42 protein-coding genes and 2 tRNA genes (2 of these 44 running past the window's edge) are annotated in these 57,671 nt (G+C 66.6%); 15 read left to right on the top strand and 29 right to left on the bottom strand.

Annotated features, from left to right (window positions below; all coding sequences use genetic code 11):
- The 8 genes from AC1RNQ_RS06205 to AC1RNQ_RS06170 all read right to left on the bottom strand — a co-directional run.
- Window positions 1-565, bottom strand: the 5' portion of a protein-coding gene (locus AC1RNQ_RS06205; RefSeq protein WP_493169755.1) for a glutathione S-transferase family protein. It extends 107 nt beyond the left edge of the window; only the first 565 of its 672 coding nucleotides appear in the window; it begins with the start codon at window positions 563-565; its stop codon lies beyond the left edge, outside the window.
- 70 nt (window positions 566-635) lie between these two features.
- Window positions 636-1,073: a hypothetical protein gene (locus AC1RNQ_RS06200; RefSeq protein ID WP_493169754.1), complete on the bottom strand. Its 438-nt coding sequence runs from the start codon at window positions 1,071-1,073 to the stop codon at window positions 636-638.
- Window positions 1,074-1,343: 270 nt separating this feature from the next.
- On the bottom strand, window positions 1,344-5,903 hold the full coding sequence (gltB, locus tag AC1RNQ_RS06195; RefSeq protein ID WP_493169753.1) for a glutamate synthase large subunit: 4,560 nt from the start codon (window positions 5,901-5,903) through the stop codon (window positions 1,344-1,346).
- 30 nt (window positions 5,904-5,933) lie between these two features.
- Window positions 5,934-7,076 carry a DUF2059 domain-containing protein gene (locus tag AC1RNQ_RS06190; protein WP_493169751.1) on the bottom strand — a complete coding sequence of 381 codons (1,143 nt, stop codon included), beginning with the start codon at window positions 7,074-7,076 and terminating at the stop codon, window positions 5,934-5,936.
- A gap of 22 nt (window positions 7,077-7,098) precedes the next feature.
- Complete coding sequence (locus AC1RNQ_RS06185) at window positions 7,099-8,541, bottom strand: NAD(P)-dependent oxidoreductase (protein WP_493169749.1); 1,443 nt, start codon at window positions 8,539-8,541, stop codon at window positions 7,099-7,101.
- A 158-nt stretch (window positions 8,542-8,699) separates the two neighbouring features.
- Entirely contained in the window at window positions 8,700-9,500 is an 801-nt protein-coding gene (locus AC1RNQ_RS06180) for an undecaprenyl-diphosphate phosphatase (protein WP_493169748.1), read from the bottom strand.
- A 147-nt stretch (window positions 9,501-9,647) separates the two neighbouring features.
- Window positions 9,648-10,535, bottom strand: coding sequence for a hypothetical protein (locus AC1RNQ_RS06175; RefSeq protein WP_493169747.1), 888 nt, complete (start codon window positions 10,533-10,535; stop codon window positions 9,648-9,650).
- 78 nt (window positions 10,536-10,613) lie between these two features.
- Window positions 10,614-11,552 carry a complex I NDUFA9 subunit family protein gene (locus AC1RNQ_RS06170; protein WP_493169746.1) on the bottom strand — a complete coding sequence of 313 codons (939 nt, stop codon included), beginning with the start codon at window positions 11,550-11,552 and terminating at the stop codon, window positions 10,614-10,616.
- 197 nt (window positions 11,553-11,749) lie between these two features.
- Here AC1RNQ_RS06170 and AC1RNQ_RS06165 point away from each other — a divergent pair.
- From AC1RNQ_RS06165 to AC1RNQ_RS06135, 7 genes are all read left to right on the top strand, one after another.
- Window positions 11,750-11,836 (top strand) — tRNA-Leu (locus tag AC1RNQ_RS06165).
- A gap of 187 nt (window positions 11,837-12,023) precedes the next feature.
- Window positions 12,024-12,191 carry an Arm DNA-binding domain-containing protein gene (locus AC1RNQ_RS06160; RefSeq protein WP_493169744.1) on the top strand — a complete coding sequence of 56 codons (168 nt, stop codon included), beginning with the start codon at window positions 12,024-12,026 and terminating at the stop codon, window positions 12,189-12,191.
- Between the two features lie 54 nt (window positions 12,192-12,245).
- Complete coding sequence (locus AC1RNQ_RS06155) at window positions 12,246-13,253, top strand: tyrosine-type recombinase/integrase (protein ID WP_493169743.1); 1,008 nt, start codon at window positions 12,246-12,248, stop codon at window positions 13,251-13,253.
- Window positions 13,254-13,510: 257 nt separating this feature from the next.
- Window positions 13,511-14,470, top strand: coding sequence for a substrate-binding domain-containing protein (locus AC1RNQ_RS06150; protein WP_493169741.1), 960 nt, complete (start codon window positions 13,511-13,513; stop codon window positions 14,468-14,470).
- A gap of 135 nt (window positions 14,471-14,605) precedes the next feature.
- Entirely contained in the window at window positions 14,606-17,560 is a 2,955-nt protein-coding gene (gene pgmB / locus AC1RNQ_RS06145) for a beta-phosphoglucomutase (RefSeq protein ID WP_493169740.1), read from the top strand.
- Window positions 17,554-19,917 (top strand): TonB-dependent siderophore receptor, encoded by a 2,364-nt coding sequence (locus tag AC1RNQ_RS06140; RefSeq protein WP_493169739.1) that lies wholly within the window; start codon window positions 17,554-17,556, stop codon window positions 19,915-19,917. Before pgmB ends, AC1RNQ_RS06140 begins: the two co-directional genes overlap by 7 nt.
- Window positions 19,918-19,988: 71 nt before the next feature.
- Complete coding sequence (locus AC1RNQ_RS06135) at window positions 19,989-21,218, top strand: MFS transporter (protein WP_493169738.1); 1,230 nt, start codon at window positions 19,989-19,991, stop codon at window positions 21,216-21,218.
- Between the two features lie 587 nt (window positions 21,219-21,805).
- Here AC1RNQ_RS06135 and AC1RNQ_RS06130 read toward each other — a convergent pair.
- Both AC1RNQ_RS06130 and AC1RNQ_RS06125 read right to left on the bottom strand, forming a co-directional pair.
- A complete protein-coding gene (locus AC1RNQ_RS06130) occupies window positions 21,806-23,626 on the bottom strand; it encodes a sensor histidine kinase (RefSeq protein WP_493169737.1) in 1,821 nt (606 codons plus the stop codon).
- 13 nt (window positions 23,627-23,639) lie between these two features.
- Window positions 23,640-24,275, bottom strand: coding sequence for a response regulator transcription factor (locus tag AC1RNQ_RS06125; protein ID WP_493169736.1), 636 nt, complete (start codon window positions 24,273-24,275; stop codon window positions 23,640-23,642).
- A 199-nt stretch (window positions 24,276-24,474) separates the two neighbouring features.
- Here AC1RNQ_RS06125 and AC1RNQ_RS06120 point away from each other — a divergent pair, with 199 nt between their 5' ends.
- The 3 genes from AC1RNQ_RS06120 to AC1RNQ_RS06110 all read left to right on the top strand — a co-directional run bounded on the left by AC1RNQ_RS06120 (window position 24,475) and on the right by AC1RNQ_RS06110 (window position 30,945).
- Window positions 24,475-24,972, top strand: a complete 498-nt coding sequence (locus AC1RNQ_RS06120; protein WP_493169734.1) for a hypothetical protein — start codon at window positions 24,475-24,477, stop codon at window positions 24,970-24,972.
- Between the two features lie 23 nt (window positions 24,973-24,995).
- Window positions 24,996-27,401, top strand: coding sequence for a hypothetical protein (locus AC1RNQ_RS06115; protein WP_493169733.1), 2,406 nt, complete (start codon window positions 24,996-24,998; stop codon window positions 27,399-27,401).
- A 73-nt stretch (window positions 27,402-27,474) separates the two neighbouring features.
- Window positions 27,475-30,945 carry a hypothetical protein gene (locus tag AC1RNQ_RS06110; RefSeq protein WP_493169732.1) on the top strand — a complete coding sequence of 1,157 codons (3,471 nt, stop codon included), beginning with the start codon at window positions 27,475-27,477 and terminating at the stop codon, window positions 30,943-30,945.
- Between the two features lie 114 nt (window positions 30,946-31,059).
- On the opposite strand, the gene AC1RNQ_RS06105 is transcribed toward AC1RNQ_RS06110, so the two are convergent.
- Window positions 31,060-31,135 (bottom strand) — tRNA-Thr (locus tag AC1RNQ_RS06105).
- Between the two features lie 325 nt (window positions 31,136-31,460).
- A complete protein-coding gene (locus tag AC1RNQ_RS06100; protein ID WP_493169730.1) occupies window positions 31,461-34,781 on the bottom strand; it encodes a glycosyl hydrolase in 3,321 nt (1,106 codons plus the stop codon).
- An 82-nt stretch (window positions 34,782-34,863) separates the two neighbouring features.
- Between AC1RNQ_RS06100 and AC1RNQ_RS06095 the strand changes: the two genes are divergently transcribed.
- Together AC1RNQ_RS06095 and AC1RNQ_RS06090 are read left to right on the top strand one after the other, a co-directional pair.
- On the top strand, window positions 34,864-35,067 hold the full coding sequence (locus AC1RNQ_RS06095; RefSeq protein ID WP_493169729.1) for a hypothetical protein: 204 nt from the start codon (window positions 34,864-34,866) through the stop codon (window positions 35,065-35,067).
- Window positions 35,060-37,840, top strand: coding sequence for a TonB-dependent receptor (locus AC1RNQ_RS06090; protein ID WP_493169728.1), 2,781 nt, complete (start codon window positions 35,060-35,062; stop codon window positions 37,838-37,840). The genes AC1RNQ_RS06095 and AC1RNQ_RS06090 overlap by 8 nt, the downstream gene beginning before the upstream one ends.
- 258 nt (window positions 37,841-38,098) lie before the next feature.
- Here AC1RNQ_RS06090 and AC1RNQ_RS06085 read toward each other — a convergent pair whose 3' ends face one another.
- Genes AC1RNQ_RS06085 through AC1RNQ_RS06075 form a run of 3 tightly spaced genes read right to left on the bottom strand, consistent with a single transcriptional unit; the run spans window position 38,099 to window position 40,886 of the window.
- Window positions 38,099-39,463, bottom strand: coding sequence for an SPOR domain-containing protein (locus AC1RNQ_RS06085; protein WP_493169727.1), 1,365 nt, complete (start codon window positions 39,461-39,463; stop codon window positions 38,099-38,101).
- A gap of 20 nt (window positions 39,464-39,483) precedes the next feature.
- Window positions 39,484-40,146 (bottom strand): hypothetical protein, encoded by a 663-nt coding sequence (locus AC1RNQ_RS06080; protein ID WP_493169726.1) that lies wholly within the window; start codon window positions 40,144-40,146, stop codon window positions 39,484-39,486.
- Between the two features lie 14 nt (window positions 40,147-40,160).
- Complete coding sequence (locus tag AC1RNQ_RS06075; RefSeq protein ID WP_493169725.1) at window positions 40,161-40,886, bottom strand: AAA family ATPase; 726 nt, start codon at window positions 40,884-40,886, stop codon at window positions 40,161-40,163.
- A gap of 270 nt (window positions 40,887-41,156) precedes the next feature.
- Here AC1RNQ_RS06075 and AC1RNQ_RS06070 point away from each other — a divergent pair, with 270 nt between their 5' ends.
- Complete coding sequence (locus AC1RNQ_RS06070; RefSeq protein WP_493169724.1) at window positions 41,157-42,434, top strand: SPOR domain-containing protein; 1,278 nt, start codon at window positions 41,157-41,159, stop codon at window positions 42,432-42,434.
- Window positions 42,435-42,476: 42 nt separating this feature from the next.
- On the opposite strand, the gene AC1RNQ_RS06065 is transcribed toward AC1RNQ_RS06070, so the two are convergent.
- The 4 genes from AC1RNQ_RS06065 to AC1RNQ_RS06050 all read right to left on the bottom strand — a co-directional run bounded on the left by AC1RNQ_RS06065 (window position 42,477) and on the right by AC1RNQ_RS06050 (window position 45,369).
- Window positions 42,477-42,869: an L-rhamnose mutarotase gene (locus AC1RNQ_RS06065; RefSeq protein WP_493169723.1), complete on the bottom strand. Its 393-nt coding sequence runs from the start codon at window positions 42,867-42,869 to the stop codon at window positions 42,477-42,479.
- Window positions 42,866-43,597, bottom strand: a complete 732-nt coding sequence (locus AC1RNQ_RS06060; protein ID WP_493169722.1) for an SDR family oxidoreductase — start codon at window positions 43,595-43,597, stop codon at window positions 42,866-42,868. Before AC1RNQ_RS06060 ends, AC1RNQ_RS06065 begins: the two co-directional genes overlap by 4 nt.
- 19 nt (window positions 43,598-43,616) lie before the next feature.
- Window positions 43,617-44,636: an aldo/keto reductase gene (locus AC1RNQ_RS06055; RefSeq protein WP_493169721.1), complete on the bottom strand. Its 1,020-nt coding sequence runs from the start codon at window positions 44,634-44,636 to the stop codon at window positions 43,617-43,619.
- Window positions 44,637-44,703: 67 nt separating this feature from the next.
- Entirely contained in the window at window positions 44,704-45,369 is a 666-nt protein-coding gene (locus AC1RNQ_RS06050; RefSeq protein WP_493169720.1) for a GntR family transcriptional regulator, read from the bottom strand.
- Between the two features lie 111 nt (window positions 45,370-45,480).
- Here AC1RNQ_RS06050 and AC1RNQ_RS06045 point away from each other — a divergent pair, with 111 nt between their 5' ends.
- The gene (locus tag AC1RNQ_RS06045; RefSeq protein ID WP_493169719.1) at window positions 45,481-46,629 is read left to right on the top strand and encodes a mandelate racemase/muconate lactonizing enzyme family protein; all 1,149 of its coding nucleotides are present in this window, start codon (window positions 45,481-45,483) and stop codon (window positions 46,627-46,629) included.
- 46 nt (window positions 46,630-46,675) lie between these two features.
- The gene (locus tag AC1RNQ_RS06040) at window positions 46,676-47,977 is read left to right on the top strand and encodes an MFS transporter (protein WP_493169718.1); all 1,302 of its coding nucleotides are present in this window, start codon (window positions 46,676-46,678) and stop codon (window positions 47,975-47,977) included.
- 7 nt (window positions 47,978-47,984) lie between these two features.
- Here AC1RNQ_RS06040 and AC1RNQ_RS06035 read toward each other — a convergent pair whose 3' ends face one another.
- From AC1RNQ_RS06035 to AC1RNQ_RS05990, 10 genes are all read right to left on the bottom strand, one after another.
- Window positions 47,985-48,755 carry an enoyl-CoA hydratase/isomerase family protein gene (locus tag AC1RNQ_RS06035; protein WP_493169717.1) on the bottom strand — a complete coding sequence of 257 codons (771 nt, stop codon included), beginning with the start codon at window positions 48,753-48,755 and terminating at the stop codon, window positions 47,985-47,987.
- A complete protein-coding gene (locus AC1RNQ_RS06030; RefSeq protein WP_493169716.1) occupies window positions 48,752-49,870 on the bottom strand; it encodes an extracellular solute-binding protein in 1,119 nt (372 codons plus the stop codon). The genes AC1RNQ_RS06035 and AC1RNQ_RS06030 overlap by 4 nt, the downstream gene beginning before the upstream one ends.
- Window positions 49,870-51,057 (bottom strand): CaiB/BaiF CoA transferase family protein, encoded by a 1,188-nt coding sequence (locus tag AC1RNQ_RS06025; protein WP_493169715.1) that lies wholly within the window; start codon window positions 51,055-51,057, stop codon window positions 49,870-49,872. The genes AC1RNQ_RS06030 and AC1RNQ_RS06025 overlap by 1 nt, the downstream gene beginning before the upstream one ends.
- 17 nt (window positions 51,058-51,074) lie before the next feature.
- A complete protein-coding gene (locus tag AC1RNQ_RS06020) occupies window positions 51,075-51,821 on the bottom strand; it encodes an SDR family NAD(P)-dependent oxidoreductase (RefSeq protein ID WP_493169714.1) in 747 nt (248 codons plus the stop codon).
- Window positions 51,818-52,999 carry an aldose 1-epimerase family protein gene (locus tag AC1RNQ_RS06015; protein ID WP_493169712.1) on the bottom strand — a complete coding sequence of 394 codons (1,182 nt, stop codon included), beginning with the start codon at window positions 52,997-52,999 and terminating at the stop codon, window positions 51,818-51,820. Before AC1RNQ_RS06015 ends, AC1RNQ_RS06020 begins: the two co-directional genes overlap by 4 nt.
- A 64-nt stretch (window positions 53,000-53,063) precedes the next feature.
- Window positions 53,064-54,188 (bottom strand): fumarylacetoacetate hydrolase family protein, encoded by a 1,125-nt coding sequence (locus AC1RNQ_RS06010; protein ID WP_493169711.1) that lies wholly within the window; start codon window positions 54,186-54,188, stop codon window positions 53,064-53,066.
- Window positions 54,185-54,997 carry a kinase gene (locus AC1RNQ_RS06005; RefSeq protein WP_493169710.1) on the bottom strand — a complete coding sequence of 271 codons (813 nt, stop codon included), beginning with the start codon at window positions 54,995-54,997 and terminating at the stop codon, window positions 54,185-54,187. The genes AC1RNQ_RS06010 and AC1RNQ_RS06005 overlap by 4 nt, the downstream gene beginning before the upstream one ends.
- Window positions 54,987-55,946 carry a 2-hydroxyacid dehydrogenase gene (locus tag AC1RNQ_RS06000; RefSeq protein WP_493169708.1) on the bottom strand — a complete coding sequence of 320 codons (960 nt, stop codon included), beginning with the start codon at window positions 55,944-55,946 and terminating at the stop codon, window positions 54,987-54,989. Before AC1RNQ_RS06000 ends, AC1RNQ_RS06005 begins: the two co-directional genes overlap by 11 nt.
- 3 nt (window positions 55,947-55,949) lie before the next feature.
- Window positions 55,950-57,587 (bottom strand): rhamnogalacturonidase, encoded by a 1,638-nt coding sequence (locus AC1RNQ_RS05995; protein ID WP_493169706.1) that lies wholly within the window; start codon window positions 57,585-57,587, stop codon window positions 55,950-55,952.
- A protein-coding gene (locus AC1RNQ_RS05990) for a right-handed parallel beta-helix repeat-containing protein (RefSeq protein WP_493169705.1) crosses the window boundary here: on the bottom strand, window positions 57,584-57,671 show its end. Its footprint extends 1,997 nt past the window's final position; only the last 88 of its 2,085 coding nucleotides appear in the window; its start codon lies beyond the right edge, outside the window; its stop codon occupies window positions 57,584-57,586. Before AC1RNQ_RS05990 ends, AC1RNQ_RS05995 begins: the two co-directional genes overlap by 4 nt.

Raw genomic sequence — 57,671 nt, 5'->3', positions numbered from 1 at the left:
TCGTCTGCTCGTGCCCGGTCCAGTCGATCCCGCCGAGATAGTCGGCGACCGAGATATGCGCCGCGGCGGCGAGGTCGGCGAGGCTCATCGTCGCGCCGGCGAGCCAGGTGCGGTGGTCGATCAGGTAATCGACATAGTCGAGATGCTGGTTCGCCGCCTTCATCGCCTCGCGTAGCGCGCCGCCGTCGGGGGGCTGGCGGTGGACGATGCGCTTCTGCATGCGCTCGAAGAGCAGCGGGCCGGTGACCTCATAATAGAAATCATGGTCGAACCAGGCGGTCAGCCGGCGGATTTCGGCGCGATTGGCGGCGGTGCCGTTGATCATCGCCTTGCCCTCGACCGTCTCCTCGAAATATTCGGCGATCGCCATGCTGTCCATCAGCACCTGCCCGCGCGCATTGTCGACCATCACCGGGGTGCGCCCGGCGGGGTTCAGGTCGATGAACTCGTCGCGGCGCTCCCACGGCGATTCGCGCACCAGTTCGTAACCGACGCCCTTTTCGCCGAGCAGCAGGCGGATCTTGCGCGAGAAGGGGCAGAGCGGAAATTGGTAAAGTTGCCACATAGCGTGGGCATAGCGGCAGCGGGGCGCCGCACGCAACGCCTATGGCGTAACGCGGCGGAATGCGTGTGGATCAGCGACGCGCCGCGTCGCGTTCGCGCTCCCATTGCGCAGCCATATCGCGTGCCATATCCTTGAGAATGGGGGCATAAGCCGCGGCGGCGGTGGCGAGGTGGCCTGCCATCCGTGAGGTTGCGCGGACGTCGCCGCCGAGGCGGCGGCCAGTGTCGGGATCGGTGCCCGTGACCTCGCCCAAAGTTGCGTCGGGCGGGATATAAGCTGCCGATGAGTCGGGATCGACGCGCGCGATCGCCTCGGCGAGCGGGCCGATGTTGGTGCGCATCAGCGCGTCGACGAGCGCGGTGACGGTCGAGGCCATGCGGTCGCTTTCGACCGGATCGGTGAGCGCCTCGGCGGCATCGCGCACGTCGGCGGCCTGCGCCGGCAACGGCGCAGCGATGGCGAGCAGGGGGAGGGCGGCCCAATAAAGTTTCGGCGTCCAGCGGCGCATGGCATCTTCCTTTCGGGGAATGACGCGGGGGTTGGTCAAGGTCGGGCGTTTAGAGCGCGCACGCTTTCGCTGGGCTGAATGGGCGCGAGGGATGCGATGAGGCGATGCGATGGCGGGTCAGGTCGATCCTCCCCTTGGCGAAGCCATGGGGAGGTGGCGGCGGCTTTAGCCGCTGACGGAGGGGTAATATCGCCGGCGTCGACCCCTCCACCACCGCCTGCGGCGGCGGTCCCCCTCCCCAACGCTTCGCGATGGGGAGGATCTTTTCGACTACTCCGCCGCCACTTCCGCGATTTCGGCGTCGCTCAACGGGTATTCCAGCCGCGACAGCATTTCCTTCGGGCAGATCTGCCAGAACTGGCCCTGCCAGCGGTCCCAGTCGGCGAGGATTTCGGCCGACCATTTGCTGCCTGTCGCGCGCGCATGATCCTCGACCAGCGCCTTCAGCACGCCTTCCCAATGCGCGCTTTCGATGCGCTGCCAGACGATCGATTCGCTATTGGCGCGGCGTTCGAAGCTGGCGTCGCCGTCGAGCACAAAGGCCATGCCGCCGGTCATGCCCGCGCCGAAGTTCGAGCCCACGGCGCCGAGGATCACCGCGATGCCGCCGGTCATATATTCGAGGCCGTTGGCGCCGCAGCCCTCGACGACGACGTGTGCGCCCGAGTTGCGCACCGCGAAGCGCTCGCCCGCCTGGCCCGCGGCGAGCAAAGTGCCCGCGGTCGCGCCGTAGAGGACGGTGTTGCCGACGATCGTATTGTGCTGGCTGACCAGCGGGCTCGACACCGTCGGGCGCACGACGATGCGGCCGCCCGACAGGCCCTTGCCGACATAGTCGTTGGCGTCGCCGAAGACTTCGAGGGTGATGCCCTGGCAGAGGAAGGCGCCGAGCGACTGGCCCGCGGTGCCGCGGAGGCGGACCTGGACATGGTCGTCGGCGAGGCCCTTCATCCCGAAGCGCGCGGTGACCTCGGCCGACAGACGCGTGCCGACGGCGCGGTGGGTGTTGCGGACATTATAGGTGAGCTGCATGCGCTCGCCGCGCTCGAACAAGGGCTTGGCGTCGCTCAAAATCTGCGCGTCGAGGCTGTCGGGCACGGGGTTGCGGAAGCTCGGCCCCTGCGAGCGGCGCTGCTCGTCGGGGGCGTCGACCTTGGCGAGGATCGGATTGAGATCGAGGTCGTCGAGATGTTCGGCGCCGCGGCTGACCTGGCGCAGCAATTCGGTCCGGCCGATGACCTCGTCGAGGCTGCGGCAGCCGAGCTTGGCGAGGATTTCGCGCACTTCCTCGGCGATGAAGGTCATCAGGTTGATGACCTTCTCGGGGCTGCCGGTGAACTTCGCGCGCATCTTCTCGTCCTGCGTGCAGACGCCGACGGGGCAGGTGTTGCTGTGGCACTGGCGGACCATGATGCAGCCCATCGCGACGAGGCTGAGCGTCCCGATGCCATATTCCTCGGCGCCGAGGATCGCGGCGATGACGATATCGCGCCCGGTCTTGAGCCCGCCGTCGGTGCGCAGGCGAATGCGGTGGCGCAGGCCGTTGAGGGTGAGGACCTGGTTGACCTCGCTGAGCCCCATTTCCCACGGCGTGCCGGCATATTTGACGCTCGTCTGGGGACTTGCGCCGGTGCCGCCGGTGTTGCCCGAGACGAGGATGACGTCGGCGTGCGCCTTGGCGACGCCCGCCGCGACGGTGCCGATGCCCGCCGAGCTGACGAGCTTGACGCAGACGCGGGCCTTGGGGTTGATCTGCTTGAGGTCGTAGATCAGCTGCGCCAGATCCTCGATCGAATAGATGTCGTGGTGCGGCGGCGGCGAGATGAGCATCACGCCGGGGGTCGAGTGGCGCAGACGTGCGATGAATTCGGTGACCTTGAAGCCGGGGAGCTGGCCGCCTTCGCCGGGCTTGGCGCCCTGCGCGACCTTGATCTCGATCTCGTCGCACGCGCCCAGATATTCGGCGGTGACGCCGAAGCGGCCCGAGGCGATCTGCTTGATGTTGCTGTTGGCGTTGTCGCCATTGGCATAGGGCTGGTAGCGTTCGCTCGCTTCGCCGCCTTCGCCCGACACCGCCTTGGCGCCGATGCGGTTCATCGCGATCGCCAGCGTCTCGTGGGCTTCCGGGGAGAGCGCGCCGAGCGACATGCCCGGGGTGACGAAGCGCTTGCGGATCTCGGTGATCGCCTCGACGCTGTCGAGCGCGACGCCGGTGGCGGGATAGTTGAACTCCATCAGGTCGCGCAGATACACCGGCGGCAGGTCGGCGACGCCGCGCGCGAACTGGAGGTAGGTCGAGTAGCTGTCGGTCGCGACCGCCGTCTGCAGCAAATGCATCAGCTGCGCCGAATAGGCGTGCGTTTCGCCACCCGCGCGCTGGCGGTAGAAGCCGCCGATGGGGAGGGTGGTGACACGGCTGTCGAACGCCGCCTCGTGCTTCTCGGTCGCGTTGATGAAGAGCGACTGATAGCCCTCGCCCGAAATCTTCGCCGGCATGCCGGGGAAGAGGTCGTTGACGAGCGCGCGGCTGAGGCCGACGGCCTCGAAATTATAGCCGCCGCGATAGGAGGAGATCACCGCGATCCCCATCTTCGCGAGGATCTTGAGCAGCCCGTCGTCGATCGCCTTGCGGAAGCGCTTGAGGCAATCGCCCAGCGAAAGCTCGCCGCCGAACAGCCCGCGTGTCCAGCGGTCGGCAATCGCGGCTTCGGACAGATAGGCATGGACCGTGGTCGCGCCGACGCCGATCAGCACCGCAAAGGCGTGGGTGTCGAGCACCTCGGCCGAGCGGACGTTGATCGAGGCGTAGCTGCGCAGGCCCTTGCGCACGAGGTGGGTGTGCACCGCGGCGGCGGCGAGCACCATCGCCATGCCGACGCGGCCTTCGCCGATGCTCTGGTCGGTGAGGAACAGCTCGCTGCGTCCCGCACGCACCGCATCCTCGGCTTCCTTGCGCACGCGCGCGATGGCCTCGCGCAGCGTCGCGGCGTCGCCGCCGGTGGGGAAGGTGCAGTCGATGTCGGCGACGGCATCGCCGAAATAGGCGCGCAGCCGATCCCAGTCGTCGCCGACCAGCACCGGGCTGTCGATCACGAGGACATGGTCGCTCTGCCCCTTTTCGTCGAGGATGTTCGCGAGATTGGCGAAGCGCGTCTTGAGACTCATCACATGCCGTTCGCGCAGGCTGTCGATCGGCGGGTTGGTGACCTGGCTGAAGTTCTGGCGGAAGAATTGCGCGACGTGGCGCGGCTTGTCCGAGATGACCGCGAGCGGGGTGTCGTCGCCCATCGAGCCGATGGCTTCCTTGGCATCCTCGACCATCGGCGAGAGGATGAGCTCCATATCCTCCATCGTCAGCCCGGCGGCGACCTGGCGGCGGAGCAGTTCGCTGCGGTCCCATTGCGGCAGGTTCGACTTCCCGCCCTTGGGCAGGTCGGCCATGGTGCGGAACCCCTTGACGCGCGCGGCATAGTCGGCGGCGCCCGCGATCTTGTCCTTGATCGCGCGGTCGTCGTAGAGCTGGCCTTCTTCGAGGTCGACCGCGATCATCTGGCCGGGTCCAAGGCGGCCCTTCTTGCGGATGCTCGCCTCGGGCAGCAGCACCATGCCGCTTTCGGAGCCGACGACGAGCAGATTGTCGGCGGTGAGCGTGTAGCGCAGCGGGCGGAGCGCGTTGCGGTCCATGCCCGCGACCGCCCAGCGGCCGTCGGTCATCGCGAGCGCGGCGGGGCCGTCCCACGGCTCCATCACGCTGGCGAGATAATTGTACATCGCGCGGTGGCTGTCGGGCATCTCGGCCTCGTCGCCCCACGCCTCGGGAACGAGGATGAGCTTGGTCGTCGGCGCGTCGCGGCCGGCGCGGCACAGCGTCTCGAACACCGCGTCGAGCGCGGCGGTGTCCGATGCGCCCGCGGGGATCACGGGCTTGATGTCTTCCGAATGCTCGCCGAAGGCGAGGCTCGCCATCTTGATCTCGTGGCTCTTCATCCAGTTCTTGTTGCCGCGGATCGTGTTGATCTCGCCGTTGTGCGCGAGGGTGCGGAACGGCTGGGCCAACCACCATTGCGGGAAGGTGTTGGTTGAATAGCGCTGGTGGAAGATCGCGACGCGGCTCTCGAACAATTTGCTCGTGAGGTCGGGATAGAAATCGGCGAGGCTCTCGGCGAGGAACAGCCCCTTGTAGATGATCGAGCGCGCCGACAGGCTGCAGATATAGAAATCGGCGATCTGCGCGGCGATCACCTTCTTCTCGATGCGGCGGCGGACGAGGTAGAGGCGCTTTTCGAATTCGGCGAGCGACTGTTCGTCGGGCCCAAGGTTTTTTTCGCCGCTTTGCGGCAAGGGGGGCCCGGCGATCATGATCTGCTCGATCTCGGGGCGCGTGCGCTGCGCCTTGTCGCCGATCACCGAGACGTCGACGGGGACCTGGCGCCAGCCGTAGATGGTGTAACCCGCGTCGATGATCTCGGACTCGACGATCGTGCGGCAATGTTCCTGTGCGTCGAGGTCGGTGCGCGGCAGGAAGACCATGCCGACCGCGAGGCGGTTCGGGCGCACCTTGTGCCCCGACGCCGCGATCGCATCGTCGAAGAAGCGCACGGGCAGGTCGACATGGATGCCCGCCCCGTCGCCGGTTTTGCCGTCGGCATCGACTGCGCCGCGATGCCAGACCGCGCGCAGCGCCTCGATCGCCGCCTCGACGACGCGGCGCGAGGCCTTGCCGTCGGTCGCGGCGACCATGCCGACGCCGCAGGCGTCCGATTCCATGTCGGGGCGATACATGCCCTCGGCTTCGAGGCGCGCGTGATCGGAGGTGGGATAGTGGGTCATTTTCTGCAGTCCTGGCCGTGTGGCTGGTTGTTATTCGTCGGAGGCGGGCGCCTTGTCCTCTTTTTCGAGGCGCTTGCGGGCGTTGGCGATCGCGGCCTGCTGGGCCTCCATCGAGCGGCCGAAAATCTCGTTCGATTCGGCTTCGATCGCCTCGACCTTGGCGAGGTCCTCGGCGCTCCAATTCTCGCGCTCGTACCAGGGGCCATAGTCGTCGACCGCCATGGCGTCGGCGTCGGCGGCTGCAGCGGCGGCGTCGGCCGCGCCCATGGCCGCATCGTCATAGGTTGCTTCTTCGGCCGACTTGTAGAGGTCGCGCTGGTCCTTGAGCGTCTGGACGTCGACCTGGAGCAGCCCCGCGAGCTTGCCCAGCTCGGCGTCGCTGAGGTCGGAGAGCTGCTTTTCCTTGGGCAGGTCCTTGAACTTGCCTTCGAGCTCGGGGCCGCGCGCGACCCATTTGTCGATCATCGGCGGCACCGAGCGGATGATCGCCAGCATCACTTCGGGATCGGCCTGGAGCGCCATCCATTCATTGGCATAGGCGCTGCCCGCCGGGGTCGCGAAAAATTCGTTCATCTGGCTCAGCTGGTCGGCGCTGAACTTGCGCGCGAAGGCGGCGGCCATGCCGTCGCGCATCGGCGCCTCGAGGTCGCGGAGCACTTCGCTGACCAGCGGCTTGACGTTCGTCATGATCTGCTCTTCGCGCGCCTTGCGGTTCGGGTCGAAGATGTCGGCGATCTTTTCGCGCGTCGGCTCGTCGAGCGCGGCGATCTTTTCGCTTTCGACGCCGGTCTTGTACGACAGCATCAGCTCCGACAGGCCGCCGAATTCGCCGAGGAACCCGCGGAACAGCTTGCCGTAGAGATTGTCCATCATCTTTTCGAGGCTGCCCGCGGGGACGAGCGCGCCGGTCGTCTTCTTCGCGAGCGCGAGCTGCGCGGGCGGGATCGCGGGCAATTGGTCGACACCATAGATCTTCTCGATCAGCGCGATCGCTTCGTCGATCTCCTTCTGCATCTTGGCCTTGGCCTCGGCGGCCATGGCCTCGCTGGACATTTCGGCGGGCTCGTCGGCGACGAGGATCTCGGCTTGCGGCGCTTCCTTCGGCGCGGCGAGCGCGGGCGGCGCGACAAGAACGGCGGCGCCGGCGAGCAGAACGGATTTCAGAATCGACACAGATATGATCCTTCCCTGATGGTCATGCTGCCTTCTTTTCGCTTTGTGCCTTGGCTTTCAACCACTTTGCCATCTGCTCGCTGACGTCGCGGCCGTCGCGGATGCCCCACACCACCAGGCTGGCGCCGCGCACGATGTCGCCCGCGGCGAAGACGCCGGGCAGGCTGGTCATCATCGTCTGGTGATCGACGCGCAGCGTGCCCCAGCGCGTAACGCTGAGGTCGGGGGCGCCGAACAGGTGCGGCAGTTCCTCGGGGTCGAAGCCCAGCGCCTTGATCACCATGTCGGCGGGCAGGTCGAACTTGCGCTCGGGGTCGGCCTCGGGGCTGCGGCGGCCGCTGGCATCGGGCGCGCCGAGGCGCATGCCCGCGACCGCGACCTGCTTGACGCGGCGCGTGGCGGTGAAGCCCTCGGGCGCGGCGAGCCAGACGAATTCGACGCCTTCCTCCTCGGCATTGGCGACCTCGCGTTGCGAGCCCGGCATATTCTCGCGGTCGCGGCGATAGAGGCATTTGACCGAGCGCGCGCCCTGGCGCACCGCGGTGCGCACGCAGTCCATCGCGGTGTCGCCGCCGCCGATCACGACGACATGCTTGCCCATCGCGTCGAGGCGGCCGTCTTCGAACTCCGCGACCTCGTCGCCGAAGCCCTTGCGGTTCGAGGCGATGAGATAGTCGAGCGCGGCGACGACGCCCTCGGCCTCGTTGCCGGGCACGTTGATCTCGCGCGGCTTGTAGACGCCGGTCGCGATCAGCAGCGCGTCGTGCTTTTGCCGCAGCTCGTCGAGCGTCGCGTCGGCGCCGACCTCGAAGCCCAGGTGGAAGTGGATGCCGGCCTCGGCGAGCCGCTCGATGCGGCGCATCACCACATCCTTTTCGAGCTTGAAGCCCGGGATGCCATAGGTGAGCAGGCCGCCCGCGCGGTCGTGGCGGTCGTAGACATGGACCTCGTGCCCCGCGACGCGGAGATATTCGGCGGCGGTGAGGCCGGCGGGGCCGGCGCCGACGATGCCGACCGACTGGCCCGTGGGCTTGCCGACGTGAACAGGTTCGACCCAGCCCTCGGCCCAGGCGGTGTCGGTGATATATTTCTCGACGCTGCCGATCGTCACCGCGCCGTGACCCGAGAATTCGATCACGCAATTGCCTTCGCACAGGCGATCCTGCGGGCAGATGCGGCCACAGATCTCGGGCATCGTCGAGGTCGCGTTCGAAAGCTCATAGGCCTCGCGCAGCCGGCCCTCCGCCGTCAGACGCAGCCAGTCGGGGATATGATTGTGCAGCGGGCAGTGCACCGAGCAATAGGGCACGCCGCATTGCGAGCAGCGCGCGGCCTGCGCATCGGCGTCGGGCGCCGAATAGCGCTCGGCGATTTCGCGGAAATCGCGCGCGCGCTCCTCGGCGGAACGCTTGTCGGGATAATTTTGGTCACGCTCCACGAACCGGAGCATGCGATCGGCAGCCATGCTTATTTCCCTTCTCGCGAAGGCGAATGGCGGGCCAAAGTCCCGATGTCACGGACGAAATGCCGATTAGGTCAGTATAGTTGACCTTAAATTGGAGGTGATTCGGAGCGAAATCGTCTCCCGCGCAACTATCTTTCGCAATTTGTACAAGATCGGCCCTATCTCATCGCGAGCCACACCAGCGCCGCGGCGCCGACGATGATTCGGTACCAGGCGAAGGGGGCGAAGCCGTAGCGCGTCACCACCGCGAGGAAGGCCTTGATCACCGCCCAGGCGACGACGAACGAGACAAAGGCGCCGATCGCGATCAGCCCGAGGTCGTTCGAGGTGATCGCGTCGCGATGCTTGAACAGCTGGAGCACGGTCGCGCCGGTCAGCGTCGGCAGCGCGAGGAAGAAGCTGAACTCGGCCGCGGTCTTGCGGTCGACGCCGAAGGCCATCGCGCCGAGGATCGTCGCCCCCGAACGGCTGACCCCGGGGATCATCGCGATGCACTGGACCAGCCCGACGAGGATCGACTGGCGCATCGACACATTGGCGACGCCGCCGACGTCCACCGTCTTTGCATAGCGTTCGACGAGCAGGATTGCGAAACCGCCGACGATCAGCGCCCAGGCGACGACGACGGCATTTTCGAGCAGCAGCTCGATATAATCGCCGAAGGCGAGGCCGAGGATCACCGCGGGAAAGAAGGCGATAGCCAAGTTGCGTACGAAGGCGATCGCCTGCGGATCGCGGCGGAACAACCCGGTGAACATCTCCCAGAACAGCTTGCGGTAGAGCACGACGATCGCGAGGATCGCGCCCGGCTGGATCGCGATGTTGAAGATCGCCCAGCGCCCGGCGTCGTAACCGAGCAGCTCGGTCGCGAGGATCAAATGGCCGGTCGACGATACCGGCAGGAATTCGGTCAGCCCCTCGACGATGCCGAGGATGATCGCGGTCATGATCGCACTCATCGGATCAGGACCTGGCGGCGGGGGAGGGGAAGCGGGAGGAGGGTCATGGGCATCCTGCGGGTGGGACGAGGGGATAAGAAAGGGCGCCCGACACCAGCCGGACGCCCTTTGCCAGACCTACGGAAGGGAGGCCGTTTTTTCCAGCGGCTATTTGAACCGCGCGTCGCACGCTTTCAGCACATTGGCCGGCGGGCCGAGATCGATCGCCTGCTCGATCAGCTTCGCCGGGCTGGTCGCGAGCTCGAGGTCGGGCATCTTGCTGCCGTCCTGCATCCGCTTCGCGACCGCCTTGGCTATCGCGCCTTCCTCGCCTTCGATGCCGCCCATCAGCCCGGCGTTGAAGCTGCACGCGGCGACCGCCTGCCCCTCGTCGGTCGGCAGCGTCACCGTGCCGTTCGCCGCGGCCTTCGGATATTCCTTGACGCAGGCGTCGGTCAGCGGGCCGACCGCACCCGAACTCACCGCCCATTCGATATGCCCCAGCATCCCGTTCTGCGCGCCCGCGATGCCGCCGTCCTGGTTCGCCGCGACGAGCAGGAAATAGGAGGATTGCGGGCTCTGCATCACCAGCTTCTGGACGTCGGCGGGCGTGCTGGCGCCATCGCCGAGCGACGCCGCCACCGCGACCGCGGCGCAGGCCGCGGGCCGTTCCTTTTTGTCGTCGGGTAATTTGGGCAGCGGCTCGGGATCGCCGAGCGCATAGGCGGCCTTGCACTGGTTGAGCGTGCCGATCCAGTTGCCGCCCTTCAGCGTCGCTTCGAGGTCGCCGAGCAGCGCCTTGCCCTTTTCGTCGTCGAGCCCGGTCGCGGCAAAGAAGCCGGTTTCGTTGACGACCGACTGGAGCAGGTCCTGCCGCCGCTTCTGCTCGGCCGCGCTGTCGCCTGCCGTCGCGGTGTAAGCGGCCGCGGCGCGCCCGCACAAGGTCGCGCGCTCGGCGGCATCCTTCGGCAATCCATGCAAATCGGCCGGCGTATTGTCACAGCCGGCCAGTATCAGTGCCGCGCCGACCAGCGCGGCCGTTCCCCCGAATTTCATGCCTTATCCCCCGCATCGACCAGATGCGACCCCGGAATCTAGCTAGCAGCTTTTCGGCTCGGCGCCAGAGGCAAGCGATCAGCGCGCGCCGAGTTCGGCGAAGCGGCCGTGGCGGCGATATTGCACCAGCCAGCCGTCGGCGACCGCCGCGAGCGAAGTCGGCACGATGCCGAGTTCGGCGAGCGACGCCGTGCCCGGCATGACGACATTGTCGCGCTGGAGCATCAGCCACTGGTCCTTGGTGATCGGCGCGCCGGGCGCCCAGCCGAAGCCGGTGGCGAGTGCCGATCCAACGAAATCGGGGATCTCGACGAACAGCGGGCGGCGGCCGGTCGCGTCGGCGATCCAGCGCTGAAGCTCGAGCATCGACAGTATCTGCGGGCCGCCGAGTTCGAAAATCCTGCCCGCGGCGCCGCCGCCGAGCGCGGCGACCACGGCGTCGGCGACGTCGCCGACATAGACCGGCTGGAACTTCGCCTTCGGCGCGATCACCGGCACCACCGGCGCCATGCGGATCATCCCTGCGAAGCGGTTGATGAACCTGTCCTCGCGCCCGAAGACGATCGAGGGGCGCAGGATCGCGGCCTGCGGAAAGGCGGCGCGGACCGCGGCCTCGCCTTCGCCCTTGCTGCGGCCGTATTTCGACGCGCTTTCGGCATCGGCGCCGATCGCCGAGACATGGACGAGCGCCGCGACACCCGCGGCGGCCGCGGCGGCGGCGACGTTGCCCGCGCCGTCGGCCTGCACCGCGGCCATGTCGTCGAAGCTGCCGACGAGGTTGATCGCGGCGTCGCTGCCCTGAAGCGCGCGCGCGACGCTTGCGGCATCGCGGACGTCGGCGGCGACGAACTGCGTCTGGCCGAGCCCGCCCAAGGGCTTGAGGAACAGCGCCTTGCGCGGTTCGCGCTCGGCGATACGGACGCGCGCGCCGCGCGCGAGCAGGCGCTGCACGACATAGCGGCCGATAAAGCCGCCGCCGCCCAGCACCGTGATCAATTGTCCGTCGAGATTCTGCATGGCGCCCATCTTTGTCCGAGTCCGTCGCGGCGCGGGGCCGCCCGAGGCCCCCATGCCGCGAAGCGCCGCGCCGGGCAAGGGGGCAGGGCGCCGACCGGGCGCGCAAATGCGTGGGCGGGACAGAAAAATCGCGCCGGGCGCTCCGGCGTGGTTGACAAGCCGCCAGCCCCGCCGCTAAGCGCCCGCTCCTACCCCGTGCCCAGATGGCGGAATTGGTAGACGCACCAGCTTCAGGTGCTGGCGATCGCAAGGTCGTGGAGGTTCGAGTCCTCTTCTGGGCACCATTTGTTCTTCCGGCGACGTCCGAGGGCGTTCACGGAAACCATAGCAAAACCTAGAGTTTTTTGCTATAACTCCAAAATAAAATCCGCCGAGGTCCGGGGTCGTTCGAGGCGATACCATGACCCGTCCATCATCCTTTCGGGTGTTTTTGATGGCATCGTGCCGGCGTGATGGACTGGAGTTTGCATCGTGGCGCTAACGAACAGGACCGTGAAAGACGCCCGGCCGAAGGAGAAGCCCTACAAGCTTACCGACATCGATGGTCTCTATCTGCTCGTGCAGCCGAATGGCCGCCAGCTCTGGAGATGGAATTATCGCTATCTGAGCAAGCAAAAGACGGTCGCCTTCGGCATTTGACCCGACATTGAGCTGGATGAAGCGCGGCACCTTCTGGTCAAGGCGCGAAAGGCCTTGGCTGCGGGAAACGATCCCTCTGCAGAAAAGCGCAAGGAGCGTACCGCAGCGATCGGAGCGTCGGCGAACATCTTCAAGAAAATCGCGGAAGAGTGGGTCGCCAAGCAGGAGAAGGAGGGTCTGGCAGAGATCACGCTGGAGAAAATCCGGTGGCTGCTCGCCAAGGCCAACAGGACCATCGGGAATAGCGCGATCGACGAGATCGGAGCACAAGACGTGCTATCGGCCTTGCGCAAGGTGGAGGCTGAGGGCCGCTACGAAAGTGCCCGTCGCATGCGCAGCGTGATAAGTCGCGTGTTCCGTTACGCAATTGCCACCGCGCGTGCGCAACGCGATGTTGCCGCCGACTTGCGGGGCGCCCTGATCACTCCCAAGCCCAAGCATCTTGCTGCTATCACGACGGCCAAGGAAGCGGGCGCCCTGATGCGAGCCATTGAAGGCTATTCGGGTCATGCGATCACTCTTCTCGCTCTCCGGATGACACCGCACGTGTTCGTTCGCCCGGGCGAACTTCGTCAGGCGGAGTGGGATGAATTCGACATCGAAAAGTGTGTCTGGTCGATCCCCGCGGAGAAAATGAAGATGCGGCGTCCCCATCGGGTGCCGCTATCGAAGCAGGTCATGACCATATTGGAAGATCTCGACGCTCTGACCGGCGACGGAAAATATCTCTTTCCGTCGTTTCGAAGCCGTTGGCGGCCAATGTCGGAGAATAGCATCAACGCGGCGTTACGGCGCTTGGGCTATGAGCAAGGTCAAATGACTGCGCACGGATTTCGGGCCATGGCGGCAACGCTGCTCAACGAAATGGGAATTTGGTCGGTTGACGCAATCGAGCGCCAGCTCGCTCACCAAGAAGGTGGCGTGCGTCGCGCCTATGCGCGCGGCGAATATTGGGAAGAGCGGGTCAAGATAATGCAGCACTGGTCTGATCACCTGGATGTTTTGCGCGAAGGAGCGAAGATTGTCACCGGCCGCTTCCCGAGGCGCGAGAATGCGGAATAGGAATGAGGGTCGTTTCTTAGCGACCGCTTTGCGCCTGATTCCGGTCGTAAAGACCGCTCCCCTGCGATCCAAAAGCGGATGTGTGAGTCAGGCTGAAAGCCCCAGGCACACACGGCCGGGCTGCGAAGCCGCTTGTGAAAGCTGCCGGTCGGGCGTTAGGGGTTCGCCATGGTCCAGCGTACTGAGCCCTCATCATCAATCGCCATCCGGAGCCACGGGTGAGCAAGGGAAAGCTTGGCGACGGCGCGCGGCCGACCATGGCAGATGTTGCTCGCGAACTGGGTGTTGCGAAAATCACCGTTTCGCGCGCCCTGTCGAACCATTCGACGGTTAAAGAAAGCACGCGGACGCTGATCCGCGAAACCGCCGAGCGCATGGGCTACCGGCTCAACGTCTCGGCGCGCAACCTGCGGCAACAGCGCACACGGACGATCGCGGTCGTCATCGAAATGACGCCGTCGCACGAACGCCTGATGAGCGAACCTTATCCGCTTCTGCTGCTCGGCGGCATCATGCAGGAACTGACCGGGGCGGGCCAGAATATGGTGTTGACCACCATCGACCTCTTTCTGGAAGCGCCGCCTTCGGCGGACGGCGTGATCCTGCTGGGGCAGGGGGTGCACGACGATGCGGCGGCGGTGATCGAGGCGACCGGGCTGCCTTATGTCGTGTGGGGCGCCGAACATGGTCCGCCCGAACGGATCGTCGTCGGTAGCGACAATCGCGAAGGCGGCCGGCTCGCCGCCGAATATCTGCTGGGGCGCGGGCGCCGCCGCCTCATGTTCCTCGGCGATGCCGGGCACGGCGAGGCCGAAGACCGCCTCAATGGTTTCGAGGCGGGGCTGGCGGGTTCGGGCGCCGCGATCGTCGGCAATATTCCCTGCGCCTTCACCGTCGCCGCAGGCCGCGACGCGGTTGCGCCGCTGCTCGATGGGGAAGGGCTCGCATTCGACGGCATTTTCGCGAGCAGCGATGCGATCGCGATGGGCGCGATCGAGGCGTTGCAGGCGCGCGGGCATGACGTGCCGGGCGACGTGTCGGTGGTCGGCTTCGACGACTCGCCCGGGGCGGCGCTTTTTTCGCCACGGCTGACGAGCATCAGGCAGGACTGGGGCGTCGGGGGCGAATTGCTGGCGCAAAAGGTGCTTGACCTCGTCGCCGGAAAAGCGGTCGAATCGCGCGCGATGCCGGTGGCGCTAATCGTCCGGGACAGCTAGCCGACAGGATTGTTTATCGTTGCCATCCAGTGGTTTCCCGCAAAATGGTATCGATACCTTGACATCGATACCATTTTGCGGGAAACCAGCATCGAGAGCGAAGGACCAAGCAGCCTTCGCCGTGGGTGAGGGTGCGTGGCGACAATCGGAAATCCTTCTGAAGCGATGCGGCTGGTCCGGCTTGGCGATGCCGCGACCGGCGCGCAGGCGGCGGCGCTCTTCGCGCTGGCGAACGGGCTGGTCGGCGTCGAAGGGTTGATCGACGAGCGCGCCGACAGACCCTGCGCCTATCTGCCCGATGCCTATGTCAGCCGGCCGATCGCCTATCATGAAAGCTTTCCCGGCTATGCGAGCGCGACCGACACGCGCGTTCCGTGCCCCAGCCCGGTGCTACTGCGCCTGCATATCGACGGTCAGCCCGTCCATTTCGGCGGCGCCGACCTCGCCGAAACCGAAAGCACGCTCGATTTCGCGACGGGTCAGCTTCGCCGCATCTCGCGCTGGCGGCTTGCCGGCGGCCGCACGCTCGAAATCGCGGTCGACCGCATCGTCCCGCTCACCGGCGGCGCCTGCGTCGCGTCGCGTATCCACCTCCGGCCGATCGATTTCGGCGGCGCGGTCGGGGTGCGGCTGACCTATGGGCTCGAAGGCGCGGGCGGCGCCGAAGCCGACGATCCGCGCATCTCGGCCCGGTTGCGGCCGGCCTGGACCATCGCCCCCCCCCTGCCGGGCGACCCGTCCACGGTCACCCGGTTCGCGCAGGATGCCGTCGAGCTCGCCTATCGCCAGCATGTCGCCGCGCCCGCCGCCGAAGTTACGGCAGAGGGCGCGGGGCATGTCGTGCGCGGCGCGCTGGTCGCCGGCGACACCCTGACGATCGACCGGGTGGTCGCGCTGGCATCCGCCCGCGGCCGCCCGGTCGACCTTGCGGTATTCGACGATGCGGCGGCCTGCTTCGACGCGATCGCCGATGGCCAGCGCGCAGCAGTTGAGGCGCTCTGGGACAGCGCGGCTTTCACGATCGACGGCGACGGTGCGCTGACCGAGGCGCTGCGTTTCGACCTGTTCCAGCTCCGCCAGTCGGCGAGCCGCGATCCGAACCACAGCATCGGCGCCAAGGGCCTGACCGGCGAGGGCTATGAAGGCCATTATTTCTGGGACGCCGAAACCTTCATGTTGCCGGTGCTGGCGTTGCAGGCGCCCGACAAGGCGCGCACGCTGCTTTCCTATCGCATCGGCAAGCTCGACCAGGCGCGCGCACACGCAAGGGCGCTCGGCCATGCGCGCGGCGCGCTCTATCCGTGGCGGACGATCGCGGGCGGCGAATGCTCGTCGCACTATCCGACGGGGTCGGCGCAATATCATATCAATGGCGACATCGCATATGCACTCGCGCTCTATGTCGCGGCGACGGGCGACGAGGCGTTTCGCGCCGAGGCGGCCGAGATGCTGTTCGACACCGCGCGCATGTGGATGGAGATCGGCGCGTTCGACGCGCGGCGCGGCGGCGCCTTCTGCCTCTATGGCGTGACCGGGCCCGACGAATATTCGGCGCTCGTCGACAATGACTTCTACACCAACGCCATTGCGCGCCGGCACCTTGCCTATGCAGCCGCGACGGCGGACTGGCTGCGCGCGCGCGGTGATGATGCGCAGTTGGCCAGCGCGATCGGCCTCGACGACAGCGAAATCGCGGACTGGCGCAAGGCGGCCGACGCGATGTGGCTGCCGGTCGATCCGGCGCTGGGCGTCAATCCGCAGGACGATTCGTTTCTGGGCCGCCCCGAACTGCCGGGCCTCGCATCGCGCGACGGTCACGGCCCGCTGCTCATGCGCTATCACCCGATGATCCTGTTCCGCCACCAGGTCGCGAAGCAAGGCAATGTCGTCCAGGCGATGGCGATGGACCTCGTCGACACGCCGTTGTCGCGGCAGCGGCGGAATTTCGACTATTATGCCCGCGTCACGACGCACGATTCGACGCTCTCGTCGGTGTCTTTCGCGATCGCCGCAGCACGGCTCGGCGACGAGGCGGCGGCGCTCGGCTTCCTGCACGAATGCGCTTTCGTCGATCTCGAGGACCGGCACGGCAACACCTCGCACGGCCTCCACATGGCGGCGCTCGCGGGCAGTTGGCTCGTGCTGGCCGAGGGCTGGGGCGGGCTGCGCCTCGACGGCGCGGTGCCGTCGTTCCGGCCGCAGCTTCCCGCCGCATGGAATGGCTATCGCTTTCGCCTGCAATGGCGCGGCAGCGTAATCGAGCTTGCGGTGGACGCCGCGGGTTGCACCTATCGCCTGCTGTCGGGCGCGCCGCTCGATATCGTCGACCACGGCCGTGCGCTGCGGATCGGCGATGCGCCGGTCGCCGCGCCGCGGCCGGTGCTGAAAGGCGTGATCTTCGACCTCGACGGCGTGCTCACCGATACCGCCGAGGACCATTATCATGCCTGGCAGGCGCTTGCCGACCGGCATGGGCTGGCGTTCGACCGCGAAACCAACCACCAGTTGAAGGGCGTCGACCGCGCGGGTTCGCTGCGCCTGATCCTGGATCAGGCCGGGGCCAAGGTCGATCCCGCGACCTTCGACGCGATGCTGGCCGAAAAGAACGACCTCTATCGCGGACGGCTGGCGGATTATTCGCCCGCGAACCTGTTCCCCGGCGTTCGCGGCCTGTTCGCGGCGTGCCGCGCGGCAGGCATGAAAATCGGCCTCGCGTCGGCCAGCCACAACGCGCCCGACGTCGTGCGCCTGCTCGGCATCGCCGGCGAGTTCGATTTCATTGCAGACGCCGGCGCGGTTGCCCACGCCAAACCCGCGCCCGACATATTTCTGGCCTGTGCCGCCGGCATGGGCCTTTCCCCGGAACAGTGCATCGGCATCGAAGATGCACGGGCCGGAATTTCGGCCATCCATGCGGCGGGCATGGTGGCCATTGGCATCGGGTCAGAAGAGGCGCTGCCCGATGCCGACCTGCACGTCCCCGCCATCGGCGATCTCACGCTCGGCCAGATCCTGTCGACAGAACAGGAAGCGGCGGCGCGCGGACGCCTTTCAATCAGAACAGGTAAAGTGGAGGATATGCCATGTTGAAAAGGACCTATCTGCTGTCGTCGATCGCGCTACTCGCGCTGCCGGCCACGGCTTTCGCCCAAGAAGCGCCTCAGCCCGATGACGCGGCCGCGGCCAATGAAGAGATCATCGTCACCGGCACCGCCGGCGGCGGGATTAACCGGCAGGACGCGGCGTTCGCGATCACCAGCATCAATTCGGACGCGATCGATCGCGCCGCGCCGAACAGCACTGCCGACCTGTTCAAGGTCATCCCGGGCGTGTCGGCGGAAAGCTCGGGTGGCCAGAACGGCGCGAACATCTTCGTGCGCGGCTATCCGTCGGGCGGCGACGCCGAATTCGTCACGCTGACGGTGCAGGGCGTGCCCTTCTTTTCGCCGCCGACGCTGTCGTTCCTCGAAAACACCCAGCTGATCCGCATCGACGAGACGATCGACCGGGTCGAAGCCGTCCGCGGCGGCACCGGCGCGCTGTTCGGCAACGGCCAGCCGGGCCTCACCGTCAACTTCGTCCAGAAGGAAGGCGGGCGCGATTTCGAAGGCCTCGTGAAGGCGAGCATCACCGATTATGGCGACCTGCGCGGCGACATGCTGCTGTCGGGCCCGCTCGGCGAGAACACCAGCTTCATGGTCGGCGGCTATTATTCGAGCGGTGAGGGCATCCGCAGCCCCGGCTTCACCGCCGAAAAGGGCGGCCAGATCACCGCCAACGTCCGCCACGATTTCGGCAAGGGCTCGATCCTCGTCTTCGCGCGCTACCTTAACGACCGCGGCCAGTGGCTGCTGCCGATCCCGGTGATCCGCGACGGCAACAAGGTGCGTCAGTTCGGCAATATCGATCCCGGCACCGGCGTGCTCGCGGGCCCCGAAACGCGGCTCAGCATGCTCCCCGACGGGACGCGCACCGACCTCGCCGACGGCCGCGGTGCAAAGCTGATCAACCTTGGCACCAATTTCGATTATGAGGTCGGCGAGGGTTTCCAGCTGCGCTACCGCGCGAGCTATCTCAAGGGCGATGCCGACACCACGGGGCTCGTCCCCGCCAGCACCGTGACGACCGCGAACGCCTATGCCGCCTCGCTCGGCAGCACCGTCGGCAGCCTGACCTATGTCAACGGCGGGCAGGCGGTCGCCGGCACGCAACAGGTGATCCGCGCGGGCACGTGGATCGTGCGCAAGCAGATCGAGGATTTCACCAACGACCTCGCGGTCGAATGGGAAAGCGGGAACAACAAGTTCACCGTCGGCGCCTATTATTCGGACTTTTCGTCGAACGACCAATGGAACCTCGGCAACGTCCATCTGCTGACCGCCGAAAACCACGGCCGCCTGCTCAACCTGACGCTCGCCAACGGCCAGGTCGCGACGAACAACGGCTTTACCCAAGGATCGTTCTTCAACGTCAATGCCGCTTATGACGGCCGCGAATACGCCTTCTATGCGGTCGACGAGTTCCAGATCACACCTGAATTGCGCTTCGACGCGGGCATCCGCTACCAGAATTACAAGGCGACGGGCACGATCGAGAACAACAGCTCGGTCGACACGGATAACAACCCGAACACACTCTACAACAACGGCACCGCGGTGCTCAACGGCACCTTCCGCAACATCGCGTACAAGAAGGGCGCCTGGTCGTGGACGGGAGGCCTCAACTATGACGTCTCATCATCGGTCGGCGTCTATGTCCGCTATAACCGCGGCAACACCAATCCCTTCTTCGACAATCTGCGCGACGGAATTTTCGTGTCGCCGCGCGTCGACAATTTCGAGGGCGGGGTGAAGGTCCGCACCGACCTCGTGTCGCTCTATGCTACGCTGTTCCACACCAAGTTCGACGGGCTGGTGACCACGGTCATCCAGAACGGCGCACCGGTGGCGGACATCGGCGGCGCGCGTAGCACCGGCATCGAACTCGAAGGGCAGCTTCGCCCGATCGACAATTTCGCCATCGCCTTCTCGGGCACCTGGCTCGATGCAAAGTACCGCGATTTCTTTGCGGGCGGTGGGACGATCGACCTCAGCGGCAATCGCGTTCAACGCCAGCCGAAGTGGCAGTGGCGCGTGACGCCGTCGTACGACATCGAGTTCGGCGACAATAGCAAGGTCTCGCTCTACTCGACCTTCTCCTATGTCGGCGACCGCTTCTCCGACACTGCGAACACCCAGTCGCTGCCGCATTATTTCAAGATCGACGCGGGCGTGACCGTCGACGTCAACGACGCGCTGCAATTAGCGGTCACCGCCGACAATCTGACCGACGAGGTCGGGCTGACCGAAGGCGATCCGCGCACGCTGGGGCAGGCGGGCGGACAGGTCGTCAACGCGCGCCCGATTCTCGGCCGGTCGTTCCGCTTCAGCGCCGCCTATAAATTCTAGAGGATCCATCCCCCCTTGGGTGGCCGCGGCCTCTTCGCGGCCACCCCTTCTTTTTCTGCTAAGGACGGCTGATGGCGCGCACTCGACTGATCGCAGCACTGATCCTGACCTATGTCGCCTTTGCGATGCTGCTCAACAGCGTCGGGACGGTGATCCTCCAGTCGATTTCCAGCTTTGACGTGACCAAGCCCGAGGCGAGCACGCTCGAGGGGTTCAAGGATATCACGATTGCGGTGATATCGTTCCTGACCGCGAGCTACCTGCCGCGGCTGGGCCTTCGCAACGCGCTGATCGGCGCGCTGATCCTCGCGATCGCCGGCTGTATCGTCATGCCGCTCGCCGGCAGCTTCGGCGCCGCGCAGCTCCATTTCGCGATGGTCGGCGCGGCCTTCGCCGTCGCGAAGGTCGCCGTCTATTCAATGATCGGCCTCGTCACCGACAGCCCGCGAAAGCATGCCAGCCTGACCAGCCTGATCGAGGGCATGTTCATGGTCGGCGTCCTGTCCTCCTATTGGGTGTTCAGCGCTTTTATCGATTCGGCCGGTCTGCGCTGGCTTAATGCTTATTGGGTCCTAGCCGGGGTGACCGCACTCGCACTGGCGCTGCTGCTCTCGGCACCCGTCGACGAGCAGCGCGCGCATGAGGGCGAAGACGCGGCCGAAGCCGAGCGCGCGCCGATCCTCGCGATGCTGCGTCTCGCCGCGCTGCCGCTTGTTCTCATTTTCATCCTCTGTGCCTTCGTCTTCGTCCTGATCGAACAGGGCATCGGCACATGGCTGCCGACCTTCAACAACGAGGTTTTGCATCTGCCCGCGCAAATGAGCGTGCAGGCGGCCAGCCTGTTCGCCGCGTGCATCGCGCTGGGGCGGTTCGGGGCGGGGGCGGTGATGGCGCGCTTCGACTGGTATCCCGTGCTCAACATCTGCCTCGTGCTGCTCGCCGCGCTCATCATCCTCGTCCTGCCGCTCGCCGACGGATTGCGGCCGGCACCGATTACCAGCTGGGGCGACGCTCCCGTCGCCGCCTTCCTGTTCCCGCTGATCGGTTTCGCGCTAGCACCCATCTATCCGACGATCATCTCGGTGATGCTGAGCGCGATGCCGAAGCGCAACCACCCGCCTTTGATGGGGCTGGTGGTCGTCTTTTCGGCGCTGGGCGGGACGACGGGCTCGATCGTCACCGGCGCCATCTTCGCTCACCTCGACGGGCGCACCGCCTTCACATTGATGCTCGTCCCGACGGCGGTGCTAGCGGGCGGGCTTTTTTTGCTCCGCCGCAGGATCCAGTTCATCGAAGCTTGATCGCGAAAAAGGACGAAAGGCAGGCGAAGGCCGCAAGGCGACCTTCCGGCCCAGATGATCATGATGATCGGCGAAGCGAGGGGCTGCTTTTCCTGTTCGCTTTCCAGAACCTGTCAGGCAGCTTTCGGCCAATTGCGGCTCGGTGCAGGAATCTTGCCGAGGGAACGCGACTGCGACGCTGCGGCCGGACCAGCTTCGTGACCGGCTCCCAATGCCTAGGTCATTTCACGGTTGTGAAGGCGGCCAAAAGCCGAATTCGCGGTTGCAATCCATCCCCTCAACTCCTGTGCTATCGGGGCTGGGCTTTGACCGCTATGGGGTCATTCCGGATATACGATCTGCGCCGTATGTGATGGTGTGCAATAGGGATTTCGCATAAAGTTTTATACCATAGGACTGTAATAAAACGAAAATATCGTTTCAATGTGAGTCCTTGTTTTGGGAGTCACATTAGAAAACCCCGGAATTCTGCGGCTAAGAGGCGCTGCTTCGAGTCCTCTTCTGGCACCATTTTCCCTGATCTTATGCAGTCTCTCGAGATTTCCCGAGCGGAGCGGGCGGGCGACCTGTCCCGGCGCGTTTCGAGGCTATCGTTCCAACGGCAGCCAAACCGACACGGTCGTGCCCTCGCCCTTAAGCGACGAGCAACCGAACTCGCCGTGAAGCGACCCAATTCGCGCCCGCATGCTGGCAAGCCCTTTGCCGCGATCGTCCAGCGCGGGTGCATCGAAACCGCAGCCGTCATCGCTGACGAACACCCCGACGCCCCATCGCCCGGCGCGTTCTTCTTCCCGGCATCCAAGCGCCAGCGTCCTGGCGCCGGAATGCGAAACGGCGTTGCTCGCCGCTTCCTGAAACACCCGCAGGACGTGCAGCGCCGAGCCTGGATCGAGCCAGGGCAGATTGCGGCACGGCTTGACGTCCCAGCGGATCGCAATCCCCGCCCGCCGCAGGTCGGGTTCGAGCCGGTGGCGGAAATTGGCGAGAAGCAGGACGATGTCTCCGTTGACCGGTTCGAGCGAGTCGACGGTGAGCTTCAAGTCGGAAATGGCGCGCCTGAGCGTGCGGACGGTCGTTCCCGGTTGTCGCTCCTGCTCGGCGATGGCCAGGGCCGTGACCAGGTTGGAGCCGATGCCGTCATGGACCTCGCGCATCAGGCGTTCGCGTTCCCCTTCCAGCGCGCGTTCTACCTCGAGGGTGCGGCGCGCTTCCTCGCTTTGCGCAAGGTCCAGACGCGCCGCCGAAATGCGTTTCTCGAGATCGAGATTCACATTCTCCAGCGATGAAAAGGCGATTACGGCACGCCTGCCGAACGACAGAAGGAAAGCCGCGCAGAACACGATCCCGTTGAACGGCTGGAGGTAAAAGCCGAGCCCGTCCCACCATTCGATGCCCTTGCTGCGGCCCATGTCGTGAATAGAGCCAGCGGTCAGCATCGCGAGGATCAGCAATGTAAGCCAATGCTCGATATCGCGCGAACGCCGGAGGCCGACGAATATCGTGCAGCAAATCAGAAGATTGACGCAATGCGACACAAGATAGAAGGTTCGCATGGCGATCATGTCGAGCAGCAGCATGATAGCGAGGCCCACGCCGACCGCGCTCGCGCCAATGATGATTTTCCAGGCTTGCGGATGCTTCACGAACAACAGGCAAAAACCGAGCGTGGCAATCGTCGCGGGGTAAATGCCGAAGTCCGAGACAACCGCAAAAAGATACTCGTTGGGTGGCGATACCGTGGCAAAAAACTGATAGTCGTTCGCGAACCACACCACAGACGCGAGCGCGAGAGCCAGGAACTCGGGCTCTTTGCGGCGAAACAGCCAGACGAGGAAAGCGACTGCGCCCAATCCCAGCATGGCGTAGTTCGCCATGCGTACCCCGGAATCGCGCCAGAAAAAGCGCCACGCATAGTTGCTCTGGAGTGTACGCTCGGGTCCGATCACGATCGGGCCTGCCTGAAGAATATAGCGCGTGCCGATCCGTACGACGAGTTCGTTATCCCCGTCGCGCAGGACGTGGTTCGGGATCGGGACAAGGTAAGGCCGGTACCATGCCTGCGTTCGCTCACCCGGCTGCGCAAAATTGCGAAAAATATCCGTCCCGTTGACGAAGATCATGACCTGTTCGCGATTGTCCTGGGTGAGCAGCGCCAGCGCTTCTGACGGCAGCGCCGAACGGTCGAACCGCAGGCGCAGCCAGACCGCCTGATAGGCCTGCTGCGTCTTTTGCACGTCGGTCAGGGGCCAGGTGTGGGGAATGGATTGCGGCGTCCATCCCGATGTCGGAATCTCGAGCCCGGAATCGAAAACCGCCTCCGCTTGCCGGAACTCGATCGTCGAGGCCCGGTGCGTCGGGCGTGATGGCGTCGCCTCGGCTCGTTTGGCAACGCATAAAAATGCGCACACCAGCAAAAGCAGCCTAATCGCGGTGGATAAGGCCTCGCGTCGACGCTTCGAACAGGGCTTCCGCACGCGAGTTGACCTCCAGCTTGCGGTAGATGTTCTTGACGTGCGTCGCAATTGTCAATGGCGAGAGGTCGAAAAGCCCGGCACATTCGGCGTTGGAAAACCCGCGGGCGAGCATGTTCAATATATCGAGTTCGCGCTCCGAAAGCGCGACATCGCCCTCCTTCGGGTTGGGCTGCATGCGATCGAGCAATTGCCGCGCGATCATGGGACTGATCGGCGACCCTCCCCGCCGGATTTCGCGAATGGCATCGGCGCATTCCTCGAGCGGCTGGTCTTTCAGCAGATAGCCATGCGCGCCGGCCCTGATGCTATCCAGCACCTTTCGCTGCTCGGCAAAAAGCGTCATCACCAGCACATCGGCATTGGCGAATTTTTGCGCCGATTTCCGGATCAGGTCGATCCCGCTGCCGTCGGGCAGCCCCAGATCGCACAGCAAGACATCATAACCCCCGGCATCGACGAGCTTGCTGCCCTCGGCGAAGGTCATCGCGATCCCGACGATTTCGATGTCGGCGGCATCGGCGAGCGCACGTTCGATCCGGTCGATGGCGCCCTGTTCGTCTTCGACAATGGCAACGCGGATCATCGTTGAACTCCAAAGGGTTTTGGGCAGGAGCGCCCGGCTCTGCTTCGCGCTTATTAACCGCATCGGTGCTGTCTGCCCAATACCCTGATCAGGGTAAGACAGCACTCCGATTGTAGGATTATCAACATGGCCATTGAGGCCGTGAACCGCCGATCACGCATCGGCATGAACCGGATGGATCTGCAAGAGGTATTTACCCATGAATATCTGGACGATCGAAGGCACCTTGACCGCCACCGAAACCAAATGGTCGCGCAAGGGGAAAACCTATTTCGCGCGGCTGGCATTCCAGAAAGCAGATGGCAGCCACGAAGAAATGAAGAAAGTCGTTGTCGACGACAGCGTCGCGGCGGAACTTGTCGCAGACGCAAAGGGGCGTTTCTACCTGTTCAAGTCGATGGGCGTGATGGGCCTGTACGGCATCCGCTTCGCCGAAGGCCGCGAGGTCCATGCCTATCCCGGCGACCAGAGTAAGATCTTCGCATTCATCGCCATCGTCTGGCTCGCCCTTAACATATTGTACGTCAGCACCAGGGACCAAGTTTCGATCCTTGGCCTCATCCTGATGCCGCTCGGCATTTTCGGCTGGTGGTGGTGCCGCAAAGTCCGGCGCGAGATCGAACAGCTCTGGGCAAATGACCCAAGCGAAACCGGGGTCGCCCCTGCGCGGACGCCCGCGTCCATCGTATCGAACTGAACGCGAAAAACGGGAGACCGACCATGACAAGGACCACTGGAATCGCCATCGCCTTGAAAGGAAACGGCATGACCAATGTATCGATGCAAATTCGTGCGGCTTTGCTAACGGGCGCTGCGGTGGGCGCCCTCGCGCTGGGCAGCCCCGCCAAAGCCGACGGCACCGCGCCGTGCAACGTCGGCCCCGGCGTGAATTCCACCGAGTGTGGAGAGAATTCGGCGGCCGACGGGGTCAACAGCACCGCGGTCGGCAACACCGCCGTCGCCCTTGGCGACCTCAGCACCGCGACCGGTGTGCAGAGCCAGGCGCTTGGCGACGAAAGCACCGCGACCGGCTATTTCAGTGGCGCGCTCGGCAACCAGAGCACCGCGACCGGCGCTTTCAGCGACGCCAGCGGCACCAACAGCACGGCCCTCGGGGCAGACAGCGAGGCCAGTTCCCTAAACAGCACCGCAGCCGGGCAGGGCAGCGAGGCCAGCGGCCCAAACAGCACCGCGTTGGGGCAGGCCAGCCGGGCAACCGGCACCCTCAGCACCGCGGTCGGGCGCGCCAGCGTCGCCACCGGCTCAAACAGCACTGCGGTCGGCGGACTCAGCGCCGCCTCCGACACTGCCACCACCGCATTGGGCTATTTCAGCAGTGCATTCGGCGAGAACGGCACCGCCGTCGGTCATTTCGCCATTGCCGGCCTGGGTGGAACCGCGACCGGTCAAGGTGCCGAGGCGACTGGCGAGAACAGCACCGCCATCGGCCGGGGCAGCAGCGCCGAGAGTTTCGGCAGCACGGCGCTGGGCATTTTCAGCAGCGCCACCGGCTCCAGCAGCATGGCCATGGGACGGAACAGCAGTGCCGTTGGTGACGCGGCGATCTCCATTGGCGTGTTCAGCGAAGCCAACGGCGAATCCAGCATCGCCCAAGGAAACCTCGCCGTGGCCGAAGGCTTTGGCGGCATTGCCCTTGGGCTCTCGACCAGGGCCAACGGTGCGAACGCCATCGCCATCGGGACGCAAAGCTTCGCCACCGGCGACGATGGCGTCGCGCTTGGACGGGGCGCGTTCGTTTCGGCCGTCGGCAGCGTGGCGCTGGGCCAAGGGGCAGTTGCGGATCGGGCGAACAGCGTGTCGATCGGCAGCGCCGGTGCCGAACGCCAGCTTACCAATGTTGCCGACGGTACGATGGGCACCGACGCGGTCAATCTCAATCAGCTGAACGCGGCGATTGCGGGGGCCAGCGGCGCGGTTACCGCCGGAACCGGTATCGGCGCGATCCAGGGTACGGCGGGCGGCAATGCGGCCAATGGCGACGGCGCGGTTGCGCTGGGTCAGGGGCAGACCGCCAACGGCAATGGCGCGGTTGCTATCGGCGACCCGAATACCGCGACCGGGACCGGCGCGGTCGCCATCGGCGCGGACAATACGGCAACGGGCGATGGCGCGGTGGCGCTGGGCAATGCCAGCATCGCCAATGGCGCGGGCAATGTCGCCATCGGCAACGGGGCGCAAGCGACGGCGCTTAACAGCGTAGCCATCGGCAATGGCTCGATTGCCAATGTCGCCAATACATTCTCGGTCGGCTCCGTCGGCGGTGAACGGCAGATCGTCAATGTCGCCAATGGCACGGTTGCGGCCGGCAGCACCGATGCGGTCAATGGCGGGCAGTTGTTCGGCGTGCAGACGACGGCCAATACCGCCCTCGCCAATGCCGCGACCGCGCAAGGTACAGCCGACACGGCCCTGGCCGCTGCCGGCGCCGCGCAGGCCACCGCCAATAGCGGCGTGGCTGCAGCCGCTGCCGCGCAGGGTACAGCGAACACCGCGATAACCAACGCCGCTGCTGCGCAATCGACGGCCAATACTGCGCTTGCCAATGCCGCAGCAGCACAAGGCACGGCCAATACGGCTTTATCGACGGCCAATACCGCGAACACCAACGCCGCGGCCGCCCAGACGACCGCGAACACCGCTTTGGCCACCGCCAGTGGTGGCGCAGCGGCGGCGGCGGCGGCACAGACCACGGCCGATACCGCTGTGGCGCAAAATAGCGTCCAGGACACACAAATCGCGGCCATCCAGACGCTGGACACGACGCAGAACAGCCGGCTGACCGTGCTGGAGACGATAAGTCTTAGCGCCATTCCAGCGCTGCAATCTGCAGTCGATTTGCACAGCCAGCAGATCGGCGCACTGACGGTCGGTCAGCGCGAGTCGGTGGGTGGCATTGCTGCCGCGATGGCCTTGGGCGGCACCATGGTCCTGCCCGACCAAGACTTCACGCTATCGGCGAATTTTTCGACCTACCAGGGCCAGCAGGGCTTTTCGGCGTCGCTGGCCGCCCGGATCACGCCGCGGCTTTATGTGTCGGGCGGCATTGCCGGTTCGACGGTGAAAGGCACAACCGGCGGCCGCGTCGGCTTTGCCATCGGCTTTTGATTACCGGGGTCGCACCCACGCGCAACGTCGCGTCCACCCCAGCGAACTGAAGGCAAATAACCGGAGACCGACCATGACAAGGAATATCAGATCCAATATCGCCAACGGCTCGGTATCGGGCCTTGCGCTGGCCATCGCGGTGGCGGCGTCGATGGGCGCATCGACACCCGCTTATGCCGAAACCTGCCTGCTCGACCGCAACGACAATGGTCAGGCCGACGCCGGCGCCGACAATGACGGCGGTGCCGACGACGGCCCGGCGGAAGGCGAGAATAATTTGCGGCTGGCCTGCGGGATCGGCTCGGTCGCGACCGGGACCGGCGCGACGGCGATCGGGCGCGACAGTTCGGCGACGGGCAGCCGTGCTACGGCAATCGGCCTCGAATCCAACGCGGCTGGTGATGGCAGCCTTGCCGCAGGCCGCGTCGCCGAGGCGTTTGGCGTGGCCAGCGTTGCGGTGGGCAGCATTGCCCGCGCGACCCAGGACGGCGCGGTGGCGGTCGGAGGAAATGCGCGTGCGGGCGGTATCCACTCGGTCTCGATTGGTCGCCGTACGACGGCCGATGGTGCCGGATCGATTGCCGTCGGTGGTTCCGAACTCGAAGCGCTCGGCTCAGGCGAGTTCGATTCGGCACGGGCCGACGGCGATGGCGCCGTGGCCATCGGCCTTTCGGCCGCAGCGGCGGGCGAAAATGCCGTTGCACTTGGCCGCACCGCGATAGCGAGCGGTGCCAGGTCGACCTCGCTCGGTTTCCGGACCACCGCAACCGGGACAAACTCCACCGCTGTCGGATTTGGTTCTGAGGCGACCGCCGAGAGAGCCAGCGCTTTCGGTACAAATGCCGACGCAGTGGGAAGCGATTCCGTGGCAATCGGGTCATCGGTCACAGCCTTTGGCCAGGAATCAATCGCTATCGGCCTTCTTTCGCAGGCGATCGGAAACGACTCGGTTGCGCTTGGAGTCGACACGCTTGCCAACGGTGCGCAGAGTACCGCGCTCGGCGCCAATGCGCAGTCCAATGGAGATGTCTCGACCGCTTTGGGCGCAAGAGCCCGCGCGAACGGAGCCCGGTCGATTGCCATCGGCGCCGACGGCGAAGATGGCGAAACGACCGAAGGTGCGGTCGCAGACGGCGAATATTCCGTCGCGATCGGTGCCGATACCGAGGCATCGGGCGAGGTCTCGACGGCGGTCGGTACTTCGTCGGTCGCGAACGGCACGAACAGCGCCGCATTCGGTCATCTGGCGCTGGCGACCGCTGGCCAGGCGACGTCGGTCGGTGGTGTTTCCACCGCGAGCAGCGTCAATTCGAGCGCCTTCGGTTTCCGGTCGGAAGCGACCGACGGGATGGCAACGGCGATCGGTGCATTTTCGGTGGCGTCCGGAGGATTTAGCACCGCGCTTGGTGTAGACACTCTGGCATCGGGGAGTAATGCCACCAGCCTTGGTGCGCGGGCAAATGCGACCGGCGAGATGTCGACCAGCGTCGGTGCTTTTGCCAATTCATCGGGCGACCAGTCGATCGCGATCGGCGGCGACTTCAACGACCCCGACAACATCGGCGCGACCGCCTCGGGCACCCATTCGATCGCGATCGGAACCGAAGCGCGCTCGACCGCGTCCAATTCCGTTAGTGTCGGTGCATTTTCCAATACGTCCAACGTCCTGTCCAGCGCCTATGGCTTCATGGCACAGTCGACCGGCTTTCAATCGACAAGCGTCGGTGCTTTCGCGGGTGCAACGCAGACATTCGCCAGCGCGCTTGGTCATCAGGCCCAGGCAACCGCCATTCGGGCAACGGCACTTGGGAATGCGGCCAATGCCAGTGCGGAGAATTCGGTGGCGCTGGGCGCAGGCTCGGTTGCCAATGAGGCGAACACCGTCTCGGTCGGCGCTGCCGGAAGCGAACGCCGCATCACCAATGTCGCGACCGGCACCACCGGCACCGATGCCATCAACCTCGACCAGCTCAACGCCGCCATCGCCGGTGCGGGCGACGGCGGGGCGGTGACCGCCGGGACGGGTACGGGATCGCTGCAGGGTATTTCCGGCGGCAACGCGGCCAATGGCAATGGCGCGGTCGCGCTGGGTCAGGGCCAGACCGCCACCGGCAATGGCGCGGTGGCGATCGGTGATCCGAACAGCGCCGTCGGGGCGGGCGCTGTTGCCATCGGGGCCGACAATAGCGCCACCGGCGACGGTGCGGTCGCGATCGGCAATCTCAGTATCGCCAATGGCGCGGGCAATGTGGCGCTGGGCAATGGGGCAGAGGCCAATGCCGCGAACAGCGTCGCGCTTGGCGGCGGCTCGATCGCCGATCAGGCGAACACCGTCTCGGTCGGCGCTGCGGGGGCCGAACGGCGGGTCACCAACGTCGCCAATGGCACTGCCGCCACCGATGCCGTCAACCGGAGCCAGCTCGATGGCGTCGCGGCGGCGGCCGCCACGGCCCAGGGCACGGCCGATACGGCGCTTGCCAACGCCGCGGCGGCGCAAGGGACCGCCGATACGGCGCTCGCCAATGCCGCCACTGCGCAGGGAACCGCCGACACCGCCCTCGCCAATGCCGCCACCGCCCAAGGCACCGCCGATATGGCGCTCCTCAACTCGAGCGCCGCGCTCGGTAACTCGAACGCCGCGCTCGCCAGTGCCGCCGCCGCCCAAGGGACCGCGGATACCGCACTCGCCAATGCCGCGACGGCGCAGGGCACGGCCGATACGGCGCTCGCCAACGCGGCAACCGCCCAAGGCACGGCGAACACCGCGCTCGCCAACGCAGCGACCGCGCAAGGAACTGCCGATATGGCGCGGACCGAAGCCGCCACCGCGCTGGCGCGCGCCGACGGCGCCTTTACCGCCGCCTCGACCGCGCAATCGACCGCCGACCTCGCGCGATCCGAGGCCGCGACCGCGCTCGCGACCGCCAACAGTGCCGGGGCCGGCGTCGCCATCGCGCAAGCCCGAGCCGACTTCGCGGTCACGACCGCCACGGCTGCGCAGACGACCGCCGATTTCGCCGCGGTCACCGCCACCGCGGCGCAGACGACGGCCGATGGCGCCGCCACGAGCGCCGGCACCGCGCTGGCCCAGAATGTCGTGCAGGATACGCGGATCACCGCCGTCGAGGACGTCAATGCCACGCAAAATACGCAGATCGGCGCGATCCAGACGGTCAATGCCACGCAGAACACGCGGCTCTCCTCGCTCGAGACGATGACTTCGACCGCGATCCCGGCGCTGCAGGCGCTGACCGCGACCCACAGCGCGCAGATCGGCGAACTCTACGCGATCACCGACCGCGACCGCCGCGATGCCCAGCGCGGCACGGCCACCGCGGTCGCGCTGGTGGCCGCCCCGATGCCGTCGGAACCGGGCAAGACCAGCTACACCTTCAACCTCGCGACCTTCCGCGGCGAACAGGCGCTGGGCGCCTCGATCGCGCACCGCTTCGACACCGGGACTCCCTTCGCCTTCACGGCGGGCGTGTCGCACGCCGGCAACAACAATACCGCCGTGCGCGTCGGCGTGGCGGGCGAGTTCTGACGGCCGCAGGGAATGTCGGGGCGGCCCGACGAGGTCGCGCCGCCCCGATCGACCTTGCAACTGCGGGCCACCTGGGCAGGCGATCCGGCATAAGCCATTGATTTCCGGGGCCGATGGTGCCGCTTACAGGACTCGAACCTGTGACCCCATCATTACGAATGATGTGCTCTACCAACTGAGCTAAAGCGGCAACGATGGGCGCCACTAGCAGCGTGCCGGGTCTAAGACAAGCATCGTCGCGCAGAATCTGGCTGGCATAGCGCCCGGCGGTTTTGTCGGTCTCGAACGGGATTGCGGACGGTGCCGTAAGGCATTTTCCTTTTGAAAATAAGCTTCTGCCATCGGGCGCTGCTTCGCAGCAAACAGCAGGAGTTTACCGTGCCCACGCTATCGGTGGAAAGATCTTGCGCCCGGTCGCTATGAACCCCGGCCGGATCGTTCGCTCGGTTGGCGCCCTATGTCAGGGTCGAATGGACGCGCGGCGTGAGCCTGGTGATGGGCGTCCGCGCCTGGTTCTAGCGCGCGGCGCCCACCGGCTCCTGCGCCAGCACCGTCACCGGCCCGATCAGCCCCGAGGGGCGGAGCGGGGCATCGGCGTGGTAGGTGGGCAGGGTCGTGAAGGCGATCTTTTTCTCGGGCGACCGCGCGTCGCCGATCAGCCGGTTGACCCACAGATTGGCGACGCGCACTTCGAGTTCGTTGGCGCCCGGGCGCGCGAAGGCCGAAATATCGACGCGGTACGGCGCCTTCCACGTGGTGCCCGCGAGCTCGCCGTTCAGCCGCACCTCGGCGACGTTGCCGACGCGGCCGAGGTCGAGCCACAGCGGCTCGCCGTGCGCCGCGGCGGGCAGGGTGAGCGTCTTGCGATAGGTCGCGATGCCCGAGAAGAAGCGGATACCGGGGTCGGCGTGGGTATTCAGCGGCGCTAGCGCGGGCAGGCTGGCCGACGTGGGCGCGCCGCGGCCGGGCTGGAACGCGACGTCCCACGCGCCCGATAGCGTCGCCAGCGCGCGCGACGGGCTGTGCTCGATCGTGCGCGAGGCAGCAGTCGCGGGCTTGCGGAACATGACGAAGAAGGCGTCGTGCGGGAGCATGTCGAGCGGGACGCTGGTGATGCCATCGGCGATCGCATAGCTCGCCGCCTCGGGCGGACTGCCGTCGGCGCGCCAGATTTCGGGGGCTTCGCCCGCGACGCGGAAACGCGCATCGACGCGGCGCGGCGTAGTGCCGCGGTTGCTGAGGAAATAGAGGTCGCCGTCGCCGAGCTGCCGATGGACGAACAGGATTTCGCCGTCGCCTGGTGTGCCCGAATGGGTGAAGTCGGGCCTGATATCGAGCGAGGCGAGGGCGGCCTCGACATCGGCACTTGCGATCACCTTGCCCGCGCCGATATCGGCGGTGCCGCCCCACAGCCGCGCCGCGAGCGCTGCGAAGGCCGCGGGGTCGTCGGCGAGGCTGGGCGTGACTTCGGGTTTTGGCCCGACGACCGTCGCACCGGCCTTCAACAGCGCTTCGAGCCGCCGCAGCACGGGCAAAGTCATCTGCCGGCTGCTGCCGCCGAGATAAAGCAGCCGGTAGCGCGCGCCGCCGCGGCTGACGATCTCGCCGCCTTCGACCGTGAGATCGTGGAGCAGCGCGTCGGCATTGACGAAATCATAGGCGAACGCGCGCGGCGCGTCGGCGACGGGCTGCCGGTTGTAGAGCCCGGTGAGCGGCGCTTCCTCGCCGTAGAAATAGGCGACGTCGGCGACGTTGCGGCCCTGCTGAAGCAGGAAATTGCTGCGCGCAATATAGTCGATCCACGGCTTCGCCATCTCGGCCCAGGTTTCGTGGCGGTTGAAATATTGGCCGAACAGCGCAAGCGACAGCCCCGGCTGCCGGTCGTCGACGGGCTGGTGGACCGAGGTGTGGATGACCGTTCGGTTGATGCCATAAGCGAATTGCAGGTCGACGACGGGCTTGAGGTCGGCGGGCGCGAAAGCCCAGGGTGCGTTGGCCGAGGTCAAGGATTCGGCCGCGACGATTGGCCGGCCATAGAGATGCGCGGCCGACGACGCGCCCTTCATGTCGGCGAGCAGCGTGGTACGCACCCCGCGCCCCTGCTGCCAGGTCCAGAGCGCCGCCATCGGGATGTCGGCGTGGCGGCGCATCGCGATATCGTCGCCGAAAAAGGGGCGGTCGACCTCGAACGCCTCGCCATAGAGCGTCAGCCCGCGGTCGTGCGCGGCGTCGGCGATGACCTTGTAGTGGTCGGACGCCACCAGGTCCGAGAGTGTGCGGCGATAGTCGTAGAGGAATTTCTCGCTGTCCTCGCGCGAACCGACGAGCACGCCGGTGAGCGCGGGGAGCCAGGGCACCGGGTCGTAACCGCGGAGTTGCTTGAAACGCGCGACCATGTCGCCGGTCCAGTTGGCGGGACCCGCCTCGATGCTGTCGGTGAGCATCGCCTGCAGCCCGCGCCTGCCGATCAGGTCGGGTCCCGTGGTATCGGCATAGGTGTCCAGATAATGGTCGATGTAGCGGCGCACCGCGGCACCGTCATATTTGTCGACCTCGAGCCCGGTCGCCTCGCGCGTCGCGGGGTGGTTGAGCGTGCCGGTCAGCGAATAGCCGAGGCGGATCACGCGCCAGTCGCCCGGCGGCGCGGTCCAGTCGAGCCGGCCGTCGGGTGTCATACGATCGGTCAGGTCGATCACCCCGCCGGGCGCGATGGCACCGTCGGAGGGCAGCGCGCGGCCCAGCGCATAATAATCATCGACGAGCACGAACCCCGCCTTCGCCTCGAAGCGGTCGACGCGCGGTTCGCGGTGGAGAGTTAGTTCGCGGATCGGGACGACGGGCAGCGGGGTGGTGTCGACCAGATGTTTCACCGCCCCGGGCGCGCTGCCGATCGCGACGCGCAAATCGTCGACCAGCCGGGTCGGAAAGATCATGCGGAAATGGCGCGCGGTGATCGGGGCGAAGCTCACCGTCGTCGGCACCCCGGTCAGCATCGGCAGTTCGGCGACCGTGCGCCAGCGCGCGCCGTCGTCGCTCGCCTGGAGCACAGGCGAGACGTCGCTCGGGCGATAGACGCGGCCGCGGCTGTCGAGCGCGACGCTGACCGCGCGGATCGTCTGCGGCGCGGGCCAGGCGAAGGCAAGGAAGGCGGGGGCGGTGTCCGACCCGCGCGGCAGGTCGATGCTCGCACCATAGCCGCCGTCGGTGAGCAGCGCGGCGTCGACGGGGCCGGACGCGTTCGAGCTGACCCGTGGCGATGGCATCGACGCGGCGTCGGCGACCGGATAGGCGAGCACGCGCGCGTCGGCGTAGAAATCGGGGATCGGCGTCGCGGGCTGGGTTGCGGTGACATGCTTCATCGGCTGCATGTCCTGGAAGGTGCCGGTGTTGCCCGGCGGGCGTGGCAGCGTGCCGGTGAAGCGCGCGCCGCCGCGAACGGGGGTCTCGCTCCAGACGAGCTTCTTCATGCCGTCGGCGGGCGGAACCCACGGGCCGCCCGTCTCGCTCCACCCCGCCGACGAAGCGATCGCGAGCTCGAGGCCCTTTTGATCGGCGAGCTCGGCGGCGAGGCGGAAGGCGCGTTTCCACGCGGGGGTCATATAGGCGAGTCGATTGTCGACCATCTGCGGCGTTTCGAGCGCGGCGTCGAAATTATGGAGCCCGCCGATGCCGATCCGCGCCATCCAGTCGATGTCCTTGCGGATGCCATCCTCGGTGACATTGCCGTTCATCCAGTGCCACCAGACGCGCGGGCGCGCCGGGGCGGGCGGGTCCTCGAAGGCCTGGAGGAGTGGATCGGGCCGTTCCTGTGCCGGGGCGGGCAGGGAAATCGACAAAAGGGCCGCCAAGACCGCGGTGGTTCGATAGGCTCGCATCCATCCTCCCAACTTTTTGATATTAATATAATAATATTATTAGTTGTGCAAATTTTCTCGACAAATCGGCGGTTTTTCGGGCATTCGCGCCGATGCGCCTGTGCCAGAAATCGCGATTTTGTCGCCGGATCGTCAAAATCCTGTTGCCATTGCGATGTCAATTACGCTATCTGATATTTCAGATAAAGGCAGTGCGATTTCTACGCCTGCCGAGGACCAGGGTAGAGGAGGGCAGTTCGATGCTTGATTTGCGGCGCATTCTCGTGGGCGGTATCGCCATTTCGGCCTTGAGCGCCGGCTTGTCGGTTCCCGCCTATGCGCAGAGCGAGTCGCCCGCTCCCGCCGCGGCCCCCGACGAAAGCGACGGCGATGCGATCGTCGTCACCGGCATCCGCGCCAGCCAGCGCGCCTCGATCGATTTGAAGCGCGAGAGTGTCGCGGTGGTCGACTCGATCGTCGCCGAGGATATGGGCAAGCTGCCCGACCAGAATGTCGCCGAATCGCTGCAGCGCATCGCCGGCGTGACGATCGAGCGCAACCGCGGCGAAGGCCGCTTCGTCACCGTGCGCGGTTTCGGCCCCAAGTTCAACGCGGTCACCGTCAACGGCCGCACGCTCGCCACCGACAATAATGGCCGCGAATTCTCGTTCGACGTGCTGCCGTCCGAAATGATCTCGGGCGCCGACGTCTACAAATCGCCGCAGGCGAACATCAACGGCGCGTCGATCGGCGCGACGATCGACATCCGCACGATGCGCCCGCTCAGCCAGAAGGCGGGGCTGCACGTCGCGGGCTCGGCGACGGGCACGTGGAGCGAATTGTCGGAGAAGCTCAATCCCGAGATCGCGGCGGTCGGCAGCTGGCGCAACGACGCCGGCACCTTCGGCATCGCGCTGTCGGGGGTGTGGACCAACCAGAAGAACCGCATCGACGAGTTCACCATCGGTGCGGGCCACGTCCGCCGCTCGCGTACCGACAGCTATTATACGGTCAATAATGTCGTCGGCGCGCGCGTCGGGCCCAACGTTCAGCCCTTCTCCGGCGTGTCGATGCCATCGAACCTGTCGCCCTTCTTCTTCGAGCGCGAGCTCGATCGCTGGGGCGTCAGCGGGGCGATCCAGCTGCGTCCGACGGACCGCTTCACCGTGACGATCGATGGCCTCTACACCAAGTCGCGCTTCGTCGAGCAGCAGACCGGCCTCGCCTATGATTTTTCGGGCGGCACCCTGGTCGAGCAGGTGGTCGAGGGCGGCAGCGTCGTGGGCGGTGTCCAGACCGGCGGCGAGGCGGTGTACCAGCGCTATGTCGGCGGCTTCGTCGACCAGATCATCCAGTACGACGACCGTGACGTCACCACCGACCAGATCGGCGCCAATGTCGACTGGCAGGCGACCGACGACCTCAAGGTCCGGCTCGACATGTCGCTGTCGCGCGCGCGCAAGCGCGGCGCCGAGAATAATCTGTTCACGACGATACGCCGCAAGAATATCAACCATTGGTTCGACCGCCGCAGCGGCAGCCCGATCTACGACTATGGCTTCACCAGCCCCAATTACCAGAATGCCGCGACCAACCCGCAGGGGATTACCGCGCATTATTATATCTGGGGCGGCGGCAACAATGCCGACGACGAAATCCAGGAATATCGCGGCGATGTCGAATGGAATCCCGGCGGCGGCCCCTTCACGCTGGCCGCCGGCGCGATGGCGTCGAACCGCCTCAAGGAGATCCGCGGGCTCGAAATGCCGTTCGGCGAGCAATGCGCCTATTGCGGGTCGGACCGCGTGCTGCCGCAGGCGCTGTTCGCGCCGACCAACCGCGGTTTCTTCTCCGGCTACAACGGCGACATCCTGCGCGACTGGGTGATCTATGACCCGCGCGCGCTGGTGCTCCAGGTCGACCAGTTCGCGACCGCGGATGGGCGGACCTTCAACCCCGCAACGCCGTCGGCGACCGCCTCGTCGGTGATCGACGAGAAGGTGCGCATCGCCTATCTGATGGGCTCGCTCGAAACCGAGATCGGCGGCATGGAATTGGCGGTCAACGGAGGTGTGCGCTTCGAAGACACCGATTATACCTCGGCGGGCGCATCGCGCACGGTGATCAGCGCGCGGCCGCGCGTCGACCAGAATGGCAATCCGACGGGGCAGAACGACATCGTCGTATCGCCGAACGTCCCGGTCAACTTCCGCGGCAAATATCAGGACTGGCTGCCGTCGCTGAACGTCCGGCTCAGCGTCACCGACGATTTCATCCTGCGCTTCGCCGGATCGAAGGTGATGACGCGGCCGACGCTGACCGACCTGTCGCCGCGCCAGTCGATCCAGACGAACCCCGGCAACGAGACGATCCGCCGCGGCAACCCCGACCTCCAGCCGTTCCGCGCCTGGCAGGCCGAAATCGGCGCCGAATGGTATTTCGCGCCGGATTCGCTGCTCAACGCGGCGGTCTTCTACAAGAAGATCGACAGCTTCGTGACGCTGGTCACCACGCCGCAGAAGGTCGATCAGGTCACCTTCCAGGTAACCGTGCCCGGCAACGGCAAGGGCGCGACGGTCAAGGGCTTCGAGGTCGGCTACCGCCAGTCCTTCGCCAACTGGCTGCCCGCGCCGTTCGACGGTTTCGGCGTCCAGACCAGCTTCAACTATACCGACTCGAACGCGAGCTACCCCAGCATCACGCCGGGCGCGACCTACACCCTCGAGGGTCTGTCGAAATATTCGTACAGCCTGGTCGGCTATTATGAGAAATACGGCTTCCAGGCGCGCGTCGCTTACACCTATCGCGACGATTTCCTGCAGGTCGCGATCGGCCGCAACAGTGAACAGGAATATTTCAACGGCTACGGCCAGCTCGACGCCAGCCTGTCCTATGACCTGACCGACAATTTCACGGTCTTCGCCGACGGGCTCAACCTCTTGAACGGCAAGGAGTTCATCTATTCGATGACCCCCGACCGCACGAAGGAATATCGCATGACCGGCCGCCGCCTGTCGTTCGGGGTGCGCGCGAAATTCTGATCTGTCCCAGGGGGTGGGTTGTTTTCCTCCCTCCCACCCCTTTGACTTCATGGGCCTCCCGTTGCCAAGCGGGGGGCCTTTTTTTGTCGATCGTCGCCCCCGCGAAGGCGGGGGCCGCTGTCGGTTTACGCAGCGCTGGCTGAGCAAGGCGGCCAACGGCCCCCGCCTTCGCGGGAGCGACGGTTCATGCATGGAAAAAGGGGCGCAGCCTTCCGGCCGCGCCCCTGTCTCTCCCGCAAAAGCTGCGGTGTATCGCGCTCAGCGCGACGCCAGCCGCACCGGCTTGGTGGTGGCGGCCCACTGGATGCTTTCGCTGCCGCCCATCTGGCGGACGAAACATTGCTGGCCGTCGGCGCGGAGTTCGCCGCACAACCGCGTCGCATCGGCCTGGCTCCGGATGCCGTTGACGGTCAGGCGATAGAAGGTGCGGCCCTTGACGTTCGCGGCGTGGCTCGACGCCGGCAGCGTGGCGAGCTGGCCGTTCTTCTTCTTGAGCGAGCCCCATTTTTCCTTGGCGATACCCAGCGTGTCATAGGCGCCGAGCTGGACCGCCCAGCCCGAAGGCTTTTTGGCGTCGAACGCCGCGATCTGCGGCACGAATTTGGCGGCGAGTTCGCGCGCCGCTTCCGCGAACGGACGCTTGCCCGGCTCGGCGCGATAGGGCTTGGCCTCGGCCAGGATTACCGGCGCGGCGGCGGGCGAGGGCAGTTCGGTGACCGGGACGACGCCGTTCGCGTCGCGCTGCGGCATCGGCAGTTCGACCGTCCGGATCGCGGCTTCGGTCACCACCGGCGGCGGCGGCGCGAAGCTGTCGACCGGCGCCGGATCGGCGGCGGCGAGTTTCATCGGCGCATCGGCGGCGGCCATCTGCGTGCCCGAAAAATTGGCCAGCGCCAGGCGCACCGGCATGCCGCCGTCGGCCTGGGGCTTGGCCCCGATCAGGCTAGCGATCCGGAGCGGCGCATTCGGTTCCTCGGCGAGCTTCGACCATTCGGCCATGCGGCCTTCGACCTTGGCGAGCGACAGGTCCTGCGACGCCAGGATGCGCGCCTGCGCCCAGCGCCCCGATAGGGCAAAGGCGAGCGCGAGATTCTGGCGCGTGCGGGCGCTGGCGCCTTGGGCGCGCGCGGCTTCGGTGAGCACATAGATCGCCGATTCATGGTCGCCGGCGAGCGCGAGGGCCAGCCCCGTGTCGGAGGCGGGCAGCGTGTCGCGATATTCGTTGAGCAGCGCGAGCGCATTGCTCGTTTTGCCTTGCGCGATATGCGCGAGGGTCAGTGCGAGCACGGTGTTGCTGTCCTTGACCCCCAGCTCCATCGCCTCGCTCAACGCCGCGGTCGCCGAAGCGAAGCGGCCGTCGCCCAGATAGGCCTGGCCGAGCAGCGCGCGATAGGATCCGTCGCGTGGGCTGGCGGAAACCGCGGCCTCGGCGAGCGCGACGCCCTTGCTGGTCTTGCCGGCTTCGAGCGCGACGCGCGCCTTGTCGGCCGACTTGGCCGCGGTCCCGGGCTTGCCGAGCGCGTTCGACGGCGCATTCGCCATCTTGTTCATGCTGCAGCCGGTGGTGGTGAGGCCGAGCACGAAGCCCGACACGGCCAGTTTCATCAGCAGATTGCGGTTCATGGTAGGTCCCCCATTCGGCTTCAGGATTGCATCGTCTGGCGCGGCGGGCGCGCCGCGGGCAGGCGGCTGGCCATCGCGTCGATCTCGGGCAGCGAAGCCAGATATTCGTCGAGCAATTCGGTCAGGATCAGCTGTGACGAGCGGCCGGTCACCGCGCTCGCCAGCCGCAGGCGCAGGTGGCGCTCGGCATCGAGGCGCAGCGTGAAGGCCGCTTTCTCGCGGGCCCGGAGCGCACGCGGGGCGCGCGGCGCCCCCAAGTTACCCGAGGGCTTCTCGGCGGGGCGTTGTTCGACCTTGCGCGCGACCGCGGCGACGCGGTCGCTCAGCGATTCCTGCTGGCGCACGATCTCGGGAATTTCGACCGTTTCGGGTTCGAAATCGGCGGCGAGTGCGTCGGTCAGCTCGTGGCCGAAGCTGTCTTCGACCGCCTGCTCGGCCTCGACATTATGTTCGGGCACCGACCCCGCCAGCAGCGGTTTCAGGTCGACCATATGCGTCGGTTCGCTCGACTGCACCGGATCGACGTCATAGCCCATGTCGTTCCAGCCGAGATCGTCGTAACCGACCGTGTGGGTCGGCGCGGGGCCGCTGCCGAGCGGCTGGCGGCGCATCGCGGGGCGTGCGGCGCCTTTGCGTGCGAGCAGGCCTGCGCTCAGTGAAGCGAGAGGTTTGGGTTCGCCCATGGCTTCCATCCCCCTTACTGGCCGGCGATGCGGCGGCCGAAACCACCGCCCATCGGGCGCACTGTGCCATAGCCGCCCGCCTGCGCCGGCATCGGCGAGGAAAAGACGGTGCGGCGGAAATTCTTCTCGAGCCGGTCGTTCATATAGGACCAGAGCTGGCGGATCTCTTCGGCCGAGCGGCCATTGGGATCGACCTCCATCACCGTGCGGCCGTCGATCATCGACGCAGCATAATCGGTGCGGTGGTGGAGCGTGATCGGGGCGACGGTGCCGTGCTGCGACAGCGCGACCGCGGCTTCGGAGGTGATTTTCGCTTTGGGCGTCGCGCCGTTGACGACGAACACGAGCGGCTTGCCGGCGCGTTCGCAGAGGTCGACGGTGGCGCCGACGGCGCGCAGATCGTGCGGGCTGGGGCGCGTCGGCACGACGATCAGCTCGGCGACCGAAATCACGCTCTGGATCGCCATGGTGATCGCCGGCGGGGTGTCGATGACCGCGAGCTTGAAACCCTGCTGACGCAGGATTTCGAGGTCCGAAGCGAGGCGGGCGACAGTGGTCTGCGCAAAGGCCGGAAGGTCGGTTTCGCGCTCGTTCCACCAGTCGGCGAGCGAGCCCTGCGGGTCGATGTCGATGAGTACGACCGGGCCGGCGCCGGCGAGTTGGGCCTGCACGGCGAGATGCCCCGACAGGGTGGTCTTCCCCGATCCGCCCTTTTGTGAAGCCAATGCCAAAACGCGCACAGCTGTCCCCCTGATGTGACTACAATCGGGTTTGAAATGCCATGCGGGCCCCTAAGATTGGGTTAACGATGCGAAAAAGAAGGTAAACGGATCGTGGGATTGCATGGTAAATACCGACTTAAGCAAAGTCTGTCCCGTTCCGGATCAATATCGGCTTGGCGGCGACGTCGCTAACGCGCTGTTAGCCAATTGGATTTAGAGCGGGGCCGGGGACTGCTGTCGCACACGGTCGGAGTATCCGCGCGCGGCGCACGTCAGTGGAGATATTTCATGCGTTTCAACCGCACCATCCTGGCTTTGACCGTGCCGCTGCTGACGGCGCCGCTGCTCGCCGCGCCCGCGCTGGCGGCGCCCGCCGCCGCGCCCGCGGCCAGCGTCAAGGACGGCGTCGATGCCTGGGAAGGCGGCAATTACCAGCGCGCGGTCGCGATCTGGCGCCCGATCGCGCTCGCCGGCGATCCCGATGCGCAGTTCAACCTGGGCCAAGCCTACAAGCTCGGCCGCGGCGTTCCCACCGACCTGGCGCAGGCTGAGGGCTGGTACCGCCGCGCCGCGAAACAGGGACATCTGCAGGCCGAGGACAATCTGGGCCTGGTCCTGTTCACCGCCAACCGCCGCGAGGAGGCGATGCCCTTCATTCTCCGCTCGGCGGCGCGCGGCGAACCGCGCGCGCAATATGTCCTCGGCACCGCGATGTTCAACGGCGATCTCGCCGCGCAGGACTGGCCGCGCGCCTATGCGCTGACCAAGCGCGCCAGCGACGCCGGGCTCGGCATCGCCTCGGCGCGGCTCGTCCAGCTCGACAATCTGATCCCGCTCGACCAGCGGCAGGCCGGGCTCGCGCTGATCCCCGAGATGGAAAAGGCCGAACAGCGCGAGCGCCTCGCCGCGGTGAACGCCGCCGCGCCGCCTGCGCCGTCGCCCGCGCCGTCGCCGGTCCGGACCGCGAGCCTGCCGGCCTCGGTCCCGGGTACCAGCTACACGCCGCCGCCGGTGATCACGCCCGAACGCGCGCCGCCGAAGAACCCCGTTGCCGCCAATGCCACCGCCGCCGCGACCGGCGCGATGACCGACGCCGCCAAGGCGATCGTTTCGCAGCCCCTGCGCTCGCCGTCGCAGCCGATCAAGCCGGTCGAGCTTCCCGCCGCGACCCCGACGTCCAGCGAGCCCGGCACCAGCTATGCCGCGCCGCCCGAAAGCGGCGACCTGCCGCGCGCCGCGCCGCCGAAACCCGTGCCCGCCAAGGCCGCGCCGCCGAAACCACAACCCGCGCCGCCCGCCGCCGCCGCGCCCGTCCGCACCGCGGGGACCGCCGACAAATGGCGCGCGCAGCTCGGCGCCTTCTCGAACGAGGGCAATGCGCGGGGCCTGTGGACGGCGCTCGAAAAGAAGCACCCCGCGCTCGCGTCGAACCAGCCCTATCTGGTCAAGAGCGGCAAGCTCACGCGGTTGCAGGCGGGTGACTTCGCGACCAAGGGCGAAGCCGACAAATTCTGCGCGACGGTAGGGTCTGCGAGCCAGCCGTGCGTGGTGATGAGTAATAAATAGGGCCTTCAAGATCCTCCCCATCGCTGCGCGTGGGGAGGGCCTTCAGGCCTGCTCCGGCCCCATCCCATGAAACGCCAGCTGCTCGTCCAGCGCGTAAATTCGCTCCATCACCATCCACGTTCCATCAGGTCCCGCCGCGGGGATCGGCTGCTGGAAGCGCTTCATCAGCGCGATCCATTGCTGGACATGCGGGTTCGCCGCATCGGCCGCCGCCTTGGCCTCGTCCGAATAGCTCTCGTCGGCGTCGATGATCATGAAAAGCCGGTTGCCCGCGCGGTAGATCTCCATGTTCGCGATCCCCGCCTCGGTGATCGAGCGCGCGATCTCGACCGGCGTCTCGCCCGGCCGGTGCCAGCGCTCGTATTCCGCGATCAGCTCGGCGTCGTCGACCAGATCGAGCGCGAGGCAGATGCGGCGGGTCACGCGCCCGGTCATGCGTTCGTCCAGCCGCCATCGATGATATGCGCGGTGCCGGTGGTATAGGCGGACTCGTCGCTCGCGAGGTAGAGCGCGAGCTGGGCGATTTCCTCGGCGCGGCCGAGGCGGCCCATCGGCTGGCGCGCGGTGAAGTCGGCGCGCGCCTTCGCGGCATCGCCCGTCGCCGCGAGCCGCTCGTCGAGCGAGGGCGACTGGACGGTGCCGGGGCAGATCGCGTTGCAGCGGATGCCTTGTGCGACATAATCCTGCGCGACCGACTTGGTGAGCCCGAGCACCGCGGCCTTCGACGCGCCATAGACGAAGCGGTTGGGAACGCCGATGATCGAGCTCGCGACCGATGACATGTTGACGATCGACCCGCCGCCGCGCGCGATCATGCCGGGCAGGAAGGCGCGGGTCATCCGGTACGCCGACTTGACGTTGAGGTCGAAGGAGAAGTCGTAATCTTCCTCCTCGGTCGTGAGCAGCGTTCCGGCGTGGACGAAACCCGCGCAGTTGAAGAGGATGTCGATCGCGCCAACCTCGGCTGCGAGCGTCTTGATCGCCTCGCCGTCGAGCAGGTCGAGCACGCGCGTCTCGCAGCCCTCGATCGTCGCGAGCGTGTCGGGGTTGATGTCGAGCGCGATCGTGCGTGCGCCCTCGCGCGCGAAGAGCTCGGCGCTGGCGCGGCCGATCCCCTGTCCGGCGGCGGTGACAATGGCGATCTTGCCGGCGAGGCGGGGCATGGGGCTTCCTTTCGAGCGGTCAGGCGGGGGTGGGGGCGTCGGCGCGGATCAGGCCCGCGGCGCGCAGATCGGCCCAGAAGGCCGGCGGGATGGCGAGGCGGGTGAGCGCGACCGCCTCGGCGACGCGCGCGGCGCTGTTCATCCCCGGGATGACCGAGGCGACCTGCGGGTGCGCGAGCGGGAATTGCAGCGCCGCGGCGGCGAGCGGGACGTCATAAGCGTCGCAGATCGCCTCGATCGCCGTAACGCGCGCGACGATCTCGGGCGAGGCGGGCTGATATTCGTAATGGAAGGGGCCGGGACCCTTCACGCCATGCGCGAGGATGCCGCTGTTGTACGGGCCGCCGATCACCAGCTTCACCCCGCGCGCGGCGCAGAGGGGCAGGAAGCTGTCCAGCGCGCCCTGTTCGAGCAGGGTGTAGCGACCCGCGAGCAGGAAGATGTCGAAATCGCCCGCGCCGAGCGCCTCCTCGCACACCTGCCATTCGTTGACCCCTAGCCCGATCGCCCCGACCGCGCCGCCGTCGCGCAGCTCGCGAAGCGCGCGGTAACCGCCGTACATCAGCTCGCGGAACAGCCGCGGATGCGCGTCGCCATGCGCGTAGCGGCCGATGTCGTGGACATAGAGGATGTCGATGCGGTCGCGGCGGAGGCGCTGCCGGCTGGCTTCCCACGAGCGCATGACGGCGTCGTAGCTGTAGTCGAAGACGCTCTCAAAAGGTTCGGGCGTGACGAAGGCCTGGCGCGGCGCGGTCAGGTCGGTGCCGGGCGCGACGGGGTCGAGGCGGCGGCCGACCTTGGTCGAGACGATGGTGGTCTGGCCCGGATCGGCCGCGGCGAGCGCTGCGCCGAGGCGCTTCTCGGCGAGGCCGAAGCCATAGTGCGGCGCGACGTCGAAATAGCGGATGCCCGCATCTACCGCCGCCTGCACCGTCGCCGCGGCTTCCCCGTCGCTGATCGCGCGGAACAGATTGCCCAGCGCCGCGCAGCCGAAGCCGAGGCGCTCTTGGTTGAAGGGGCACGGGGCGGCGTTGTTCATCGCTTTGCGCTACATTGATATCTCAAATGTAGCAATTCATATTTCAGTAGATCGGCGCAGCCGCCGGTCAGAACATCCCGAGGATGCGTTGCAGCGCCGCCTGGAAATGCGCCGCGATCGCCGCTTCGGCGCGGTCGGGGTCGCGTGCGACGCAGGCTTCCAATATCTCGATATGCTCGGTGAGCGTACGCAGCGCGAGCGGTGCGGTGACCAGCCGGTCGAGCCGGATCAGCGTGACGTAATTTTTGAGGCGCCGCGCGGTGGTCTCGACCAGCGGGTTCTGCATATTGGCGATCATATTGCCGTGGAGCCGCTGTTCGAGATCCTCGAGCTTTTCGAGCGCACCGTCGGACAGGCCGTTCTTCTCGATCTGCGCCTGCAGCTTCTTGTGGTCGGTGATCAGCTGCTTCGCCTTGTCGGCGTCGCCGGTCTCGGCATAGCGCCGCGCCGCCGCGCGCTCGATGATCGAGCGGAAATGATAGGTGCTGCGCGCGAGCTCGAGGTCGGGTTTCAGGAACTGGATGCCCGAGCGCGGGTGGATCGTCAGCACCCCCTCGGCCTCGAGCACGCGCAGCGCGTCGCGCAGCGGCTGGACCGGAATGCCGAGCAGGCGGACGAGGTCGTTCTGCGAAACGAAGGCGCCCGCGGGAACCTTCTGGTCGAACAGCCCCTGCAAGATCGCCTTATAGGCGACGTCGCTCAGCCGCTCGGTCGCGGGGCGATCGCCCCCCATATCCTCCCCGCCATCCTTCGCAAATGCCGCTTGCCGTTTGCCCCTATCTGTCATATCTAATCCCACAACTGATATTTCAAGTTTGTCATCTGGAAGATGGTAGCACCCGATATGACGATAGTCGACTTTCGAATTACCCGCTTTCAGTTCGCCCGCGACCGTGTGATCGGCGACAGCCAGGTGCGCGCCGACGACGCGCATGTCGCGGCGCTCGAACTGGTCGACACGGCGGGACGCACCGGGCTGGGCTTCGTCCAGTCGCTGTTCCACCCGCTGCCCGCCGAGGCCGAAATGATCCGCGTTTTCCGCGAGGAAGCCTGGCCCGCGCTCGAGGGCGAGAGTGCCGCGGCGCTCGCGCACCGCGTCGTGCGTCCGCGCGGGGGCAACCAGCGCCGGCTGGGCCTGCCGTTCGAGGAAGCGCTGCAGCAGGTGCTGTGGGACCTCGCCGCCAAGGCCGCCGACTTGCCGCTGTGGAAATTGCTCGGCGCGCGGCGCGACAAGGTACGCGCCTATGCCAGCGGACTCGACTTTCACCTGACCGACGACGAGTTCCAGGCGCTGTTCGCGAATGCGGCGGCGCAGGGCTATACCGCGTTCAAGATCAAGGTCGGCCATCCCGAGCTCGACCGCGACATCCACCGGCTCGACCTGCTAAGCCAGGCGGTCGGCAAGGATGCGACGCTGATGATCGACGCCAACGAGGCTTGGTCGCCCAAACAGACGGTGCAGAATATCGCCGCGATGCGCCGCGCCGGGCACGCGATCTTCTGGATGGAGGACCCGATCCTGCGTTCGGATTTCGAGGGGCTCCGGATGCTGCGCGGATCGCTCGGCGAGACCCTGCTCAACTCGGGCGAATATCTCGACGTGTCGGGCAAGCGCGCGCTGATCCAGGCGGGCGGCGCCGACATGCTCAACGTCCACGGCCATGTCACCGACGTGATGCGCGTCGGCTGGCTCGCCGCCGACATGGGCGTCCCGGTGACGATGGGGAACAGCTTCCTCGAAATCGGGGTCAATATGGCGCTGGCGCTGCCCGAGGTCGAATGGCTCGAGTATAGCTTCCAGAATTTCGAGCATCTGGTCGAAGCGCCCTATGTGATCGAAAACGGCTATATCCGCGGCAGCGACGCGCCCGGCCACGGGCTGGTGCTGAGCGAGGCGGCGCGGCGCGAGCAAAGGCGGCCCGAGGTGCTCGATCGCGAGGCGCTGGGGCCGGCGCCCGCGCAGCAGCGCTTTGCGGTCCGCAAGGCGGCTTGAACATAGTCAGCCGGACGGCGAAGGCGCCGCCGGACGGGAGAGGCAGATGTCCGATTTGAATGCCGCCTTTGCGGACGGCGCCCCCGAAGAAGCGGCGTCCGTGCACAGCGCGGCGGCATATGTGACCGGGCGCCAGAAGTGGGTGCTGCTCGGGTCGATGACCCTCGTCCTCTTCGTGCTGCTGGCGCTTTACGCAGCGGTGCTCGCGGTGCTCCTCCCGAACCAGATTCAGGCGATCGATCCGGCGAACAAGGAGAGCGTGCTTGGCGTGGTCACCTTCATAACGGCGATCTTCAGCACCCTAGCGACGCCAATCGCGGGCGCATTGTCCGACCGAACGCGTGGCCGCTGGGGCCGGCGTACGCCGTGGATCATGGCCGGGTCCATCATTGGCGGGCTCTCGCTTGCCGCGGTGCCGCTGACGACGGACCTGTGGGCGATCACACTCTTCTGGGTCGGGGCGGCGATTGCGCTTAATGCGATGCAGGCGGCGCTGACCACCGTCGTCGCAGACCGCTTCGCCCCCGCCGAACGCGGCTTGGCGTCGAGCTTTGTCGGCGCGGGCATGACCTCGGGGCTGACCGTCGGTATGATCGTCGCCGGAAACCTGGCCGGGAATATCGCGCAGGCCTATTGGCTGTTCGGGGCGGCGATCATCGTCGCCTGTCTGATCTTCGTCGCGATCAATCGCGAACCCGTGGTGACCGCGGCGCTACCTGATACGTTTCGACCACTCGCCTTCCTCAAGAGCTTCTGGATCAGCCCGCGCGAGCATCCCGATTTCGCTTGGGCCTTCCTCGGGCGCTTCACCATCTACATGGGCTATCAGGGCGTGATCACCTTCATGCTCTATATCCTGCAGGATTATATCGGCCTGTCGCTGGGCGACGCGAACAGGACGATCGGGACGCTGTCGATGATCACCTTCGTCGCGCTGGTGTTCGCGGCTTTCGCATCGGGCTTGCTCTCGGATCGCATCGGGCGCCGCAAGCCGCTGGTCTTTGCGTCGAGCATCATCATGGGGATCGCGCTGACCGTGCCGCTCTTCATGCCGACGCTGCAGGCCATGCTGATCTACGCCGCGCTGATTGGCATCGGTTATGGCGCCTTCATGTCGGTCGACATGGCGCTGATGACGCAGGTGCTGCCCAAGGCCGACGGCGAGGCGACGGGCAAGGATCTGGGGATACTCACCACCGCGGTGAACATCCCGCAGATTTTGAGCCCGGTGTTCGCGGCGTGGCTGCTCAACCTGTCGGGGGGCGATTATACCGCGCTGTTCATTGCGGCGATCGTCTTCGTCTATGCGGGGTCGTTCTTCGTGTTGCCGATCAAGAGCGTGCGGTAGTTAGAGTCTAGCACCGGCGGAACACCGGCGCGCGTTTCTCGGTGAAGGCGGCGCGGCCTTCCTTCGCATCCTCGGTCGCGAAGCAGATCGCCTGCAGGTCGCGTTCATAGTCCATCGCCTTGTCGAGCGGCATCGATACCGCGGCGCGTAGGTTGATCTTCGCGGTCTCGGCGGCGATCGGCGCGCGCGATGCGATGGTCGCGGCGAGTTCGCGCGCGCGGTCCATCAGCGTCTCGGGTTCGTGGACCTCGCTGACCAGCCCCATCTGCAAGGCGCGCGCGGCGTCGACCATATCGCCCGACATGATCATCAGCGCGGCGTTCGATAGGCCGATCGAATGCGCGAGCATCGCCGCCATGCCGCCGCCGCCGATCCAGCCGAGCTTGATCTCCGGCGCGGCGAATTTGGCATTGCTGGAGGCAAGGCGGATGTCGCACGATAGCGCGGTTTCCAGCCCGCCGCCGAGCGCATAGCCGTTCACCGCGGCTATGGTGGGCTTGAGCAGGTGGTGGATCGCGTCGCAATAGTCCGAGCGGTTGCGGAAGTCCCAAGGGGTCGCGTAGCTGTCCAACTCCGAAATATCGGACCCCGCGCAAAAGGCCTTGGGGCCTGCGCCGGTGACGATGACGCAGCGGATCGTATCGCTATCGTTGCACTTCTTCACTGCCGCGACGATCGCCTTCGCCATTTCGGGGGTCGCGGCGTTGAGCTTGTCGGGGCGGTTGAGCGTGATCGTCGCGACCGCGCCCTCGACGGCGAAGAGGATATGGTCGGTCATGGCTGGCGGCTCCGGTGATAGGCGTCCTGCAAGGCGGCGAGCGTCGCGGTATGCGGGCGACGGTCGAGCAGCGCGGCGCGGATCAGCGCGGCGCCCTCGGTCTGGAAAGCGATCGCGCGATCGTGGCGCGGGCGGACATGCGCGGCTTCGAGCGTCGCGGCGGTGTCACGGTAGAAATTCCCCCAGCGCGCGTTGACCAGCTCGTCGTGCCAGGCGGCGCGGCGGCTCGGCTGGCCGTCGTGCGAGGGGATGAAACCGCGCTGCGCGACGTCGCTCATCAGCCAGCGGAGATGCGCCAGCAGCTCGGGCGTCACGACGCAGCGCTTCGATATCCCGATGCCCGTGCCGCCAAGCGTCGACCCCGGCCGCCCGCCGAGCCGCGCGCGCGGAGCGTCCGAAAAGACAAGGGGCTTCGCTGCGCCCGTCGGCGCGGCATAATTCACATAGCCATAGATCAAAGGGCAGAGCGCGACATCGTCCGCGGCCGCCATATAGCCGAGGATGCCGATCGGGTTGAGCGCGCGAACCACCGCGGGGCTGCGCGCGGCGAGCGCGGCCATGATGTCGAGCGCCTGCGCCCCCGCAGTCCCCGAAACGAAGACTTCGGGGTCGTCCGCGCCGCAGCGCGCGCCGAGCGACGCGGCGATCGACTGGAAGCTCAAGATGCTGTGCGGCCCCGCGAGCGACAGCGCGACGGGCGCGCGGCGCGACAGGACCAGCATATCGTCCCAGCTCGCCGGGGCCTCGGCCACCAGATCGGCGCGGCGGACCATCACCTGCGTCGCGGCGTCGAGCGGCAGCGCCCAGTGGCGGCCTTCGTAGCGATAGCTTGCGAGGCTCGGGCCGATGCTTTCGGCCGCGAGCGCGGCGATCTCTCCGGCACTAAAATGATCTTCGAGCGGCTGGAGGCAGTCCGCCGCCACCGCCTCGCCGACATGCGGATGGTCGAGCACGACGAGGTCGTAGCGGGCGCAGAGGTCGGCGATCGGATGCGCCTCGAAACCTTCGAGCGGCTGCCTGTCCCAGTCGATCGCGATATCGGTCAGCGTCGCGGCCGCCGCCGCCAGCGCCTTGTACCCGCGCGGATGGTCCCAGGTCAGGCCGCGATAGCGCATCAGTCCTGCTTCACCACGCCGCCCGCCAGCAACCGGTCGATGTCGCCGCCCGCGATCCCCGCCTCGGCCAGAATCTCGCGGCTATGCTCGCCGACCTGCGGCGCGGCGCGTTCGAGCGCAGCGGGCGATTTCGAGAAGCGGATCGGGAAGCCCGGCGCCTTGATCCGCCCTTCGCTCGGATGGTCGTACTCGATGAAGGTCCCGTTATGCTTCACCTGCGGGTCTTCGAGCAGCTCGGCATAGCCGTGCACCGGCCCCGCCCACACGCCGGCAGGGAGCAGGATGTCGAGCCATTCGGCGGTGGTCTTCGCCTTCAGCGCCTCGCGCGTCTTCGCGAAGATCGCGTCGCGGTGCGTCCAGCTGTCGCTCTCGTCGTCCATGCCCGCGAAGCTGGGCTCGCCGATCAGCCTGCCGAAGCTGTCGAGGCTGGCGAAGGCGACGACGATATGGCTGTCGGCGGTCTCGAACACCCCGTAGGGCGCGCGGATATAGCTGTGCGCGTGCGGTTCCTCGGAGCGCGTCTGCGGCTTGCCGCCGATCGAATGGACCGAGATTTCCTGCATCTGCACCGCGGTCACCGCGTCGAGCATATTGACCTGGACGAGCTGGCCCTCGCCGGTGCGCTCGCGGTGGAGCAAAGCGGCGAGCGCGCCCTCGAACGCGGTGTAGGCGGTGACCGCGTCGGCGAGGAACTGCCCCGCGGGCTGCGGCGGATCGCCCGCGCGCCCGGTCGAGAGCATCGCGCCCGACATTGCCTGGAGCAGCAGATCCTGCCCCGGCCGGTCGACATAGGGTCCGCTCTCGCCATAGCCCGACATCGAGACATAGATCAGCCGCGGGTTGATCGCCGACAGCGTCTCGTAATCGACCCCCAACCGCTTCGCGACCCCGGGGCGGTAATTCTGGATGAAGACGTCGGCGCTCTTGACCATTTCCAGCAGGATCGCCTTGCCCTCCGCCGCCTTCAGATCGACCGCGAGCGAGCGCTTGTTGCGATTGAGCGAGAGGAAGGAGACGTTGATCCGGTTGCCGCGCGCGCCGCCCGCCGAGGCGTGGCGCTGCCACTCGCCGGTGACCGGCTCGACCTTGATCACGTCGGCGCCGAGGTCGCCGAGCCGCTGCGCCGCGAACGGCCCCGCCATCGCGATCGAGCAGTCGAGCACGCGATAGCCGCTGAGGATTCCCATGATAAACTTCTTTCTTCTCAGTGCATGACCCAGCCGCCGTCGACGTTGAGCGTCTGGCCGGTGATGAAGCCCGCGGCGTCGGAGGCGAGGAAGGCGAGCGCCTCGGCGATGTCCAGCGGCGTGCCGCGGCGCTTGATCGCCTGATGGTCGAGGACGTGCTTCGTATAGCCTTCGGGGTCGGGGTGGATCCTCTCGGCGTCGGTCGGGAAGGCGCCCGGCGCGACCGCGTTGACGGTGATGCCGTCGGGCCCGAACTCGCGCGCCCAGGCGCGGGTCAGGCCGACGAGTGCGCCCTTCGAGGCGACATAGGGGGAAAGCAGCGCCCAGCCGCCATAGAAGGTGACGCTCGCGATATTGACGATGCGGCCCCACTGGCGCGCGCGCATCGTCGGCAAAGCGACCTGCACCGCGACGATGCCGGCGTCGACATTGACGCGCTGCACCGCCTGATGCTCCTCGATCGTGAAGTCGTCGAAGGGTTTGGCGGGGTAGATGGCGGCGTTGTTGATCACGACATCATAGCCGCCGACGCTTTCGCCGATGCGGGCCAGGTCGTCGCGGAAGCGGGTGAGGTCGGACATGTCGGTCGCGAGCAGGTGCAGCCGTTCGTTGCCGCCCGCCGCCTCGGTCAGCGCTTCGATCTTCGCAGGGTCGTGATCGACGGCGACGACGGTCGCGCCCTTGTCCAGCAAGGTGATCGTGGCGGGCAGGCCGAGCCCGCCCGCGGCACCGGTGTAGAGGATCGTCTTGCCCGCGACGCTCATGCGCGGCCCTCGATCGCAGGATAGTCGCCCGACGGTTCGGGATAATCCTCGCCCGGCTGGTCCGAAATCGCGCGGATGCGCGCCTCGCTCGCGGCGATCGCGTCGGCGCCGTCGAGGATCCGCAACACCGTGTCGTAGCGCCGCTCGTCGCCATGCTCGAGCCAGATGAGCTCGCCGCGCTCGCGCGCGAAGGGCTTGCCGAGGACATGGTTGGTCGAGGGCTCGATGCCCATCGCATATTGGCCCGCCTGCAAATTCTGCCACTGATACTGGCAGGGGAATTGCTCCCTGCGCGTGACCACCTCGAAACCGAGTCCGATCGCATCGTTGACCAGCGCGACGGGCACTTCGCCCCCGGCATCGGCGGCGAGTTCGTGCTGCCAGACCTGCTCGTGGAAATTGAGCTGCGGCGCGGGGAGGATGCGGTAACCGACGCCCTGCCTTCGATAATCGTCGCCCGCATGCGCCGCCCAGACGACGTCCGAGATCGGTGCGAGATAGCGCGATCCCTCGGCGAGCACCGGGTGGCCGACGTTGATATGGTAGCAATACATATGCGGGGTACGGTAGAAGCCGTGGTTGACCACGCGGTCGGTGAGGCGGATCTCGTCGCCCCCAACCTTGGCTTCGATGCGGCGGATCAGGTGCAGATCCTCGCCGAAGACGGTCGATTGCTGGACCACGCCCTCGCACCAGAGCGTGCATTCGTCGCCGTTCCATTGCTCGCCATAGCCGGTAAGCCGCGCAGGGATCGTGCCGACCCGGCCGTGGAGCGACGAGGAGACGGTCTCGCGCGGGCCATAGACATAATGGCTCGCATCGTCGTCGTGCATGAAGAGCGTATGGTCGAGCCCGCAGGTGACGATCAGCCCCGAGAAACTGCGCAGCCAGGCGAGCCCGCCTTCGCCTTCATAGTCGTGCAGCCCTGGATGGCGGAAACCCGCGGGCGAGTTCCAGCCGATCGCGCGGCCCTGATGTTCGCAGTCGGCGATGTCGAGCGCGCGGTCGACGAGCACCGTGAAGCGCAGCCCGGTGCCGGTGCGGAATTCGAGCATCCGGATGCCGCGCTCGACGCCGTCGCCGAGCGTCATCAGGCGCACCCCCGCGAATTGCGACAGCGCGCCCGCATGCGCGGAGACATCGCGGCGGCTCATGCTGCGGCCATAGAGACGGGCCATCGATCATCCTCTCTCTGCTATGGCAAAACCATATACAGAGAGATCAATTCAATCAACAGATATATCAGTTGAGCAGGCCGCGCCGCGCGAGATTGGTCATCAGGTCGCCGATGCCGAAGGTCCAGGGCGGTGCCGCCTTCGACGTCGTGACGCGGTTGACGAGGCGGCCGAGCGTCGGGGTGGCGATCGTCACCACATCGCCTTCCTTGTGCGTAAAGCCGCGCCCCGGCTCGTCGCGATCCTGCGTCGGCGCGAACAAAGTGCCGAGAAAGAGGGTGAAGCCGTCGGGATATTGATGCTCGCTCATCGCCTGGCGCAGCAATTCCTCGGGATCGCGGCTGATCTGGTCCATCGAGCTGGTGCCGGTCAGCACATAGCCCTCGGGCCCGTCGATGGCGAGGTCGACCACCGCACCGCGCACATGATCGAGCGTGAAGCCGGCGTCGAACAGCCGGATGAAGGGGCCGAGCGCGCAGGAGGCATTATTGTCCTTCGCCTTGCCGAGCAGCAGCGCCGAGCGCCCCTCGAAATCGCGCAGGTTCACGTCATTGCCCAGTGTTGCGCCGACCGCTTTCCCGTCCGGACCGGCGATCATCACGATCTCGGGCTCGGGGTTGTTCCAGGTCGAATCCGAACGGATGCCGATGTCGGCACCCCAGCCGACGCTCGCGAGCACGGGCGCCTTGGTGAAAATTTCGGCATCGGGGCCGATCGCGACCTCCAGATATTGCGACCAGAGGCCTCCGCCGACCAGCGCCTCCTTAAGCGTTGCGGCTTCGGTGCTGCCGGGGACGACCGTGCGGATGCTGGTGCCGACGCGCGCTTCGAGCGCGGCGCGCAGCGCGCCTGCCGCAGAGGCGTCGCCGCGCGCGCGCTCCTCGATCACGCGCTCGACCGCCGAGACTGCGAAGGTGACGCCCGCGGCCTTGATGCATTGCAGGTCGATCGGGGTGAGCAGGCGAAGCGTCGGGATCAGCGCTTCCAGGTCGCCGAGCGGTTCGCCCGCCGACGCGTCGAACGCGCGCCCCGCGATCAGCGCCGATACGGTCGGGGCGACGCGGCTCATGTCGTGGACGATACCGTTCGCAACGAGCACCGGGGTGGGGCCGTCGTCGGTCTCGACGCGGCCGAGCAGGAGCGCGGCGCGCCAGTCGGCGGGGAGCATGGCGGTGGAGAAGGCGAGGGTCATTGAGGAGGCTCCGGTCGTTCCGCCGCGATCACGCCGCGGTCGTCGTTGAGGCGAATTATGAGGTCGGCGCGGCCGGGCATCTCGGCCAGGATGTGCCGCGTCAGCCGCTCATAATGCTGGATGAAGCGCGCGATCGCGGCCTCGTCCATCAGCGCCGTTCCCGCCGGGCTGCGCTTGCGAAGCGCGTCCTCCTGCTGCGCGCGCCAGCGGTGGACGACATCGAACGACGGCGCGGCAAGCAGGATCAGCCGGTCGATCCGGTCGAAGAGCGTGCGATAGGTGCCGGCAAGCGACATATTGACGAAGCGCCGCCAGCGGCCGTCAGGGTCTTCGCCTTGTTCGAGGCTATTCACCGGCGCGGCCAGCGCATCGGGCCGCGCGCCGACGCACCAGCCTTCGAACAGGATCAGGTCGACCGGGCCCTCGACGGGCTGCGTATCCGCCGCGCGGTCGTCGGCGGCCTTGTCGAAGCGCGGCAGCTGGACGGTTCCCGGCCGAACGAGCGCGTCGAGCATGCGATGCGCGAGCGCGATGTCGTGCGTGCCCGGCACGCCGCGCGTGCGCAGCAGCGGGTGGACGGTCTGGCCAAGCGTCGCCCGGTCGGCGGCGGTCAGATAGAGGTCGTCGAGCGCCAGGATCGCGGTGCGATATCCGCGCGCCTCGAGGCGCGGTTTCAGCGCCGCCGCGAGCGTCGACTTGCCGCTGCCCTGCGCGCCGCACAGGCCGGCGACGAGCGGGCGCTTTGACGCGCCCGCAAGCGCGGCGACGAGGTCGGCTTCGACGATCTCAAGGGCAGAGTCAAACGACACGGTCGGGAAGCTCGCGACTGGCGAAAAAGGCGTCCAGATTGGCGGCGGCGCGCAGGCCCATCGCAGTGCGCGTCTCGATCGTCGCGCTGCCGAGGTGGGGGAGGAGCACGACATTTTCGAGCGCGAGCAGCCCGGGGTGGACGGCGGGCTCGCGTTCGTAGACGTCGAGCCCCGCTGCCGCGATGCGGGCCTCGGCGAGCGCTGCGGCGAGTGCCTGCTCGTCGATGGCGCTGCCGCGCGCGGTGTTGACGATGACCTGCCCGGGTTTTGCCGATGCGAGCGCGGCGGCGTCGATCATATGCCGCGTCTCGGCACCGCCCGGGACGTGGAGCGATATGACGTCCGCGGCCGCCATCAGCGACGCCAGCGTCGAGTGAAACACCGCACCCTCGGCATCGTCGGCCTTGCGGCGGCTGTGATAAGCAATCGTCATTCCGAAGCCGTCGCGCGCGCGCCGCGCCGCCGCCCGCGCGATCCGCCCAAAGCCGACGAGGCCGAGCGTCTTTCCCGTCAGCCCCTGACCGATCATATGCGTCGGGCGCCAGCCGGTCCATTTCCCGCTGCGCAGCTCGCGCTCGCCTTCGCCCGCGCGGCGCGTCGCCATCAGCATCAACAGGATCGCGAGGTCGGCGGTCGCATCGGTGAGCACGTCGGGGGTGTTGGTCACCGCGATCCCGGCGTGCTTGGCGGCGTCGAGATCGATATGCTCATACCCTGCACCGAAATTGGCGAGGATCTTCACGCGCGCGCCCGGCGTGGTCAATAACTCGGCGTCAAAGCGGTCGGTGATCGTCGGGCAGATCGCGTCGTAGCGCGTCATCGCGTCGGTGAGCGCCGTGCGATCCATCGGCACGTCGTCGGCGTTGAGGTCGACCTCATAATGCGCGCGGAAATGATCCTCGACCGACCGCGGCAGCCGCCGGGTGACGAGCAGGCGGGGCAGGGGCATGGATCAGGCCGGCTCGACGGGGCTTAGCGTCTTCACCTGCCCGCCGTTCCGCGCCGCGACCGCCTCGTTCGCCGCCTTGGTCGTGCGCAGCCCCGACACCACGCCGCTCGACTGGCTGTCGAACAGGATCGCCGGCCGCGCGTCGGAGGTGTCGGTGGTGAAGCTACAGTCGACCGCGGCGATCCGCCCGGCGTTACGCACATAGAGGCCGTGGGCTGGAAAGGCCTTCATGAAACTCGGCTCGAGGCTCGAATTGCGCCGCTCGGGCGGGTTCCACGCCGCGTCCTCCTTCGTGCCGCCGCCCTGGCTCGCGACATGGACGTTGCTGAAAGTGACGTCGCGGATCACCCCGTCGGGGATGCCGACGACGCCGCAGGCGTAGCGGCCGTTGGCGCCCGACACGTTGATATTGTCGAAGCGCACGCGTTGCACCGTTGCGACCCCCGCGCCCCTGGGCGCGCGGTTGCGCGCCGACAGGCGGACGAAGATCGGGTGGTTGACGATGTTGCGCATCACGATGTCGCTGAAGGTGACGTCCTCGAGCATCCCGCCGTCGATCGCGCCCATCTGCAAGCCGCGGCTGTTCTCGCAGGTGCAGCCGGTGACGAGGATGTTGCGGAAACCCCCGACGCTGTCGGTGCCGAGCTTGATGCGCCCGAGCACCCCGACATCGTCGGGCGCGCGATAGTCCGACATCTTGTACGTCCCGTCGAGCATCGTGCCGAGCGCATAGCCGCTGGTCTTGCAGCCAATGACCGTGACATCCTCGCACAGGATCTTGCGTTCGAGCACATAGCTGCTCTTGAGCACGATCGCGTCGTCCTTGTGCGCGTTGACGGTGCAGTTGCTGATCTTGACATCGCGGCAGCAGTCGACGTCGATGCCGTCGCGGTCGGTGTCGATGCGCAGATTGTCGATCGTCATGCCGCTGCATCCGATCGCATACATGCAGAAATGGCCGCCCTGCAGGATGGTGATGTCGCGTAGCAGGATGTTGCGGCAATTCTTGAACGCGAGCGCCTTGTTGCCCTTGCCCTCCTCGGCGAGCTCGGCAGGGTCGCTGAGCCGCGCGGCGTGCGGGTCGAGCCCGCGCTCCCTGGGCGACACCCAGCCCGCGATCCCATGCCATTTGGGCGAGGGACCTTCGCGGCGGAGGCCGAGCCCGTGGATCATGCCGGGGCCGAGCACCGCGACGTCGCTGATCCCGTCGCCATAGATCAGGCTGTTGTGGTAATGCGCGACGCCATAATCGCCGAACTGCTCCTCATAGACGCCCTCGGGCAGGTCGTATTGCCCCTTGTGCTTCGTCGGATCGGCGGCCTCGATCACCGCGCCCTGTGCGAGGACGAGCGTGATGTGGCTCTGCAGCCGGATCGAGAAGGAGAGGTAGCGCCCCGGCGGGACGATCACCGTGCCGCCGCCGGCGCGCGAGGCCGCCATGATCGCCTTGTTGATCGCTGGACTGTCGACCGTACGGCCGTCGCCCTTCGCCCCATATTTCCGCACGTCGTGAAAGCCCGACAGCGAGCCGTTGGCGCGCACGATCGCGGGGCTCATCGCCGCGGCGACGGTGATGCCCAGCAGCGCGGCGCGCCGGCTGACGTCGGCACGGCCCAGCATATAATCCGAAACGCCGGTCATTTCTTGTTCGCTTCCTTCTTGCGGTAGGGGTTGGCGCGCGCACGCGCGTCGCCATAGCTGACGTCGCCGGCCTGCTCCTGGATC

The sequence above is a fragment of the Sphingopyxis sp. GW821-FHT12F08 genome (assembly GCF_058806755.1).
The sequence above is the reverse complement of the archived record's forward strand: the minus strand, read 5'-3'. Positions and strand labels throughout refer to the sequence as shown.

Excerpts from the sequence above, each read along its gene's own strand:
- AC1RNQ_RS06150 (WP_493169741.1), top strand. The coding sequence starts at position 13,511 with ATGGCAGATGTTGCTCGCGAACTGGGTGTTGCGAAAATCACCGTTTCG.
- AC1RNQ_RS05995 (WP_493169706.1), bottom strand. The coding sequence starts at position 57,587 with ATGACCGGCGTTTCGGATTATATGCTGGGCCGTGCCGACGTCAGCCGG.
- gltB (WP_493169753.1), bottom strand. The coding sequence starts at position 5,903 with ATGACCCACTATCCCACCTCCGATCACGCGCGCCTCGAAGCCGAGGGC.
- AC1RNQ_RS06015 (WP_493169712.1), bottom strand. The coding sequence starts at position 52,999 with ATGGCCCGTCTCTATGGCCGCAGCATGAGCCGCCGCGATGTCTCCGCG.
- AC1RNQ_RS06200 (WP_493169754.1), bottom strand. The coding sequence starts at position 1,073 with ATGCGCCGCTGGACGCCGAAACTTTATTGGGCCGCCCTCCCCCTGCTC.
- AC1RNQ_RS06140 (WP_493169739.1), top strand. The coding sequence starts at position 17,554 with ATGTTGAAAAGGACCTATCTGCTGTCGTCGATCGCGCTACTCGCGCTG.
- AC1RNQ_RS06035 (WP_493169717.1), bottom strand. The coding sequence starts at position 48,755 with ATGACCGACCATATCCTCTTCGCCGTCGAGGGCGCGGTCGCGACGATC.
- AC1RNQ_RS06180 (WP_493169748.1), bottom strand. The coding sequence starts at position 9,500 with ATGAGTGCGATCATGACCGCGATCATCCTCGGCATCGTCGAGGGGCTG.
- AC1RNQ_RS06060 (WP_493169722.1), bottom strand. The coding sequence starts at position 43,597 with ATGCCCCGCCTCGCCGGCAAGATCGCCATTGTCACCGCCGCCGGACAG.
- AC1RNQ_RS06000 (WP_493169708.1), bottom strand. The coding sequence starts at position 55,946 with ATGCCCCTGCCCCGCCTGCTCGTCACCCGGCGGCTGCCGCGGTCGGTC.
- AC1RNQ_RS06080 (WP_493169726.1), bottom strand. The coding sequence starts at position 40,146 with ATGGGCGAACCCAAACCTCTCGCTTCACTGAGCGCAGGCCTGCTCGCA.
- AC1RNQ_RS06090 (WP_493169728.1), top strand. The coding sequence starts at position 35,060 with ATGCTTGATTTGCGGCGCATTCTCGTGGGCGGTATCGCCATTTCGGCC.
- AC1RNQ_RS06025 (WP_493169715.1), bottom strand. The coding sequence starts at position 51,057 with ATGGGAATCCTCAGCGGCTATCGCGTGCTCGACTGCTCGATCGCGATG.
- AC1RNQ_RS06085 (WP_493169727.1), bottom strand. The coding sequence starts at position 39,463 with ATGAACCGCAATCTGCTGATGAAACTGGCCGTGTCGGGCTTCGTGCTC.
- AC1RNQ_RS06055 (WP_493169721.1), bottom strand. The coding sequence starts at position 44,636 with ATGAACAACGCCGCCCCGTGCCCCTTCAACCAAGAGCGCCTCGGCTTC.
- AC1RNQ_RS06115 (WP_493169733.1), top strand. The coding sequence starts at position 24,996 with ATGACAAGGACCACTGGAATCGCCATCGCCTTGAAAGGAAACGGCATG.
- AC1RNQ_RS06185 (WP_493169749.1), bottom strand. The coding sequence starts at position 8,541 with ATGGCTGCCGATCGCATGCTCCGGTTCGTGGAGCGTGACCAAAATTAT.
- AC1RNQ_RS06065 (WP_493169723.1), bottom strand. The coding sequence starts at position 42,869 with ATGACCGGGCGCGTGACCCGCCGCATCTGCCTCGCGCTCGATCTGGTC.
- AC1RNQ_RS06020 (WP_493169714.1), bottom strand. The coding sequence starts at position 51,821 with ATGAGCGTCGCGGGCAAGACGATCCTCTACACCGGTGCCGCGGGCGGG.
- AC1RNQ_RS06125 (WP_493169736.1), bottom strand. The coding sequence starts at position 24,275 with ATGATCCGCGTTGCCATTGTCGAAGACGAACAGGGCGCCATCGACCGG.
- AC1RNQ_RS06070 (WP_493169724.1), top strand. The coding sequence starts at position 41,157 with ATGCGTTTCAACCGCACCATCCTGGCTTTGACCGTGCCGCTGCTGACG.
- AC1RNQ_RS06120 (WP_493169734.1), top strand. The coding sequence starts at position 24,475 with ATGAATATCTGGACGATCGAAGGCACCTTGACCGCCACCGAAACCAAA.
- AC1RNQ_RS06175 (WP_493169747.1), bottom strand. The coding sequence starts at position 10,535 with ATGAAATTCGGGGGAACGGCCGCGCTGGTCGGCGCGGCACTGATACTG.
- AC1RNQ_RS06135 (WP_493169738.1), top strand. The coding sequence starts at position 19,989 with ATGGCGCGCACTCGACTGATCGCAGCACTGATCCTGACCTATGTCGCC.
- AC1RNQ_RS06050 (WP_493169720.1), bottom strand. The coding sequence starts at position 45,369 with ATGGGGGGCGATCGCCCCGCGACCGAGCGGCTGAGCGACGTCGCCTAT.
- AC1RNQ_RS06040 (WP_493169718.1), top strand. The coding sequence starts at position 46,676 with ATGTCCGATTTGAATGCCGCCTTTGCGGACGGCGCCCCCGAAGAAGCG.
- AC1RNQ_RS06045 (WP_493169719.1), top strand. The coding sequence starts at position 45,481 with ATGACGATAGTCGACTTTCGAATTACCCGCTTTCAGTTCGCCCGCGAC.
- AC1RNQ_RS06010 (WP_493169711.1), bottom strand. The coding sequence starts at position 54,188 with ATGACCCTCGCCTTCTCCACCGCCATGCTCCCCGCCGACTGGCGCGCC.
- AC1RNQ_RS06110 (WP_493169732.1), top strand. The coding sequence starts at position 27,475 with ATGACAAGGAATATCAGATCCAATATCGCCAACGGCTCGGTATCGGGC.
- AC1RNQ_RS06170 (WP_493169746.1), bottom strand. The coding sequence starts at position 11,552 with ATGCAGAATCTCGACGGACAATTGATCACGGTGCTGGGCGGCGGCGGC.
- AC1RNQ_RS06030 (WP_493169716.1), bottom strand. The coding sequence starts at position 49,870 with ATGCGCTATCGCGGCCTGACCTGGGACCATCCGCGCGGGTACAAGGCG.